The organism is Salmonella sp. 32120201201600049SM, from assembly GCF_017572835.1.
Taxonomy (GTDB): domain Bacteria; phylum Pseudomonadota; class Gammaproteobacteria; order Enterobacterales; family Enterobacteriaceae; genus Salmonella; species Salmonella enterica.
Genome location: NZ_JAGESA010000007.1, coordinates 1 through 57,671, shown reverse-complemented (window position 1 = coordinate 57,671; position 57,671 = coordinate 1). Strand labels below are relative to the sequence as shown.

Genomic DNA, 57,671 nt, shown 5'->3' with positions numbered 1-57,671 from the left:
GATCTTACTGGGGCCAGGCCGACCGAAAAGCCGTTTACCGGGATGAGGCGACAGATGCTACAATCTCCTCTTCTTCATAGGCAACGTTGGTCCTGATATGTACCAGGTCGTTCTGGGAAAAGTGTCAACATTAAGCGCAGGTCAATTGCCCGACGCGTTAATCGCTCAGGCGCCGCAGGGCGTTCGCCGGGCAAGCTGGCTGGCCGGGCGCGTGCTGCTTTCCCGTGCGCTCTCGCCACTACCGGAGATGGTGTATGGCGAACAGGGTAAACCGGCTTTTTCCGCCGGAGCGCCGCTGTGGTTTAACCTCAGTCATAGCGGCGACACTATTGCTCTGTTGCTTAGCGACGAAGGTGAAGTCGGCTGCGATATTGAAGTGATCCGCCCGCGCGATAACTGGCGTTCGCTGGCAAATGCGGTATTCAGCCTCGGCGAACATGCTGAAATGGAAGCGGAACGTCCGGAGCGACAACTGGCGGCCTTCTGGCGTATCTGGACGCGTAAAGAAGCCATCGTAAAACAACGCGGCGGCAGCGCCTGGCAAATCGTCAGCGTGGACAGCACGTTGCCCTCTGCCTTGTCGGTCAGCCAGTGTCAGCTCGATACGCTCAGTCTGGCAGTCTGTACCCCCACACCGTTTACGCTGACGCCGCAGACGATAACAAAAGCGTTATGACACATTAATTTTTCCCTCTGGCGGCGGACGTGTGTTACAAAATGCGGAGCTTCCCATGCGCCGACGCGCCATACCAAAAGGTTTAAGTCAGATGCAACGTGTCACCATCACCCTCGATGACGATTTACTGGAAACGCTGGACAGCCTGAGCCAGCGACGCGGCTATAACAATCGCTCCGAAGCGATCCGTGATATTTTGCGCGGCGCTCTGGCGCAGGAGGCCACCCAGGAACACGGTACACAGGGTTTCGCGGTACTTTCATATGTTTATGAACATGAGAAACGGGATTTAGCCAGCCGCATCGTCTCCACCCAGCATCATCATCATGATTTATCCGTCGCCACGCTGCACGTCCATATCAACCACGATGACTGTCTGGAGATCGCCGTTCTGAAGGGCGATATGGGCGACGTACAGCATTTTGCCGATGATGTTATCGCCCAGCGCGGCGTGCGCCACGGCCACTTGCAGTGTTTGCCGAAAGAAGACTAACGCCCCAGCGCCTTGCCGGGGGCGCTTCGCTTGCCCGGCCTACGCTCGCACGTCGTCGTTTGTAGGCCGGATGAGGCGCAGCCGCCATCCGGCAATAATGTTTACGCCATCGTGCCAATCGTTTTTCTGAAGCGTAACAGCGCTATCAGGAAGAACACGCCGCCTATCGCCAGCAGGGTCAGGAACTGCGGCCAGACGATGCTCAAACCTGCGCCGCGATAAAGAATAGCCTGGGCAAGGCTGACAAAATGCGTCGTCGGCATGGTCAGCATAATATCCTGCACCGCCTGCGGCATACTTTCGCGCGGCGTGGAACCGCCGGAAAGCATTTGTAGCGGTAACAGTACCAGAATCATTAATAACCCCAGTTGCGGCATCGAACGGGCGATGGTACCCATAAAAATCCCAATTGAAGTGGTGGCGAACAGGCTCAGCGCCACGCCCAACATAAACAATGGGATCGATCCTTCAATCGGTACGCCAAGTACGCCTTTCACCATCAGCATCAAAGACAAACCGGAAACCACCAGCACGACCAGCCCCATCGACCACACTTTTGCCATCATGATCTCAAAGGGCGTGACCGGCATCACCAACAGATGCTCTACCGTGCCGTGTTCTCGCTCGCGGATCAGCGCCGATCCGGTCAGCACTATCGCCAGCATGGTAATGTTGTTGATAATCGCCATCACGCCGCCAAACCACGCCGGGTCCAGATTCGGGTTAAAGCGCATCCGAATCTCCAGCGACACCGGCTGAACGTTATCTCCCCGCGCGCGCGCCACAAAGCTGTTGACCTCGCCGCTAATAATATTCTGGATATAACTGTTGCCGGTAAACGCCTGGCTCATGCGCGTCGCATCGACGTTAACCTGAATATCAGGCTGACGTCCGGCCAGCACATCACGCTGGAAATTTGGCGGAATATTGACCGCAAAGGTATAGCGTCCGGCATCCAGTCCGGCATCCATTTCCGTTGCCGTAATCATCTCCGGCGGCAGAAACCACGGGCGGTAAAAACTATTCACAATACGGTTCGACAACTGCGACTGATCCATATCGGCGATGGCGATAGGGGCAAGATGCAACGAACCGGGCAGGACGGTAGCGGAGGAGTAAACCGAAATCGTAAAGGCGAAGACGATCAGCGACAGCATCGCTTTGTCGCCCAGCAGACTGCGCAGTTCTTTAACGCCGAGGTTATAAATATTACGTAATCCGCGCATTACCCCTCCTGTTTTTTCAGCAGCAGAATGCTCAGACCCATCACCACCGGGACGGCAATCAGTAACGGCATAAATAACGGCCAGAGATCGGACAGATCCAACGCTTTGGAAAACGTCCCGCGCGCGATCGTCAGAAAATGGCTGGTCGGGTAGATCTCGCCGATCCATCTTCCCGGTCCTTCCAGCGAAGCCACCGGATCGATCATGCCGGAAAATTGTGTTGCCGGAATGAGGGTAATAATCGACGTCCCAAAAATAGCGGCGATTTGGCTCTTCATAAACGTGGAGATCAGCAGCCCCAGACCGGTGGCGATGATGACGTAAAGCAGCGCCGCGAGGGTAAGCGTGAGAAAGCTGCCTTTCAGCGGCACGCCGAACACAAAGACCGACAGCGCGCACAGTAGCAAGAAGTTCAGCATACCCAGCGCGATATACGGCAGTTGTTTACCCAGCAAAAATTCGCTGCGCGTCGTCGGCGTTACGTACAGATTAATCATCGACCCCAGCTCTTTCTCCCGCACCACGCTCAGGGCGCTAAGCATTGACGGGATCATCATGAGCAGCAGCGGAATGACCGCCGGAACGATAGCGGGCAGACTTTTCACATCCGGGTTATAACGATAGCGCGTTTCAATGTTGAGCAGCCCGGCCTGTTTAACCGGGTTCGGCTGACGACTTGCCGCCTCCTGCAGCCAGCTTTGGTGCATCGCCTGAACGTACCCCTTCACCGTCTCGGCGCGGCTGGGCATGGCGCCATCCACCCAGACGCCAATCTGCGCTGGCGTACCGCGAGCAATATCGCGGCCAAAATTAGGCGGGATCTCAATGGCAACCGCCAACTCTCCCGAACGCATCCGCCGGTCAAGCTCGTCATAGCTGGCGAGCGGCGGCTGTTCGATAAAATAGCGGGATCCTGCCAGATTGAGCGACCATGCCTGGCTACTGACGGTTTGATCGCGGTCGAGGACGGCAAAACGCAGGTTCTCCACGTCCATACTGATGCCATAGCCCATAATCAGCATCAGAATTACCGTTCCCAGCAGCGCCAGCGTCGAGCGTACCGGATCGCGGCGTAGCTCCAGCGCTTCGCGGCGACTGTAGCTGAACAAACGCCGGAAGCTCAATCCCTGCCGCGACGGTTTACCTGACGCGGCGGGCGTCTGGGATGGCGGTATTGGGGTTTCAGGCGCCGCTCCCGCAGCTTCCTGTAGCCAGGAAATAAACGCCGCTTCCAGATTGGCCGCGCCCCGCTGTTGCACCAATTCCTGCGGCGTACCGCTGGCGAGCACTTTACCGGCGTGCATCAATGACATTCGGTCGCAACGTTCCGCTTCGTTCATAAAATGGGTCGAGATAAAAATCGTCACCTTATCCTGACGCGAAAGATCGACCATAAGCTGCCAGAACATATCCCTGGCGACCGGATCAACGCCGGACGTTGGCTCATCAAGAATCAGCATTTCCGGGCGATGGATCACCGCTACCGCCAGCGATAAACGCTGGCGGATACCGAGCGGCAACGAAGCGGGGAGCGTATCTTCCACCTCCGTTAGCATAAAGCGTTCGATCATCTGCGCGACGCGCGCCGGGATCTCCGCTGGCGGAATATGAAACAGGCGGGCATGAAGTTCCAGATTCTGCCGCACGGTGAGTTCGTTATAGAGCGAAAAAGCCTGCGACATATACCCGACCCGGCGACGGGTATCGATGTCGTTCGGGTCTACCGGCTGGCCAAATAGCCAGGCCTGGCCTTCGCTGGCGGGAAGCAGACCGGTCAGCATTTTCATGGTGGTCGATTTGCCGCAACCGTTTGAACCGAGGAAGCCAAAAATCTCGCCGCGCGGAATGCGGAAATTAACATGGTCAACCGCGACGAACTTACCGAAACGCATGGTCAGATCTTTCGCCTCAATGGCAATCTCTTCCTGCTCAGCGTGATACGGCGGGATCACCACTGGCTTATGCGCCTGGCGCTGCGCTTCTGGCAACAGGGCGATAAACGCCTGCTCCAGCGTCGCACTATGGGTTTTTGCCCGCAGTTGCTGCGCGCTGCCGGTTGCCAGTATCTCGCCCGCATTCATCGCCACCAGCCAGTCAAAACGCTCCGCCTCTTCCATATAGGCCGTTGCGACCAACACGCTCATATTGGTCTGCCGTTGGCGGATACTGTCGATTAAGTCCCAGAACTGAGCGCGGGAGAGCGGGTCCACGCCGGTGGTAGGCTCATCAAGAATCAGCAATTCCGGGTCATGAATCAGCGCACAGCACAGCCCCAGCTTTTGTTTCATCCCACCGGACAGCTTCCCGGCAGGACGATCACGAAACGGCGCCAGGCCGGTGCTGTTCAGCAGCTCGGTAATACGCGCTTCGCGTTCAGCTTTGTCATGACCAAAGAGACGAGCGAAAAAATCGACGTTCTCATAAACCGATAGCGTGTGATAAAGGTTTTTCCCCAGCCCCTGCGGCATCCAGGCGATGCGCGGACAGACGTCGCGGCGATGTTTCGCATCGCGCATATCGCCGCCCAGGACGATAACGTTCCCTTGCTCAATCACCCGCGCGCCAGAAATCAGCGACAGCAGGCTCGACTTACCCACCCCGTCCGGACCAATCAGCCCGACCATACTACGGGCGGGAATGTCCAGCGTGATATTGTTCAGCGCGACCGTTTTTCCGTAATGCTGGCTCACCCCCTCAAGCTGCGCCACGGGAGGAACAGGCACCAGCGTCAGCGACGTCATTGCGACAGCCTCACGCTTAGAGCGTCAGGCCAGGGCACGCGCTCATCCAGACGAACCCAGGCCATTCCCGGCAAACCGGTTTTGACATATTCCAGATGCTGTCGCAGCAGCTCTGGCGGAATACGCGCTTTGACGCGGAACATCAGCTTCAGCCGTTCATCGTGGGTTTCCACGGTTTTGGGCGTGAACTGCGCCACGCTGGCGACAAAACTGATCGTCGCCGGAATACGCAGATCCGGCGCGGCGTCCAGCACCAGTCGCGCTTCGCCGCCGATCTTCAACAACCCAGCCTGTTCGGTCGGCAGGAAAAATGTCATATAAACGTCGCTGAGATCGACCATGTTCAACACCCGGCCGCCAGCCGATAACACTTCGCCCGGCTCCGCAACGCGGTACTGCACGCGTCCATCGCGCGGCGCTTTTAATTCGCTGTCGTCGATGTCGGCGACAATACGCCGCTCGGTCGCCTGCGCCGCTTCCACGCGCGTTTGCGCCTGGATAATACTGGTACGCGCCGCCTCAATCGCCGCTTTTGCCGCAGATACCTGCGCTTTGGCGGTCTCCAGGGCGGCGCGCGCGCTTTCCGCCGCCGCGCGATCGTCATCTAACTGTTGTACAGATACCGCGCCACGCTGCGACAGCGAACGGGAACGCACGTGACGTTTAGAGACGGAGTCCAGCTCAGCTTCCCGCTGTTTGACGACCGACTGCGCGGCGCGCATTTCACTCTGGCGTTGCTCCAGCAAGGCGCGGGCGGCGGCAACTGCGCTCTCGGCCTCTTTAATCTGCGCAATCGCCTCCAGCCGCTGCTCCTGCAGCACGCGGGTATCCATTTTCGCCAGCACCTCGCCCTGACGAACGAACTGCCCTTCCGAAACGAGGATGGTATCAATACGCCCGGCAATCTTAGTGGCAATATCCACTTCGGTGGCTTCAATTCTGCCGTTGCTGGCGGCAAACCCCTCCGGTATTCCCGCAGGGCGCAGCATCCACCAGGCTATCGCGGCCACCGCCACAAGAATCCCCGCTCCCCACCACACCAGATGACGCTTCATTTTGTCCATAATCGACCCGCCGTAATCCCTGTTGTCTAACCATGCGTGTCACAAAGTCCGCCGGGCGTGCGCTCAGCGGGGGTTTCCATTCGGGATAAGAATGAAAAAAGAAAAGGGGCCAGACGACGAACAGACGCCGATGAAGCGCTCGCCGTCAAAGGGAGTGAATGATGTAGGTACCCGGAAAAGAGGGAGTAATGTTGTCATCATCAGCGTTCCTGGCCGTAAATGAAACACGCATACTCATAACTGCTATAAATCGATACTAACACCTCTGTCCGGGATGTCTATTCGCTTATTGTTTGTAATGGTACTTAGCGTTTTGCCGCCAAATCCTGCGCACAGGCCCAGGCGCTCGACCACGCCCACTGGAAGTTATAGCCGCCCAACCAGCCGGTGACGTCCATCACTTCGCCGATAAAATAGAGACCCGGCACGCGGCGCGCTTCCATAGTCCGCGATGATAGTTCGTTTGTATCCACGCCGCCCAGCGTCACTTCCGCTGTCCGATAGCCTTCGGTGCCGTTAGGCTGCACTTGCCAGGCAGTCAACGTGTCAACCAACGTCTGCTGGTCACGAACGTTCAACTGCCTGAGCGATACATCCGGGATGTGCCCCAACTGTTGTAAACACTCCACCAGCCGTTTCGGCAGATGCATCGCCAGCGTGTTCTTCAGACTCTGGTTCGGGTGCGCGTTACGCTGTTCATTGAGAACATCTTCCAGCGAGAGGTCCGGCAATAAGTTAATGCTCACTAACTCCCCCGGTTGCCAGTAGCTGGAAATCTGTAAAACGGCGGGGCCGGACAGCCCACGATGGGTAAAAAGTAGGTTTTCCCGAAATACCGTGCCATTGCGGGCGGTAATTACGCAGGGCACAGAGACGCCAGACAGCGTCTGGAGCTGTTCTAACAGCGGCTTATGTAGCGTAAAGGGCACCAGTCCGGCGCGCGTCGGCAACACCTTGAGACCAAACTGTTCGGCGATTTTATAGCCAAACGGCGATGCGCCAAGCCCCGGCATCGACAGGCCGCCGCTGGCAATCACCAGCTTTTGCGTAGTCACCGTCTCGCCGTTCAGCGCCAGTACGAAACCCGACTCATCACGCTCGACGCTCAATACCTCGCTACGCAGGCGCATCGTTACGCCACCTTTGTCGCACTCGGCAACCAGCATATCGACAATGCGTTGGGCGGAATCATCGCAAAAAAGCTGTCCCAGCGTTTTCTCATGCCAGGCTATCCCATACCTGCCGACCAGATCGATAAAGTCCCACTGGGTATAGCGGGCTAACGCTGATTTACAAAAATGGGGGTTCTGGCTCAAATACGCAGCAGGCTCAACATAAAGATTAGTAAAGTTGCAGCGCCCACCGCCGGACATGAGGATTTTACGTCCTGGCTTCTTGCCATTATCGATGAGCAGCACGCGGCTACCCGCCTGTCCTGCCTGCGCGGCGCAAAACATGCCCGCTGCGCCAGCGCCTATAATAACGGCATCAAACCTTTCCACGTCGCCTTCCTCTCTCAAATTCGGGCGGGAATTGTAAAGTTTCCTCAGTGGTCGCACCAGCGCGAAAAGCGCCTGAAAATGGTATTTATCTGAAATATATAAGATAATTCTTTAGTGATATCAAACAAAGCACGAAGTACATCAAAAAAAGTCTATATTTCACTTTGCCCGCGCCGCCAAAGTCACTGATAATGCGCCGCGTTCATGTCCTCAAAATGGCGTAACGTCCTATGCTACATTTGTTTGCTGGCCTGGATTTACATACCGGGCTTTTATTATTGCTTGCTCTGGCTTTTGTGCTGTTCTACGAAGCGATTAACGGCTTCCATGACACAGCCAATGCAGTCGCAACCGTGATTTACACCCGTGCGATGCGTTCGCAGCTGGCGGTTGTCATGGCGGCGGTGTTTAACTTTTTTGGCGTTTTGCTGGGGGGTCTCAGCGTGGCGTATGCCATTGTGCATATGCTACCGACGGATCTCCTGCTCAACATGGGTTCCGCGCACGGCCTCGCTATGGTCTTTTCCATGTTGCTGGCGGCGATTATCTGGAACCTCGGTACCTGGTATTTCGGGTTGCCGGCGTCCAGTTCCCACACGCTGATTGGCGCCATTATCGGCATCGGTTTAACCAATGCGATGATGACCGGCACGTCAGTGGTGGATGCGCTTAACATCCCGAAAGTTATCAATATTTTCGGTTCACTCATTATCTCCCCTATTGTCGGTCTGGTATTCGCCGGCGGTCTGATTTTCTTGCTGCGCCGCTACTGGAGCGGTACTAAGAAACGCGCCCGTATCCACCTGACGCCAGCCGAACGTGAAAAGAAAGACGGCAAGAAAAAGCCGCCGTTCTGGACGCGTATCGCGCTGATCCTCTCAGCTATCGGCGTGGCGTTTTCGCATGGCGCGAACGATGGTCAGAAAGGCATTGGCCTGGTCATGCTGGTGCTGATTGGCGTCGCGCCTGCGGGTTTCGTGGTCAATATGAATGCCTCCAGCTACGAAATCACCCGTACGCGCGATGCTATCAACAATGTCGAAACGTACTTTGAGCAGCGTCCTGACCTGCTGAAAGCCGTCACCGGCGTTGACCAACTGATTCCGTCTCCGGAACCGGGCGCGACTGAACCGACTGAATTCCACTGCCATCCGGCTAACACCATTAACGCGCTTAACCGTGCGAAAGGGATGCTGGCAAACGTGGAAAGCTACGACAAGTTAAGCGTTGAACAGCGTAGTCAGTTGCGTCGCATTATGCTGTGCATTTCCGACACGACCGACAAAGTCGTGAAATTGCCTGGCGTAAGCAGCGATGACCAGCGCCTGCTGAAAAAGCTGAAGACCGATATGTTAAGCACCATTGAGTATGCGCCGGTGTGGATCATTATGGCAGTGGCGTTGGCGCTGGGTATTGGTACGATGATCGGCTGGCGTCGCGTGGCGACCACTATCGGCGAGAAAATTGGTAAAAAAGGCATGACGTATGCGCAGGGAATGTCGGCGCAGATGACGGCGGCAGTCTCTATCGGTCTTGCCAGCTACACCGGTATGCCAGTTTCTACCACTCACGTACTCTCCTCTTCAGTGGCGGGAACCATGGTCGTTGATGGCGGCGGGTTGCAGCGTAAAACCGTGACCAGCATTCTGATGGCCTGGGTATTTACGTTACCGGCGGCGATTATTCTTTCCGGCGTGCTGTACTGGCTTTCCCTGAAGATTATTTAAGCCAAATGGGCCGGATAGCGCTGTCGCTAATCCGGCCTGTCAGGATGAAACGACACAGGCCTGACAGGCCGCTACAAGCGGCGTCATCCGGGAGGCTTATCTAACATGAGCGGGTCAGGAAACTGGCCCGCTTTTTTCATTCAGTGCCAAATCATGAGCGCAATCAAGCTCACCACCACCAAACCGCATAACGCGCTGGTCAGCAGAAACTGGCGGCGCACGCGTTCACAACGGCGAATAAATTCTTCATCATGATGATCGCGATAGCGCTGAGCGTAGATATACCATACCAGGCGCACCTGTTTGTTGGGCTGACCATGCGTGGTAAAGAAGCCGCCGCCATCGACATATTGATAGAGCAAAGGATCGCAACCACGAAGTACCACTAACAGTGCGCGTAGCGATGAGAAATAGCGCGCCATATTAACAATGCAAACGACACATAAAGCCCAGAATAGTGAGACGGTGCTTATCATATCTCCTCCCCGGCGACCCGCCCACGGAGTTCCTCTCCGGGACTACCGCTCCCCGATACCCTGCCAGACAATCAGTGAAAGAGTACTACGAAAGCCGTCCATATTAGCGCTCCGCATTCGAACGGCTCTTATACACATTGTAGGAGATCAGTTAATTTTTTTACCAGAAGGTTAATCACTATCAATGCAATTCCCTGAAAATTTTGTTTAACTAACTGGCAAGCAAGGCGGATTGACGGATTATCCTGGTCGCTATAATGTAAGGATAGTTATGGTAAACGGCTGAGCTAGCCCCGCGCATAGAGTTCGCAGGACGCGGGTGACGCGGCGGCATAAGAAACGCCAGTAGCTCAATGGTCATCGACAACTTATGGAAGGAGTAACACTATGGCTTATAAACACATTCTTATCGCAGTTGATCTCTCCCCGGAAAGTAAAGTTCTGGTTGAAAAAGCGGTCTCTATGGCGCGCCCCTACAACGCGAAAATCTCCCTCATCCACGTTGATGTGAACTATTCTGACCTGTACACCGGTCTGATTGACGTCAATCTGGGCGATATGCAGAAACGTATCTCCGAAGAAACCCACCACGCGCTGACCGAGCTGTCTACCAACGCTGGCTACCCTATCACTGAAACCCTGAGCGGTAGCGGCGATTTGGGCCAGGTGCTGGTTGACGCCATCAAGAAATACGATATGGATCTGGTCGTTTGCGGTCATCACCAGGACTTCTGGAGCAAACTGATGTCTTCTGCGCGCCAGCTGATCAACACCGTTCACGTTGACATGCTGATTGTGCCGCTGCGCGACGAAGAAGAGTAATACTTACCGTACCGGCTGGCGGCTAAGACCGCATCTGGTCTATAGTCAATCAGGTTGGCCTGAACCATCAGGCAAATTCCGGCTATCAACAACAACGCCCGCTTCTGTGGGCGTTTTGTTTATCCCCCCTTCTTCGCAGTACTCAGTACATCATTCCATCACACCAAACATAATTAGTGTGATCCACTAATTAGTTTGCGTATCATTTGTATAATAACCTATTGATCAGGCTAATAACCGCAGTCTATATCAGGGTAAGTCTTTTCGGCGCGTTTTGATATACGCGCTCATACGTTTCGGGATGGCATTAAAAGGCGAAGGAATATGAATACAACTGCACCTACGGGCTTGCTGCAGCAACCTCGTCCATTTTTCATGATCTTTTTTGTAGAATTATGGGAACGATTTGGCTATTACGGCGTCCAGGGCATCCTGGCGGTCTTTTTCGTTAAACAATTGGGTTTTTCTCAGGAACAGGCCTTTATTACCTTTGGCGCTTTTGCGGCGCTGGTTTATGGCCTGATCTCCATCGGCGGCTATGTTGGCGACCATCTGTTAGGGACTAAACGCACCCTGGTCCTGGGCGCGATTGTGCTGGCGATTGGCTATTTTATGACCGGCATGTCGTTATTAAATCCCGATCTGATTTTTATCGCACTGGGTACGATTGCCGTGGGCAACGGGTTATTTAAAGCCAATCCCGCCAGCCTGCTCTCTAAATGCTATCAGCCTAAAGATCCCCGGCTGGATGGCGCTTTCACCCTGTTTTATATGTCGATTAACATCGGTTCTTTGTTATCGCTATCGCTGGCGCCGGTGATTGCCGATAAATTTGGCTATGCGGTGACCTATAATCTGTGCGGCGCTGGTTTAATTGTTGCGCTTCTGGTGTACTTCGCCTGCCGTGGCATGGTGAAAAATATCGGTTCTGAACCGGATCATAAACCGCTACGTTTTCGCAATTTGCTGCTGGTACTGCTCGGCACCGTCGTCATGATTTTCCTCTGCGCCTGGCTGATGCACAACGTTAAGATTGCCAATCTGGTGCTCATCATCCTTTCTATCGTCGTCACTATTTTCTTCTTTCGCGAAGCGTTTCGTCTGGATAAAACCGGCCGCAATAAAATGTTCGTGGCGTTTATTCTGATGATTGAAGCCGTGCTGTTTTACATTCTGTATGCGCAGATGCCTACCTCGCTGAACTTCTTTGCGATTAATAACGTGCATCATGAAATTCTTGGATTCGCCATTAACCCGGTGAGTTTTCAGGCGCTGAACCCATTCTGGGTGGTCGTCGCCAGTCCGGTACTGGCAGCGATTTACACCCGGCTGGGTAGCAAAGGCAAAGATCTGACTATGCCGATGAAGTTTACACTCGGCATGTTCCTCTGCGCGCTGGGTTTTCTGACCGCCGCCGCCGCCGGGATGTGGTTTGCCGATGCGCAAGGACTGACGTCGCCGTGGTTTATCGTGCTGGTGTATCTGTTCCAGAGTCTGGGCGAGTTGCTGATTAGCGCGCTGGGACTGGCAATGGTCGCCGCTCTGGTGCCGCAGCATCTGATGGGCTTTATTCTGGGAATGTGGTTCCTGACCCAGGCTGCCGCCTTCCTGCTCGGCGGTTATGTGGCGACCTTCACTGCCGTACCGGAAAACATCACCGATCCGTTACAGACGCTGCCCATTTATACCGGCGTCTTTAGCAAAATTGGTCTGGTAACGTTGGCGGTCACCGTGGTGATGGCCATTATGGTGCCGTGGTTAAACCGAATGATTAATACGCCAGGTACCGAACAGTAATACTCAGTGCCGGATACGGCTTACGCCTTATCCGGCCTACAAATAATTGAGAATCGTAGGCCCGATAAGCGTAGCGCCATCGGGCAATCCGTTACTCCGTCAGAGGGGTTCCGGCATAAATATCAAACCGATGCCCTTTGGTGACGATGGCGTTGGTCGTCGCGACATCCGCCAGCGGCGGCGCATAATCGGGACGTTTAACCACCACGCGTTTGGTCGCTAGCTGACGCGCCGGTTCCAGCAGTCCGTCGGCGTCGAGATCCGGCCCCACCAACGACTGAAATACCCGCATCTCTTTCTTCACCAGCGCGCTTTTCTGCCGGTGAGGAAACATCGGATCGAGGTAGACCACCTGCGGGCGCGGCGTGATATCGGTCAACGCCGTCAGGCTGGAAGCATGAATCAGCTGCAAACGCTCCTGAAGCCAGCCGCCAATGTCCGCATCGGCGTAGCCGCGCGTCAGGCCGTCGTCGAGCAACGCGGCGACCACCGGATTACGCTCCAGCATCCGCACGCGGCAACCGACGGACGCCAGCACAAACGCATCGCGCCCCAGTCCGGCCGTGGCATCAACCACATCCGGCAGATAATCGCCTTTGATACCAACGGCTTTCGCCACCGCTTCGCCGCGCCCGCCGCCGAACTTACGTCGATGGGCCATCGCGCCGCCGACAAAATCGACGAAAATGCCGCCGAGTTTCGGTTCGTCGCGCTTGCGCAGCTCCAGATGTTGCGGCGTCAATACCAGCGCCATCGGGTTGTCTTCGTCATGCTCCAGTCCCCAGCGGGCAGCCAGAACAGATAAGGCGCCGTCTGTGGCGCCCGTTTCATCCATTAAGCAGATTTGCACGTAAAATCAGCCTTTAATCCCGTAATGCTCCAGCATCGCGTCCAGCTGTGGTTCACGGCCACGGAAGCGTTTAAAGAGTTCCATCGGCTCTTCAGAACCACCGCGAGTCAGGATGTTATCAAGGAACGACTGACCGGTCTCACGGTTGAAAATGCCTTCCTCCTCAAAGCGGGAATAAGCGTCCGCCGCCAGTACGTCGGCCCACAGATAGCTGTAGTAGCCTGCCGCATAGCCGCCAGCAAAGATATGGCTGAACGCATGTGGGAAACGGCCCCATGTCGGTGACGGCACCACGGCGACCTGTTTTTTAATTTCAAAGAGCGTCTCAAGAATTTTCGCTCCTTGCTGCGGGTTAAATTCCGCATGCAGACGGAAATCAAACAGACCGAACTCCAGCTGACGCAGAATAAACAGCGCCGCCTGATAGTTTTTCGCCGCCAGCATTTTATCCAGCAGTTCCTTCGGCAACGGCTCGCCGGTTTCATAGTGGCCGGAAATAAACGCCAGCGCTTCCGGCTCCCAGCACCAGTTTTCCATAAACTGACTTGGCAGTTCGACCGCGTCCCACGGCACGCCGCTGATACCGGAGACCCCGGCGGTCTCAATGCGGGTCAGCATATGATGCAGGCCATGACCAAACTCGTGGAACAGGGTGATCACTTCGTCATGGGTAAACAGAGCGGGTTTACCGTTCACCGGACGGTTGAAATTACAGGTCAGATAAGCGACCGGCTTTTGCAATGTGCCATCCGCTTTACGCATCTGGCCGACACAGTCGTCCATCCACGCCCCGCCGCGTTTGTGTTCGCGCGCGTACAGGTCAAGGTAGAAGCTGCCGCGCAGCTCGTTATTTTCGTCATACAGTTCAAAGAAACGCACTTCCGGGTGCCAGACATCAACGTCAGTACGCTCTTTGGCAGTGATGCCGTAAATACGTTTCACCACTTCAAACAGGCCATTCACGGCTTTGTTTTCCGGGAAGTACGGACGTAGCTGCTCATCGCTGATGCTGTACAGGTGCTGTTTTTGCTTTTCACTGTAGTACGCGATATCCCACGGTTGCAGCTCCTCAACGCCAAATTCGGCTTTGGCGAAGGCGCGCAGCTGGGCCAGCTCTTTTTCCCCCTGCGGACGGGCGCGTTTCGCCAAATCGGTCAGGAAGTCGAGCACCTGCTGCGGATTTTCCGCCATTTTGGTGGCCAGCGATTCATGGGCATAATTTTCGAAGCCCAGCAGTTGCGCCAGTTCATGGCGCAGCGCAAGAATTTCTTCCATCACCGGGCTGTTATCCCACTTACCGGCGTTCGGCCCCTGGTCGGAGGCGCGAGTGGAATAGGCGCGATACATCTCTTCACGCAACGCCTGGTTGTCGCAGTAGGTCATCACTGGCAGATAGCTCGGGATATCCAGAGTCAGCAGGTAACCTTCCTGCTCTTTGGCTTCCGCCTGGGCTTTAGCTGCCGCCAGAGCGCTTTCCGGCATTCCCGCCAGCTCGGCTTCATCGGTGATGAGCTTCGTCCAGCCCATAGTGGCATCGAGCACATTATTGCTGTACTGGTTGCCCAGCTCAGACAGGCGAGTGGCGATTTCGCCGTAACGCTGCTGTTTCTCTTTCGGCAGACCGATGCCGGACAGTTCAAAATCACGTAGCGCGTTATCAACCGCTTTCTTCTGCGCGGTATTCAGAGTGGCGTAATGATCGCCGTCGCGCAGGTCGCGGTATGCATTGTACAGTCCTTCATGTTGCCCAACCCAGGTGCTGTATTCCGACAGCAGCGGCAGCGTCTGTTCGTAGGCTTCACGCAGCTCCGGACTATTTTTCACCGAGTTTAAGTGGCTAATTGGCGAGAAAATACGCCCCAGAACATCGTCGGCTTCCGCCAACGGCTGGCAGAGGTTTTCCCAGCTATACGGCGCGCCATGCGCCACAACGCCTTCTACCGCCGCCCGGCAATCGGCCAACGCTTTGGTGACCGCAGGCACCACATGCTCCGGTTTAATTGCAGAAAAAGGCGGCAGTGAAAAAGACGTTAGTAATGGATTGGTCATATGCGCAGTCCTGTAGAAGAAGGTGAGTGGAGCGCGCTTTTGGCGCTCTCGCGATGAGATCTAGAATGGGGGATAGTAAGGGGAATTTCAATGATGGACAGCGTACAGACGTGGGTATCGCTGCAATAAGCCGCCCCTTTAACATCATCCCGGCTTACGTTTTATAAGCCGGGTGACAACGTCAGCGCGTTTTTCTCGCCATCTCGTAAGCAGCGGACAGATCCAGACGCTGCCAGAACTGTTGATCCTCGGTCTCGCCCGACAACGGATATCCTGCCGGTAACGCCGTCTCTTCCATTAACGCCTGACACTGCGCTGACGACAGGTTCGGCAGCGCTGTCTGTAGCAGAACATCGGCGCCTTTTGGTATTTTCAACGGCTGATGCTCGCCTTTCTGTTGCGGCAGGTTATAAGTCATGGTGAAGCGGTAGAAGGTATGCATGGCCGGATCGCGGTACGGATCGTCTTTTCCGGTCGATGCCGCGCATTCGACAATCGTCGTACCGCACTCTTTCACCAGCGCCTCACGCAGTTGAGCGCGAGCTTCGTTGAATAACGTACGGTAATACGGATCGTTAAGATAATGCGCGACATTACGCTGCGCGACCATCCGCGCGCCCATCACATCCAGCGGATAGTGTACGCCAAGGACCAGGCGAGAATAGCCATAACGCGCGCCACGAATCACCAGCGCATCAAAGCGTTCCGGGATCATTTCCGCCATCAACAGCGCATCCGTATAACCGGTATTCGTGTGTCCGCTGGGGAAAGCACCGCCACCCGCGGTATAAGGATGACCATCTTTTACCACCACATCATCCGGCGTCAGATGGATAGTATTACCCGGCACCTGGAAAGGACGCGGGTAATGAAAATATTTTTTCGCCGCGCCGGTGCTGACTTCCGAGGCTTTAATCAACGCTGCCGCTTTGCCCAACTCACCTTTATCATAAGCGGCGAGAAATGCCCGCCCCAGCCGCGGCCCCATTGCGTCGCTCAGGAAATAGAGATACTCCACGCTTTCCGCATCCGCCAGCGCCTGGTGACGGGTATTAACATCGGCATCGTGATTAATCGCCGTCACCGTCGCCAGATTGTCTTTCAATACTGCTTCCGGCAATGTATTGAAGGCGGAAAGTAGGGTAATTCCCATCTGTTGATTCTCAGTAGTATGAAAATCATAACCGCTAGCCTGTAACCAGGCATTATCCGCCTGGATGGAATTCTGTCGCATCTGAGCCAGGGCGTCGCGAGTCAACGCGGCGGTATCGCCTTGTAATGCCTTACGCAACTGTGTCAGCCATTGAGCCTCAAGGTCATTAAAGGCGACGCTCGCCGAGTCGGGCGTCACGCTTTTCGCTATCGACTCCGCCTGGGACAGGGGAATATCTTTCGCCAGTGCCGGCATCGCCAGCGCCAGAGATGACGCCAGTACAGTAATGTGTAGTTTCATTATGGTTCCTTTCATTAAAAATAACGCCAGGTCAAAACTACTACCTTGCCCACAGGCGATGCTGGCCTGCGCAGTTGACGGTTTGATGATACGAACACGTCTTGCAATACTTTCACAACGCGCGAAACAACATGGCGGTACTGGGGTAATCTCTACGGATCTGCGGTAAACTATCGGCTAACTTGTTTACTTCCCGGAATATCTGCATCCATGCTCAGTTATCGTCACAGCTTTCACGCTGGCAACCACGCCGACGTCCTTAAACATACCGTTCAGAGCCTGATCATCGAGTCGCTAAAAGAGAAAGAAAAACCGTTTCTCTATCTGGACACGCACGCGGGCGCGGGGCGTTATCAGTTGGGCAGCGAACATGCTGAACGTACCGGAGAGTATCTGGAAGGCATCGCCCGTATCTGGCAGCAGGACGACCTGCCCGCCGAACTGGAACCGTATATTAGCGTCGTAAAACATTTCAACCGCAGCGGGCAGTTACGCTACTATCCGGGCTCCCCGTTAATCGCCCGCCAGTTGCTGCGTGAGCAGGACAGTCTGCAACTCACGGAATTGCATCCCAGCGACTTCCCACTGTTGCGCGCGGAGTTTCAAAAAGACAACCGCGCCCGTGTGGAACGCGCTGACGGCTATCAGCAACTGAAAGCCAAATTACCGCCGGTTTCCCGCCGCGGTCTGATCCTCATTGACCCACCTTATGAAATGAAAACCGACTACCAGGCGGTAGTCAGCGGCATCAGCGAGGGTTATAAACGTTTCGCCACCGGGACATACGCGCTATGGTATCCGGTGGTGCTCCGCCAGCAAATTAAGCGCATGATTCATGATCTGGAGGCCACCGGCATCCGTAAAATCCTGCAAATTGAGCTGGCGATCCGCCCGGACAGCGATCAGCGCGGGATGACGGCGTCCGGTATGATCGTGGTTAACCCGCCGTGGAAACTGGAGCAGCAGATGAACAACGTGCTACCGTGGCTGCACAGCAGGTTGGCGCCAAACGGTCACGGACACACTTCGGTAAGCTGGATCGTGCCGGAGTAATCACAGCCATCGGTGGAACCTTTCACCTTCAGGTATACAATCGCGAATATTTTGGCGGGTAGCGCAGAATCTATCCGTCCGACAACGAACATAAAGGAGCGGTCATGACCAAACACTATGATTACATCGCTATCGGCGGCGGCAGCGGCGGTATCGCCTCGATTAACCGCGCCGCTATGTACGGCCAGAAATGCGCGCTCATCGAAGCCAAAGAGCTGGGCGGTACCTGTGTTAACGTGGGCTGCGTGCCGAAGAAAGTGATGTGGCATGCCGCGCAGATTCGTGAAGCGATTCATCTGTATGGCCCGGACTACGGTTTTGACACCACGATTAATCAGTTCGACTGGAGCAAGCTGATTGCCAGCCGTACCGCGTATATTGACCGCATCCATACTTCATACGACAACGTGCTGGGCAAAAATAACGTGGATGTGATTAAAGGCTTTGCCCGCTTTGTCGATGCCAAAACCATTGAAGTGAACGGCGAAACCATCACCGCCGACCATATTTTGATCGCTACCGGCGGCCGTCCGAGCCATCCGAGCATTCCAGGCGTGGAATACGGCATTGATTCCGACGGTTTCTTTGCGCTGTCTGCCTTGCCGGAGCGCGTCGCGGTGGTAGGCGCAGGTTATATCGCTGTTGAACTGGCTGGCGTTATCAACGCGCTAGGGGCGAAAACGCATCTGTTTGTCCGTAAACATGCGCCGCTGCGCAGTTTTGACCCGATGATTAGCGAAACGCTGGTTGAGGTGATGAACGCCGAAGGCCCGCAACTGCATACTCACGCCGTGCCGAAAGCGGTGGTAAAAAACGCCGACGGCAGTCTGACTCTGGAACTGGAAGATGGCCGTAGTGAAACCGTTGATTGCCTGATCTGGGCCATTGGTCGCGAACCGTCGACCGACAATATTAATCTGGCGGCAGCGGGCGTGAAAACCAATGAAAAAGGTTACATCATTGTCGATAAATTCCAGAATACCAACGTTGAAGGCATTTACGCCGTTGGCGATAACACCGGCGCAGTGGAGTTAACGCCAGTCGCCGTCGCCGCCGGTCGCCGTCTCTCCGAACGCCTGTTTAACAACAAGCCGGACGAGCATCTGGACTACAGCAACATCCCGACCGTGGTCTTTAGCCATCCGCCTATCGGCACCGTCGGGTTAAGCGAGCCGCAGGCGCGCGAGCAGTACGGCGACGAGCAGGTAAAAGTCTATAAATCATCGTTTACCGCTATGTATACCGCGGTGACGACGCACCGCCAGCCGTGCCGTATGAAGCTGGTCTGCGTCGGGCCGGAAGAAAAAATTGTGGGTATCCACGGTATCGGCTTCGGCATGGATGAAATGTTGCAGGGCTTCGCAGTGGCGCTGAAGATGGGCGCTACCAAGAAAGACTTCGATAATACCGTCGCTATTCACCCGACCGCATCGGAAGAGTTTGTGACCATGCGTTAATATCTTGTGCGCCCATCTTCAAGGGTGGGCGCACAAGCCTGCATGATTAATACGTACTGAAATAACTCTGGATCAGTTCCGGATTACGCGTCTGAGTTAATGCCGTCATCAGCAAGACTCGCGCCTTCGCCGGGTTGAGCGAGTCAGACACCAGCCCTGGCTGCCCTTTATCCAACGGTACGACGCCGTTTCCGGTGCGGGAAGCGCGCACCACGATAATCCCGGCTTTCTCCGCTTTTTTAATCCCCGCGTCGCTGCGTACCGAGACCGAACCTGCGCCGGTTCCGGCATAAATAATACCGTCCGCGTGATGGGCGATCGCCGCATCATACATATATTCCGGGTCGTCCTGATAGCCGTAAATAATCACCACATTGGGTAATTTTTTGATATTACGTACGTCAAAAACAGATCGCAGGGTATGAATTTTTTCCACCCGCGTTTCGAACTGTGGCTTACCATTAACGATGACCCCCAGATAGCCCTCTTCCGGCGCTTTAAAGGTATCCAGAGTCGTGGCATTGGTTTTCGTTACAAAGCGCGCCGAACCAATACGATCGTTTAAAACGACCATTACACCGCGTCCCTTCGCATTCGGGTCAGCAGCCACCGTGACCGCTTCCAGCAGGTTCATTGCGCCATCGGCGCTGATTGCCGACGCGGGCCGCATTGCAGCGGTAAACACCACCGGTTTGTCGCTTTTCACGGTCAAATTAAGAAAGTAGGCGGTTTCATCGAGCGTGTCAGTGCCATGAGTAATGACCACACCGTCAACATCGTCCCGCGCCAATAACGCATTCACCTTCTGTGAAAGTTTCAGGATGATATCGCTGGTCATATTTTCGCTACCAATATTCGCCACCTGCTCGCCGTCAACGCGAGCGATATTATTCATTTCCGGCACGGCATTTATTAATGTTTGCACGCCAAGTTCACCAGATTTATATCCGGCGGTTTGCGTATTATTGGCTGCCGTCCCGGCGATAGTACCGCCTGTCGCGAGAATAACAATATGCGGTAGTGACGTTGTGCTAAATACACAGTGGCTGATGAGCAGCAACACGGTGGCCATGAAAACTCTGATTTTCATTTTCTTCCTCTGAATTAAAAATAATAAGTGACGTGTGCTATAAAAAATTTAATAACAATCAGGCCAGAATCATTTTTCCTATTAACAGCCCGACAATGACCGAGACAATCACGTTAACTAATCCCGGACGCATAAAACTATGGTTAAGCACATATTTGCCGATACGCGTCGTACCGGTGTCGTCAAACGCCAGCGCCGCCAGACACTGCCCCGCCACCGGAATAAAGAAATAGCCGTTAACGGCAGGCCAGGAGCCGATTAACGCATAAGCGGGCAACCCTAACGCCAGCCCCAGCGGCAACAGAATTAACGTCGTTGCCGCCTGGCTGCTGACCATAGCGGACACGAAAAACATCATAATGGCGATAAGCCAGGTATGCTGTTGCAATAGAGTTTGCACTTCTGCCTTAATCAACGCGATATGACCATTCACGAACGTCTCACTCATCCAGGCCAGGCCGAAGGCGCAGACAATCGCCAGCGCGCCCGCCCGAAATACCGTACCGCTGATAATCTGATCGACCTGCGGCCGGCATAACAACACAATCAGGCAGGCAAAAGAGAGCATCGTAATCTGGATAGCGGCGGACATCGAAAGCGGTTGTAGCCCTTTCGCTGTCTCCACCATGGGCCGCAGCGCCGGAATCAGTCCTAACAGAACGATAACGATCGCGCTGGTCAGAAATAACGCCACCGACAATTTGGCGCGCAAAGTGACCACCGTATTTTTACTTTCTTTCTGCGCAGGCTTAATTAACCCTTCAGCAAGCCGACGTTGATATTCCGGATCGTCTTTTAACTCTTTTCCTTTATTAAACGTCGCTATTGCCCCCATCGCTACGCCGATCAACGTGGCGGGCACGCAAATCATCATTATGGTTGAAATAGAGACGCCCAACGGCGCCATTAAACCAATCATCGCCGCCATGGCGGCAGATATAGGGCTGGCGGTGATCGCCTGTTGCGATGCGATAACGGAAATAGATAAAGGACGTTCCGGTCGAATACCTGAATCCCGTGCGACCTCAGAAATAACCGGTAACAAGCTATAAACGACATGCCCCGTTCCTGACATAAAAGTGAAGATATAACAGATAAACGGCGCTAATAACGTAATGTAACGAGGGTGGCGACGCAGAATTTTTTCCGCCAGTTTGACCAGTAAATCCAGCCCGCCGGAGGCCTGTAAAGAAGCGGCCGCCAGGACAACAGAAAGAATAATCAGAATAACATCAATCGGTGGCGTAGAAGGCGTCAAGCCAAAAATAAAAACCATCACGCCGACGCCTAACCCGCCGACCATCCCTAAAAATACGCCGCCGATCCTGGCGCCTATCATCAGGGCCACAAGGATAAAACATAATTCCGTCCAAAACATACTTCCTCCTGGGTTATCTGGAGTGAGTGTCGCTTTACATTGAGGGACGTAACCTATTGTGCAAACGGTTTACCAAAACCAAATGCGCCGTAATGAGATAACACCTGCGCCGCCGATTTCCCGCCCTGCCGCATGGCGCGTAGCACGCTTTCTTTATCGGGTTCCGCCATACCCGATTGCAAAATGGAAAGCAAAAAACCGGTTAAGAAGGCGTCGCCTGCGCCCAGCGTATCGACAGGTTCGATATAAGCAGGTTGCCACTCCAGATAATCCGCGCCGGAAAAATAATAAACTTTTTCATGCCCGCAGGTGGCAATAATATGCCGACAGCCATAACGATAAAGTTTATTGAGTTTTATTTTGATTTCATCTGGCGATAACCCGCTACAGGAGATAAATCCATAATCTACCCACGGGCATACCTTTTTAAAATAGTCGTCTGTACCGCGCCCGGAAAAATCAAAAGAGAGTAAGACGGTTTGTTGTTTAATTTTCTCCAGTTCCGATTCCAGGTGGCCGTTAATACTGGAATGGACTAAGGTAAATTGTGATATATAGCGAAGATCATCGTCAGACAGGCTAAAAGGATGTTCCCGCAATACGCCGTTTTTGTTGCTGGCGACAAATTGCCGATCGCCATGCGTGAGACGGATACAGGCATACCCATTTTCGCCGGTATAATGGCGGCTGTGAGAGATGTCTATCTGTAGCTGGTGTAATACATCCTGTACGTGCTGCGCGGCGTCGTCATTGCCAAACGCCCCCATAAACGCGCTGGGGATGCCTGCTAATTTCGCATAGACAGCAAAATTTAATGCATTACCGCCGGGGTACATGATGCCGGAATGCAGGTATTTATCGACAACGTTGTCGCCAATACCCAATACGCTGATGCTCATCATTATTCCTTGTTTGTCTTTACAATAAAAAGCGTCCCTGCTTTTTTATCCATCCTGATGTAATTAATATTCCACTTTCCACATATAGCGGCGCGTCGTTAACGGATGCTGACGCGCCTCAGCTAACGCCCGATTGTAAACGGGATAAACGTTATTAAAGAGAGAGTGGTTAAAGTAATCAATAACCGTGGTTTTAATGGTCGATAGCCCCAGTTCTTTCGCATCGACAACTTCAATCCGGCGACCATATTTTTTCAGGAAGTTTAACGCGCGTTCATCCACCGCCCGCGTATTGCCCTCGGAAAACTGGAAGAAGAAAGGCGTATTCGCATCGGTAATTTCAAAGGGCCCGTGGAAAAACTCACCGCTATGAATACAGGCGGAATGTATCCATTGCATTTCCATAAAGATACAGATGCTCTGCAGGTAGGCTGCGCCATAGCCCGCGCCGCTGGCGACGGTGTAAATGACTTTATCGTCTTTATATTCCTGCGCGAACGCCTGCGCACGCTCCGCAACCTGCTCGCAAGCGCGCCAGACGATACGGTTGATTTTGCTGACTCCATCCTGAAAATCGTCGTAGTGCGCATACCCTTCCGTCTGCTGGAGCAGTTCGACCGCACTCAGCAAGCCTTTCATCGTTTTCTCTCCGGCAATATCTTTACCGTCGCCAAACGTGTACGTTTCCACATAGTCGCAATGCGCCACCAACGGTGAATCCATTATCCAGGTTAAACCAATGACCGGCGCGCCGTGCTGACGGGCGATTTCAGCCGCTTTAATTGTCTCTGGCGTATTACCTTTGTGGGAGGCGACAACCACAACGGCATTTTCTCCCAGCGCTACCGGCGGGTTGTTAATAAATTCTCCGCTGTTATACAGACCGACAGTCAACGCTTTCGCTTCTTTTTCTAAAAATGCTTTCGCCGGATAGAACGCCGCATAAGAACCGCCGCACGCCACGTAATAGACGTGTTTAACGCCTCCTTTCTCTGCCTGGCTGGTCACAATATTGCTAACTGTCTCTTTCATACCCATCATGCTTTCCTCTGGTTCCATCAATGATACAGGCGAGGATTCGCCATAAATGACTCATAATGTATTATTATTTTTATATGACATTTAAAGACATTTGATCAAGATGGAAACCAAAAAAAATCGGGATCCGCGATCTGGATCCCGATTCAGCCTGCTCTTCGTTAGCGTAATGCTGACATCATACGGTAAACCGTATTTTATCGCCGACAATCAACTGTTGCGAAACGCAGGAGAGTTCTCCTTTGTTATCAATCATTTCACTTTTTATCAGGATCAGCGGATAACCCTCGTTGACGCCAAGATAATGGGCGACTTCAAAGCTGGCATAAACCAGTTCGATCATCTTACGGGAGTGGGTAAACCATAAGTGGTGTTTCTCGCGTAAGCATTCATACAAAGAGTGATTATTAAGATCTTCGTCCAGCAAAAACGCAAAACGTGGGGGAAGATGTACGGTTTCCAGCGATACCGCCACATCGTCGGCATAGCGGATACGTTCAATGACGACCGCTTTTTCGCCATCGTTCATATTCAGTAACGCTTTTGTCTCATTGTCTACCGATTCAAAAACGGATTTGATAGTGCGTGACCCCGGGCGACGTCCCTGGGACTGGCATAACTCGCTGAAACTCATGATGCCGATCATGCTACGCTGAAATTTCTCACTAGAGACAAAGGTGCCTTTGCCGGAGACACGGGTCAGCAAATTTTCACGCGTCAGCGCATCCAGCGCCTTACGGACCGTGACCCTGCTCACCTGCCAGCGCACGCTCAGTTCATTTTCCGTCGGGATCTGCTGGCCTGGTTTATACTCTCCACGCGCAATGGCCTCTTTTAAGGCATCTTCAAGCTGCTTATAAAGCGGTTTGGCGCTTTTACTGTCGGGTTGCTCGATCATTTGTATCCATTTGTATTATCATGGTGCCATAGCTTGTATTATAACTATTTACGTTACCTTTGCTTGTGAATCCACGCCATGCGGTGACGTAGTGATACCGCTATGAAACGAATGTTCTGATTTTAGGTCTGGGGCGGGCGTCATGAAAATAGGATTTTCGCAATACTATTCAGTAAGTTATGAAGTATTTTTCTTGAGAGACAAATTGCAAAATGTGATCTATCGCACACTTTGCCACTCAGGTATCGAAGCGAATGTCTACGCTTAATAGACAGCCGGGCAACACCCGTATCTTTTACGACGCAAGCCGGAGGTCCTTGTCATTATGCTCAACCAGAAATTAAACCCCACGCCTTCTGAAGATCTGACTATTGATGTCGATCTGCTTTATGAAACAGACCCGTGCGAGTTAAAGCTGGATGAAATGATCGAGGCGGAACCGGAGCCGGAGATGATCGAGGGGCTTCCCGCCTCTGACGCCCTGACCCCTGCCGATCGGTATCTCGAACTGTTCGAGCATGTACAGTCAACAAAACTGTTTCCAGACAGTAAAACGTTCCCGGACTGCGCGCCGAAGATGGACCCGCTTGATATCCTGATCCGCTATCGTAAGGTCAGACGCCACCGTGATTTTGACTTACGCCGCTTCGTCGAGAACCATTTCTGGCTACCGGAAACCTTATCCAGCGAGTATGTCTCTAACCCCGAAAACTCGCTCAAAGAACATATTGACCAGCTTTGGCCGATACTGACGCGCGAACCGCAGGATCATATTCCGTGGTCTTCGCTGCTGGCGCTGCCGCAATCCTATATCGTGCCGGGAGGCCGTTTTAGCGAAACCTATTATTGGGACTCTTATTTTACCATGCTGGGTCTGGCGGAAAGCGGGCGCGAAGACTTACTTAAATGTATGGCGGATAATTTCGCCTGGATGATTGAAAACTATGGCCATATTCCCAACGGCAACCGGACCTATTATCTGAGCCGCTCGCAGCCGCCGGTTTTCGCCCTGATGGTTGAACTGTTCGAAGAAGATGGCGTACGCGGCGCGCGGCGTTATCTCGACCATCTCAAAATGGAATACGCCTTCTGGATGGACGGCGCCGAATCGCTGGCGCTCAACCAGGCTTATCGCCACGTTGTGCGGATGCCGGACGGTTCCCTGCTGAACCGCTACTGGGACGATCGCGACACGCCGCGCGACGAGTCCTGGCTGGAAGATGTCGAAACCGCAAAACACTCCGGTCGTCCGCCCAATGAAGTCTACCGGGATTTGCGCGCCGGGGCGGCGTCCGGCTGGGACTATTCTTCACGCTGGCTACGCGATGCGGGCCGGCTTGCCAGCATACGTACGACCCAGTTTATCCCTATCGATTTGAACGCTTTTCTGTATAAACTGGAGAGCGCTATCGCCAATATTTCAGCACTGAAAGGCGAACGTGACACCGAGGCACTATTTCGCCAGAAAGCCAGCGATCGACGCGCCGCCGTGAACCATTATCTGTGGGATGATGAAAACGGCTGTTATCGGGACTATGACTGGCGACGCGAAGAAATGGCGCTCTTTTCCGCCGCCAGTATCGTGCCGCTGTATGTCGGTATGGCGAACCACGAGCAGGCCGACCGTCTGGCAAATGTGGTACGCAGCCGTCTGTTAACGCCCGGCGGGATTATGGCGACCGAATACGAAACCGGCGAACAGTGGGATAAACCGAACGGCTGGGCACCGCTGCAATGGATGGCGATTCAGGGCTTCAAACGGTATGGCGACGATATGCTGGGCGATGAAATCGCCCATAACTGGTTAAAAACAGTGAACCATTTTTATCAGGAGCACCATAAACTGATCGAGAAATACCATATTTCCGGCGGTACGCCCCGCGAAGGCGGCGGGGGCGAGTATCCGCTACAGGATGGGTTCGGCTGGACCAATGGCGTGGTGCGCCGCCTGATTGGCCTTTACGGAGAGCCTTAACCTGCTCCGGGCTCAGTGAATCGCATCATAAATGGCTGACTGAATTTTCAGCCATTTTTTATTGTCTGCGCTGGGCCGGGCCTGAGCGCGCAGCCGGGCCTGCTCCGTATCGTACTGCTGGCGCGTCACAACAGCCGGAACGGTGCAAAACGTTTGCAAATAGGTTTTATGCATCGCGGTCAGCGGCGCGCCGCTCGACATGTCATGACTTAACGTTGTGATAAATCGTCGGCAGGGTTTGACCTCATCCATCAGCGCGGGATAACGCAACAACAGTTGCAGCACCTCGGTATGTCCTGCCGCAAACGCTTGCTCCGTCCACGCGAGCTGCCAGTTCATTCCACCCTGGAGGAACAGCGCCGTCACCCGCGTATCATTGCGCTCTATCGCCGCCCGCATGGTAAACGCATCCCAGGTAATCCCCATATGATTGAGCGTTTCCCGCGCGGAAGGCGCCTCGCGCGGCGGTTCATCCTGCGCCATTGCGGGAGCTTGCCCGTTATCGGAGCCTGGCGACGACGAACTAAATAGCCAGAACGCGCCCGCCAGTATCGCCAGCGTCATGACGCCAACCCCGCCCCACAAAGCGCCGGAAATAAGTTGCTCACGCTCTTCAGGCGTACGCGGAGGCCGCTTACGCGGTGGTTCTATGCTCTCGCTAATCTCATGCTTATCTCCCCCGGCCTGCCGATCTTTAAGCCGCGCGGTTTCCCAGAACTGGCGCAATTCACGTTCATCCGCCAGCAGAAACGAAGCGGGATTCACGCGGGTACGTTTTTCGGCATAGGCGCGCTGGATGGGCCGAACGATTTGCTGATACTGAACGTTTAGCAGCATAAGCTGCGCTGAGGTGAGCGGCTGCCTGGCGATAACCTTGTTTCGCGCGAGGCGGCAATCATCCAGAAACATACGCAGAGTGGTGCGCGACTCGGCGAACAGCGTTAACGCTGAGGCGTCATTAAAAATTCTGACGTAATGTCGGGCAAACAATTTTTTATCGACCACCATAAGCGCCAGTTCGCTAAACAACATGCCCTCCAGCGCATGTTGATCTTCTCCCTGTTTTAACCACTGGCGCAAACGGTCCGGGCCAAAATGTTGCTTGAGGTAGTGATTCAGAGACGCCCGATCCGGCCATGCGCGCGCAATAAGCGCTTTTAACGTCAGTTCTATCGCCCGAAGCTGACGCTGCGCCTCAAGATGCGCCTCCTGGTCGGGTTCTTCCAGCTCAGTTTGATAGGTCAGTAGCGGCTGCTGCTGACGTAGATGCTCCAGCGAGGTGACAAAACGCAACGCGGCAAGGAGTTGATTTTCGCTCACCTCTTGCCCGCTGTCATACTGGGGAACATGCTGCTGAAGGTGACGCAGTTGCAGCATAAACTGGCTCAACTGCGCGTCATTTATCCGCAATTTTTTCGCCACCGCGCCCCAACCGCCCAGGTTAAGACGCGCCTGCTCAAGTTGTTCCATGAACCACCGGGGCTCTTTTCCCTCGGTGGTATGAATACCCAGCAGCAGCAGGATTTCTATTGATGCCTGGCGGATAATCCCCAGGCTATGTTCAAAAGGCGCGCGTGTCGCCTGCGAAGCGCTATTCGTCATTATCTTCCCTAAAAAGACGATCCCGCGACGAGATCTTCGTTTTCTTTTAATTATGTTTTTTCATAGATATAACAGATTCAGCCACATTTCAGTGACTTAATCTTAATGATTGCAAATTTATAAGAAGATCGGTTACTAACCAAAAACATCAGTTTTTCATTCTGCCAACGCGGCGTGACGCTGAACGGCATAGACCTTTTCCCTGCCTGCGTTTGGCCGTCTGACCACTAGCCACGCGTGCAGCACACTTTATAATCGCGCTTTTTATGAGAAAGATGCCATGCCGCACATTTCATCTCGCTTTAGCTCCGCCTGCATCGCGTTTATTAAACAGTGGCAGGGTCTGTCGCTGGAAAAGTATCGCGATCGGCAGGGTAACTGGGTGATTGGTTACGGGCATATGTTGACGCCGGATGAGACGCTGACGTTCATTACGCCCGACCAGGCGGAGGCATTCTTGCTGGATGACCTCAATAGCTGCGATATACTGCTACAGAATTGTTTGCCGGAACTTAACGATCGGTTTCAACGCGAAACGCTTATTGCGCTGATGTTCAGCATCGGACATCAGCGTTTTTTATCATTAATCAATACGGGTGATATTTCACAGCCAGAAATAAGCGGGCTGCGAATTTAACGTCGCTAATTCGATTCATTTAACATCATGGCGGCCTGGGTACGATTTTTTACATCCAGCCGCCGGTAAAGCGACTCCAGATGCGCTTTAACCGTCCCGGTACTAATATTTAACGCCCGCCCAATTTGTTTATTTGATTCTCCTGCGGCAAGCATCTGTAAAATTTCCCGCTGGCGGGCGCTTAACGCTTTTATATCACGGGACTCCAGCTCCGTTGAATTTAACCAATCCCCCGGTAAAAACATCATCCCGCGAGCGACAGCATTGAGCGCAAGGACAAAGGTTTCGGCATCAGAATCGCGTGGCACCACGGCCTGAACGTTAAATTGCATGACTTCATGCAGCCACTTTTGACTGCCATCCATCGCCGTGATAATAATCTTCACCTCCGGAAATTGCTGCGCGATTCTTTGTAACACCTCGCGGCAAAATTCAGCATCCAGGCCGCTATCCAGCATGACCAGCGCATCCGGCGCGCTTTCTATTTTTTGCCAGAGTTCTTCTGCCTGACCGACACTCTGGATACTTATTCCTGGAATGTGCTGCTGCAAACTGATTTTCATTCCATGAATAAATATTGACTGCCTGTCAAACATGATTACCTGCATTACTTTTCTCCACCTGGGTAAGATAATAGTCTCAAGATGAGGAAGGGTATTACCCGTAGGGTAAAATAAGAAGTCGCCATTTGGTATAGGCCATTTTACCGATAGTCATTGGTTGAGGAAGGGAAAGGTTATGAATATTTACAGCTTCAACATCGGGATTACAGAATTCGCTAAAATTAGCCTTTTAAAGTAAGGAATATCTTATTAGCGCGAAAAGCCAAGGCTAATTTGAATATTAATTTAATGAAGAGTACGCCTGGCGCGTCACAAAGGAAATATCTGCTTTTCGCCTGATGTGTTACAAAAAATAAAGTAGCACATTTTGTTAAAAAATAGCCAATCCGCCTGAAAACCGCGACGATGGGTCAATGACAATACCGTGTATGTACATGCATTTCTCTGCCCCACTACACCCGCTGTTATCGGCGTGTTTTACCGCCCTCGTCCCGTTTATCGGCTTTTTGGCGCTAAAAGCCTGGCCGGAAGGCGATAAATCCGCCGCGCAACGCAATCAGACGTATTCGTCACGCGAGCAATGATTGCGAAAGGGCTTATTAGATGCTAGAAAATCAATAAAACCAGCCGCTTCAGCGTCACTGTTTCAATAAGAACAATAATAGAGCCTGATGATGGATAAAATATATGCAATGAAATTGTTTGTACGCGTGGCGGAACGGGAAAGTTTTTCCCGTGCAGCAGAGGATATCGGCCTTCCCAAAGGCAGCGTCTCACGGCAAATACAAGCGTTAGAACATCAACTGGGCATCCGCCTGCTCCACCGCACCACCCGGCGGGTACAGCTTACTCAGGACGGAATGGTTTACTACGAACGGGCAAAAGATCTGTTGAGTAACCTGGATGAACTGGAGGGTCTTTTCCAGCCTGATCCCGCCAGTATCAGCGGCAAAATACGGGTAGATATACCGCCATGTCTCGCAAACAGCCTTATCATGCCGCGCCTGCCCACTTTTTTGCATCAGTATCCCGGCATTGCGCTGGAACTTTGTAGTAGCGATCGACAGGTCGATTTACTACGGGAAGATTTCGACTGTGTGGTGCGTACAGAGCCGCTACATGCGCCGGGGATACTGACGCGCCCGCTTGGCAAACTGAGAAGGGTGAACTGCGCCAGCCCACAATACCTGGCGCGCTTTGGGTATCCAGAAAACCTTGACGACCTCGCCTCACATGCGATGGTGCATTATTCATTGACCCCGGGAGTCTCTTCACCGGGTTTTGCCTTCGAAACGCCCCACGGTATGCAGTGGGTAAAAACCGGCGGAATGCTAACGGTAAACAGTACGGAGACCTGGCATACGGCCTGTCTGGCAGGATTAGGGATCATTCAGACGCCGCGCATTGCTGTACGGGAGGCGTTACGCGCCGGAACGCTCATTGAAATTTTACCGCAATATCGCGCCGCTCCACTGCCGGTGACGCTGCATTATCCCCATCGCCGTAATCTTTCCCGCCGGGTACACCTGTTTATGGTATGGCTGACTGAAACCATTAAAGAGGCCGCAGAGTAGCCGCATTTTCAGCATCCACCGGGGAGAAGCTATACTGACATATTCTATTAATGATGAAGGACTACCGACCTGATGACGCAGGAAAATGACGTAAAACGCCCTATTCAGGAACTGGAGCACGACCCGATACAAAAAATAGAAACGCAGCCGCATGACGCCCCGGAAAAAAACGAAAAGGCAAATCAGGCGTTGCATTCCGTCACCACCCTGATGCAAAAAATTCAGCGTCAACCGATGGTGGCCCACCTCATTCGCGCGACCGAACGTTTTAACGATCGACTGGGTAATCAGTTTGGCGCGGCTATCACCTACTTTTCGTTTCTGTCGATGATCCCGATAATGATGGTGTCCTTTGCCGCGGCAGGTTTTATCCTCGCCTCGCACCCTAATCTACTGGAAGATATTTTCAGCAAGATATTGATGAATGTGAGCGATCCTACGCTGGCGTCCACGCTTAAAAATACGATTAATACGGCGGTTCAACAGCGTACCACGGTAGGGCTGGTCGGACTGGGTATCGCGCTCTATTCCGGCGTTAACTGGATGGGCAACCTGCGGGAAGCGATTCGCGCCCAGTCACGGGACGTCTGGGAGCGCAAGCCGCAGGATCAGGAGAAAATCTGGCTCAAATATCTGCGCGATTTTATCTCGCTGATTGGATTATTAATCGCTTTAATCATTACGCTGTCCATTACTTCCATCGCCGGTTCCGCCCAGCAGATGATCATCTCCGCCTTGTATCTCGACAGCATCGAATGGTTAAAACCGGCCTGGCATTTGATCGGTCTGGCCATCTCTATTTTTGCCAACTATCTACTTTTTTTCTGGATTTTCTGGCGACTGCCTCGCCATCGTCCCCGTAAAAAAGCGTTGATTCGCGGGACATTTATCGCCGCTATCGGTTTTGAGGTGATTAAAATCATTATGACTTATACGCTGCCGTCACTGGTGAAATCGCCTTCCGGCGCGGCGTTTGGCTCCGTACTCGGTCTGATGGCCTTCTTCTACTTTTTTGCCCGCCTGACGTTATTCTGCGCGGCCTGGATAGCCACCGCCGAATATAAGGACGACCCGCGAATGCCGGGTAAAACGCAACGCTAGTCTGCGGCTTGCTGCCGAATGGCACGCACGGCGTCGTCATTCGGCCTACTGCTGTGTGGACCCAGGCCGGGTATGTAAAGCGTACCCGGCGGTACAATCAGGCACGTCCTTCCGCCTCATCTCATTGTTTCAGCATATAAATCCAGTAATTAACTTTTATTTAACCAGAAACCAGTTTTATCCACTAATTCTAAAATTATGTGAAGCATTTCATAGACGCAAAATGGCTGGCTTAAACATTATCCCCTTTTTGCGCTTTTTTTGACCATTTTTGGCTTTTGTTACACATTGAAATATAACTTTTGCTGTGCGTAATATGGCTATTCGTTCGCTAAAAATAAGAAAATAGTATGCAAGCAACCGCCACAACACTCGACCATGAACAGGAACATGTTCCGGTAAACTCACGCAATAAAGTCGTTATTGCCTCGCTTATCGGCACCGCGATTGAGTTCTTCGACTTCTATATTTACGCCACCGCAGCGGTGATCGTGTTCCCCCTTATCTTCTTCCCCCAGGGCGATCCCACTGCGGCAACGCTACAATCGCTCGCCACCTTCGCTATCGCGTTTGTGGCGCGTCCGATTGGCTCTGCGCTATTCGGCCACTTCGGCGACCGGGTAGGCCGCAAAGTCACGCTGGTGGCTTCGCTGCTGACGATGGGGATCTCCACGGTCATTATCGGTCTGTTACCGGGCTACGCGACGATAGGTATTTTCGCGCCGCTGCTGCTGGCGCTGGCGCGTTTCGGTCAGGGACTGGGGCTGGGCGGCGAATGGGGCGGCGCGGCGTTATTAGCGACGGAGAATGCGCCGCCGCGCAAACGCGCGCTGTATGGCTCCTTCCCGCAGTTGGGCGCGCCGATCGGCTTCTTTTTTGCCAATGGCACCTTCCTGTTGCTCTCCTGGCTGCTGACCGACGAGCAGTTTATGAGCTGGGGCTGGCGCGTGCCGTTTATCTTCTCGGCGGTGCTGGTGATTATCGGCCTGTATGTGCGCGTGTCGCTGCATGAAACGCCGGTGTTTGCGAAAGTCGCCGCAGCGAAAAAACAGGTAAAAATACCGCTGGGCACGTTGCTGACGAAGCATGTCCGCGTAACCATTCTCGGCACGTTTATTATGCTGGCGACCTACACGCTGTTCTATATCATGACCGTCTATTCCATGACTTACAGCACTGCCGCCGCGCCGGTGGGGCTTGGCTTGCCGCGCAATGAAATACTGTGGATGCTGATGATGGCGGTGATTGGTTTCGGCGTGATGGTGCCCGTCGCCGGCCTGCTGGCGGACGCATTTGGCCGTCGGAAAAGCATGGTCATCATTACCACGCTCATCATTCTCTTCGCGTTGTTCGCCTTTACCCCGCTGCTGGGTTCAGGCAATCCAGCGCTGGTCTTCGTGTTCCTGTTGTTAGGCCTGAGCCTGATGGGGCTGACCTTCGGCCCAATGGGAGCGCTGCTGCCGGAGCTATTTCCGACGGAAGTGCGCTATACCGGCGCATCGTTTTCCTACAATGTGTCATCGATTCTGGGCGCTTCCGTCGCGCCGTATATTGCCGCATGGCTGCAAAGCCACTACGGGCTGGCGGCGGTAGGGGTTTACCTGGCGTCAATGGCGGCGCTGACGCTGATTGCACTGCTGTTAACCCATGAGACGCGTCATCAGGCGTTGTAATAGGGCGCCGGATGGCATCATCCGGCGCTACGTTTCACGTTACTGCTTCATCTGCGTTAAAATCGTCCGGCACTGATTGGCTTCGCCTTCAGAGGGCGAAATGAGCGCCAATAGCGCGGCGGCGGGCGTTACCAACGTCGCCAGCGCTGCCGCAACCGCGCCGCGCGCAATCAGCGGGCCGGGCTTGACGCCCGCCTGCGGATTTTTAAATGTCCCGCGCACGTACAGCGGCGATCGCAGCGTAATAATACGAATCCCCTTACTTTCCGGATCAATGGTTAAATCGAGCTGTTCAGAGGCGAAGCTCGCCGTACCGGTCACGTTAATCAACGCATTTTCTGTATCAAAAGCAAAAATTTGCGGTCGCGCCACGCCGTTCGCAATATTGAGATTCGCCGCCGCGCAGTTAACCCGCACTTCGTCATCGCCAAAAATCTGCCCGACAATATAGTTGCCGACGTTCAGCCCCACGATTTCCATCAGGTTGCGGCTAATCAATCCATCATTCATCAATAATTTGAGATTGCCGTTACTGTTGCCAAGCAGCGCGGCGACCGAGTTGCCCGTCCCGCGAATATCCGCATCGCCGTTCAGCTCGCCCAGCGTTTTCTGCATCAGCTCCACATCCGGCATCAGTTCTTTAAGCTTCAGCCGACGCGCCTGTATATCCGCCCGCCCCTGCATTGGCTTTTTATCCCCTTCCAGATGGATGTTGGAGACAATACTGCCGCCTGCCAGACCAAACTTCAGCGGCTGTAGACGTAAGTCGGCGTTTTTCAGGATGATATGGGTCGAAAGATCGCTAATCGGTAGACTGCCGCCATGTTCAATACGTCGGCCTTTAAACCGGACATCGGCGTCCATAACGTCCCATTTGTCGGTTTCAAAGCGATCGTAAGGCAACACTTTATCCGCCGGCTGAACATTCTTCTCGCCTTTGCGCTGTTCAGACCGTTTCGACTGCTCAGCGTCTTTCCCGGAATCCACGCCAATCAGCGGCCCAAGATCGGCCAGGCGTAACTGGCGCGATTCGACATCGCCTTCCAGTTTAGGGCGCGGTTTACCGGTGGTATAAGTGAGGGAGCCGTGGATATCACTGTCGCCAATGCGCCCGTTAAAACCGCGATAATCAAATACTGATGACTTTTCGGCGTCAATTTTCGCCACCAATCGCCCATCGGTCTCAAACGGCGGCGTATCCGGCAGCAGCACGCCGGTTAAATCATATAAATCGCCCAGTGAATCGCCAGAGAATTTAAGCCGCAGATCGACGCCGCCCATTTTCATCGGTTCGTTCACCACGCCGCTAAAAGCCACCCGCGTATTACCAGAGCGGAAATCGGCCTGCACAGGAAAAGGCGTACTTTCGCTGCGTAGCGCCAGCATACCGCCTATTTTCCCCGTACCGGTCAACGGTTCCCCGTTATAACGCCCCTGCGCCTTCAGGCCGAAGACATAGTCGCCCACGGTGGATTTGTCTGCTTTGCCTTTCGTTCCCGTCACTTCGCTGAACGGCAACGGTTTGCCTAACGGATCGACCAGAATAGTGATATCCGCTTTACTGACCTTATCATCGATCGCGATTCGCCCCTGGTCGAAGAGAATATTATCCAGCCGGAAGGACCAGGCGGAAGGTTTAGCATTGGGGTCCGTATTCTTGTCTTGCGTGAGGTTAAAGGTCCAGTTATTGGTTTTCTCGGACAGACGAATAAGACGCGCGTCGGGTTTCACCAGTTTGATCCACGGCAGCCAGACGGTTTTGGTCAGGAGCGCCAGCGGGGCAAGCGTCGCCTCAACGCGTGGCAGATGCACCATCGTAACTTCCGGAATATCCGGCGGATTGCCGAGAATGACGTCTTCCGCGTGAACATGCGGCCACGGTACCCAGCTTCGCCAGCCGGTCTCCTGTTTTTGGCGTTCCCACACCACGCCTAAATCGCCGCGAATAGCGAAAGGCCGGTTCAATTCGGTAGAGACTTTCTGGTTGATGGTCGGTTTGAGGCGGTTCCAGTCAAATGTTGCGATCAACAAAATCACTATGGCGATCAACAACAAGAAAGTCCCTGTGATGGCGGCGGTTATTTTGCCTGCTTTAGTCATGTGTTATTTCCTCACTTCTTCCCTTGCCTGTCCTAAAGATAGTTCAGCCAGACGAAAAAGGAGGATGACCGCGCCTCGTAATACCACGTATTACGGGAACAGTCTGGCGTTACAGGGTCAGAATCACCTCTTCGAGCGATATCAGCGGCACGGGTCGAGAAAGAAAATAGCCCTGGGCGGCAAAGGCGGGCGAACGCTGCACATCACGCCACTCTTCCAGCGTCTCCACGCCCTCGACAATAACGCCGCGGCAGTAGCGGTTCATCAGTTGCAGCAGCAGAGTGAACAGGTTGCGTCCCTCCGGGGACTGACGCAGCATGACGAACAGCTCGCGCGCCACTTTAATGTAGTCATAACGCACTTCGCTCAGCGCTGAAAAATTGGCCATACCAGTACCAAAATCATCCAGCCACAGCGGGCCGAACTCACACATCGAGGCGAAAGAGGAGTCTTTCGGCAAACGAATATGTTCCACCAGTTCGAAACGCAGCCAGGGTAAGCGCTCCATCGCTGCCAGAATGTCCGGCTGTCGTCGCATGGCAATCAGCGTAGGGCCGTCGACATTGACTGATGCCAATAAGTGATGGCGAGTGAAAAAATCCGCTTTTTGTTCAAGCTGATGAAGTTGTTCTTTCACTACGTCAATGCGGTGTCGAACCGCTAACTCCGCGAAATAACGATCCGGGGCAATACGTCTGGAAGGGTTATCAGGATGAGTGACGACAGTGAGAAGTTCAACCGCCATCAGACGGCCATCCGTCTGGTATATCGGCTGGTAAGTATAGGCACGCTCGCATTGCAGCCAATAGCGCCGTTCCTGCAAATTCTCTATACCTGCATCAGGAACGCGTAGCTGCTGGATAACCTGCTTTATCATCTCAGTTGTCCTGTTAATGGGAGTGTGACTGTCCGGACTCGTCAAAGGTTATCGGCGTTCAGGCAGAGAACTTTACCCTCGGTCCCTGGCAAAATAAAAAACAGACCACGAAACTTGTCAAAAATACGCACTTGCTCAAAAAAATAATGGACCGATGTTTTAATATTATTGACCACTAAACATCCACAGCGCACACTAACGCTAATTTTTACAGATCAGGTTCACGACTATGTCTAAAAAGATTGCCGTGATTGGCGAATGCATGATTGAGCTGTCGCAGAAAGGCGCTGATGTTCAGCGCGGCTTCGGCGGCGACACGCTGAATACCTCCGTTTATATTGCCCGTCAGGTCGATTCTGCCGCTCTGGCCGTTCACTATGTGACGGCGCTGGGTACCGACAGTTTCAGCCAACAGATGCTGGAGGCGTGGCAGAATGAAAATGTGGATACCTCGCTAACGCAGCGGATGGAAAATCGCCTGCCAGGCCTCTATTACATCGAAACCGATGATACTGGCGAGCGTACCTTCTACTACTGGCGTAACGAAGCGGCAGCGAAATTCTGGCTGGAGAGCGAACAGTCAGCGGCTATCTGCAAGGCGCTGGCGACCTTCGATTATCTCTACCTGAGCGGCATTAGCCTCGCGATTTTAAGCCCGACCAGCCGTGATAAGCTGCTGTCTTTATTGCGTGAATGTCGGGCCAACGGCGGGAAAGTCATTTTTGATAATAACTATCGCCCGCGTTTATGGACAAGTCGCGAAGAAACGCAGCAGGTCTATCAAAAGATGCTGGACTGTACTGATATCGCCTTCCTGACACTGGACGATGAAGACGCGCTATGGGGTAAGCAACCGGTGGAAGAGGTCATTGCCCGCACCCATGCGGCAGGCGTGCAGGAAGTGGTGGTAAAACGCGGGGCGGACTCTTGCCTGGTCTCGATTCAGGGCGAGGCGCTCATTGACGTTCCGGCAGTCAAACTGCCGAAAGAGAAAGTGATAGACACCACTGCCGCAGGCGACTCCTTCAGCGCCGGTTATCTGGCCGTTCGTTTAACGGGCGGCAGCGCGACGGATGCCGCGAGGCGCGGACACCTGACGGCCAGCACGGTGATTCAGTACCGTGGGGCCATTATTCCGCACGACGCGATGCCGCAGTAAGTCATTTGCTCTTGCCCGGTGGCGCTGCGCTTACCGGGCCGGCAGGCGGCAGCTTACTGTGCCGCCGGTGTCTCCGTCACTTCCGGATGCGCCTCATCTGCTTCAACAGCGGCGGCAGTTGTCGGGACCATGATTTCATCCCACGTCGCCTTTAACGCCTTCATATTAAATTCCGGCTCGCCTTGCGGTTGCAGCAAAATTAATGCCATCTCCTGCGATAGCTGCTGACGTAAATTCTGATTGAGCATATCAACGGTCAGGCTGTTGAGGAAATTCTGACGCAGCTTCTGATACTGCTCCGGCGCGATATCCACCACCTGATTCTGCAGCGAGCGCATACGCTGTCCAGTCAAAATGTCAGTATCGGTACGCGCGTAGGTCGCGAACAGCTTTTGCAATTCGAGATTTTTCTGCGCCACCAGCGCAGTAAACTCCTCTTCCGACAAACCTTTATCGCGTACTTTCGCCAGTTCATTCGCCACCAGGCTCAAATTGGTATTGAGCTTATCATTAGGTGATTCAATGTTGATGGCGCACTGCGCGCGCAGAAACAGAACCCGGCAGTCAAACCCCAGACCAATATCTTTCGCGTTATTTTTAGTAAGCTCTTGCTGGATATGCCAGAACAGCGCTTCGCGCGCCAGATCCGCCTGCCAGTAGCGCAACAGCGCCGCCGACTCGCGAATCGGTTGCCACGGCGTATCCCACATAATGGAGAGACGATCCTGGCGCACCGCATCGGTCATAATGCTCACTGATTCCGCCCGCAGCGGCGAAAGCGTCGGCACCGGGGCGGGCGTTTCGCGTTTACCTTTCAGCGTACCGAACGTTTTATTGATCTGCTCGGCGACGGAGCGCGCATCAATGTTGCCGACAACAATCAGCGTCATGGCATCCGGGGTGTACCATTTTTCATAGAAAGCCTGAATTTTGGCTGCGTCTACCGGCTGCTTTAACGGTTCCGCGGGATCGTGCCCCAATAACGCCGACCCTTTCAGCCGATAACGCCACCAGCCCTCTTTAGTATCTGCTGGCCACGTCGCAACCATATCTTCGCTGCTTAACGCATGATTCACCGTCTCTGGCGTAATGGTTAATTTACCGGAGACGTTAGCCAGATAGGTCAGCGCTTCTTTCAGCAGATCGTTACGGTTATTGGGTAAACTGAGGTTATAGAGCGTGGAATCATAAGAAACAATAACGGGCGGCATGGGACGTTTCGGATCAAACCCTTGCTGCCATAAAGAACGTGCCTGTGCGGCATCCAGACCACCGCTTTGCGTCAGCGCGATACGGGGAATCGCATGGCTGAACCCGCTCTGTTGCGTACTTTCGGTGAGCGAACCGGTATTAACCTGGAGACGAACTTCAATACGATCGCTGGGGCGCTGAGGCGTAGCCAACACTTGCCACTGTAACCCATTAGCCAGCGTCCCCTGTTGCCATGCCGGATCGGGCTGGAGCGCATCTGCCTGCACATAGCCGGCAGAGGCCAACATCAACAGACTGCCCGCTAAGAGTCGAATTTTTGTGCCCTGCATGTGAACCCCTGATCAACAATCCTGGTAATAAAAAGACAGCCCCGGCAGGGATGCCTGAATATGACGTAAAAACACTTCGTGTTAGACCGCGAGAACCTAAAAATGTCACGGAAGAAGTGAAATAATCCCTAAGCATCATGCTGTATGCTTTGGGCGCAGGGGTCAATTATGCGCAAACACCCGCAGTCCTGGAAGGGACTACGGGCATAAGTGGCGAGATTAGGAGGAAATTTCGTGCGTTTTGCCATCCGGCGCACGATTATTAAGCACATCGTCCAGCTTTTGGTGATCTAACTCTTTCACCCATTTGGCAACCACCACCGTCGCCACGCCGTTACCCACCAGGTTAGTCAGCGCGCGCGCTTCGGACATAAAGCGGTCGATACCGAGGATTAACGCCAGTCCCGCAACCGGTAAATGGCCCACGGCGGAGATAGTGGCCGCCAGCACGATAAAGCCGCTTCCGGTCACGCCCGCGGCGCCTTTTGACGAAAGCAGCAGCACGACCAGCAGCGTTATCTGGTGGAAGATATCCATATGGCTGTTGGTCGCCTGGGCGATAAACACCGCCGCCATCGTCAGGTAGATAGAGGTGCCATCAAGGTTGAACGAATACCCCGTCGGGATCACCAGCCCTACCACCGACTTACGGCACCCCAGTTTTTCCATCTTATCGAGCATACGCGGCAACGCTGACTCGGAAGAGGAGGTGCCAAGCACAATGAGTAATTCTTCCCGGATATAGCGAATAAATTTAAAAATGCTAAAGCCCGTTACCCGTGCAATCGTCCCCAGCACCACCACCACGAAGAGAATACAGGTGATATAGAAGCAGATAATGAGCTGCCCCAGTTGCACCAGAGAACCGACGCCGTATTTACCGATGGTGAAGGCCATCGCGCCGAATGCGCCAATCGGCGCCAGGCGCATGATCATATTGATGATGCCGAAAATGACCTGCGAAAAACTCTCAATCACATTGAAAATGAGCTGGCCTTTGCTGCCCAAACGGTGCAGCGCAAAACCAAACAACACCGCAAACAGTAAGACCTGCAGAATGTTGCCGCTGGCAAACGCGCCGATCACGCTGCCCGGTATGACATCCATCAGGAAGGCAATAATGCCCTGCTCCTTGGCTTGTGCGGCATAAACGGCCACCGCCTGCGCATCCAGCGTTGCCGGATCGACGTTCATCCCGGCGCCAGGTTGCACAACGTTGACGATGATAAGACCGATAATCAGCGCAATCGTACTGACAATTTCAAAGTAAAGCAGCGCGACCGCGCCGGTACGGCCCACCGCTTTCATGCTTTCCATGCCTGCGATGCCCGTCACGACAGTACAGAAAATGACAGGAGCGATGATCATCTTAATGAGCTTAACGAACGCGTCGCCAAGCGGTTTCATTTGTGCGCCCAGTTCAGGATAGTAATGGCCAAGGAGAATACCAATGGCGATTGCTGTCAGGACCTGAAAATAAAGACTTTTGAACAGAGAGGTTTTCATAGGGTGTCCTTGAAGTAAAAACCACAGGTCTTGTAAGGTTATGAGTAACCTGCGGCCTTAAAATAACACCCACACAACATGACAGAAATGCGCCAGGATCATAATTGAAACAAAAATGTTAAAAAGTTTGAGCTGGCTCGCACAAGCGCGACCTTTTTTAACTTTTGTAATCAGGATTTTCGTGCGACAGATACCGTTCTTCAAAGATATCCGCGGGAACGGGCCGAGCAAACAGGAAGCCTTGCGCGACGTTGACTCCAGCCTGTTCCAGCCACGCGCGTTGCGCCTCGTTCTCCACGCCCTCGGCAATCAATTGTAAATTAAGACTGCGGGCCATCAGGATAATCGCCGTCACCATACTGTGATCCTCTGGTAACCCATCGACAAACATTTTATCAATTTTAAGGATATCGACCGGTAGCGACTTCATATGCTGTAACTGGCGCAGCCCCGCGTAACCCATGCCAAAATCATCCAGTGCGATACGCACGCCAGCATTACGTAACGGACGTAAGATAGCGACGGCAGCGTGCGGATCGTCGATACGGCGGCTTTCAGTGACCTCAAGAATCAGCGTACCCGGTTGAATACGATAGCGGTTTAACAATTCCAGCAGCTCCGACACCATGCCAGGGTGCATGAGCTGTAACGCGGAAAGATTGACGGAGAGCGGCAATGTCACGCCGCGCTCCTGCCAGGCGGCAAGCTGGCGGCAGGACTCTTCCAGCACCCAATGGCCCACCGTGACCATCAGGCCGCAGGATTCAATGCGCTCAATCAGCCCATCTGGTAATTCCCAGCTACCGTCCGGCTGTTGCATACGTAACAAGGCTTCGGCGCTTAATACGTTGCCGCTGCGCATCTCGACCTGCGGCTGCAGCCAAATGGCAAACTGATGGTTATCCAGCGCGGTAAGGATATCGCTCTCTTCGGTAAGGCGCTGTTGAGCGGCCTCCATCTGTGCCGGGTCAAAGAACTGGATCTGATTTTTACCTTTTCGGCGCGCGGTAAACGCGGCGGAGACGGCGCGACCATAGAGCTCTTCGGCGGTCAGATCGCCATAATACATCGCAATGCCAATACTGCAGCTTGGGCGCAGTTGAATACCCTGGATGGGCAGTCGTTCATTAATGATAGTGAGTATTTGCTGACCTAATGTGATGGCGTGCCACGGCTCTTTAACGCCGTGGGCGATAATGGCAAAGTCATACCCGCTGACCTGCGTAAGCACCATGCGCGGCGCCAGCACCGACTTCAGCTTCTCAACCAGCGTCAGTAATAGAATCTCCCGCTGCGTTTCTTGCAGCACGCCTGCCGTGTCACGCAACGTTTCGCACGTCACGATGATAAGCGCGGTGGTCTGTTGGCGGGTGATAACCTGTTCCAGCAGCGCCATTAAAAAGGCTTTATTGGGCAGCTCGGAAACCGGAAAACGCATCGCGTTGTCCGTTTGCTCCTCGCGTTGACGCTGCATAAGCTGCTGGTTGAGGTTATAGCTGCGCACCAGCATCCCAATTTCATCATCCTGATGCAGACGCGGCAACGCCAGCTGATGTCCGATCAGCTCCTGCTGCGGAATGTCGTTCAGCTCGCGGGCGATTTTGCGCAGCGGATGCACAATCAGGCGGTTTACGCACCAGGCGATGGCCACCGTCAGGATCAGCGATAGAAGTAAGTAAATGGTCACTAACGTAGAGAGCGCGCTCATGACGAACTTGTACATACGGTACGAATCCGCCTGCAATACAAGGTAGGCCAGCGGTTGCGGATTGGCGGGACGCTCCAGCGAATAAACCGGTAAAGAAATTTGTACCGGCAGTTCGAAGAGACGCGTCACCATAACCGGGACGGGGCGTTCAGGAATGAAGCGCTTACGCAACGCCTGGAACTGATTCGGCAATACCACATCGGCGCGACTCACCACGCCCGCAGGTTTAATACTTTCCAGAATGGTTTCCGCGCCGGGGAGATCCGCTTTTAAAATCGCGGAAGAAAGAGGTTCCCGAACAGATCGCGCGATACTTTCCAGTTGCGTAGCCGTATTGTAGCGGTTCTGCTGTACCAGATGGAACAACAAAACGGTGCAAAAGACAAAAACAAACACCATGACAACGGCCGCAACCATTGCCATCTGTTTAATTGTTAACGAGCGGCTGACGCGCAAATTGACTCTCCCTGGATATCCCGGACTGCCGCCTGAGTATACCCGATTGCAGCGGCATTAAGAGAGGCTGTATCTGAAAAGGACTTTTCTGAATAACGGTTAATGATAGCGTCTGATGGCGCTGCGCTTCTCAGGCCTACGACGCCTGTCCATTCGTAGGCCTGACGCAATGATTACCAGTCAGCGTAAGGCACCAGAGGCTGCGGCGGTAAATCCATATCCCCCTGCCAGCCCGCTGCGGAATAACGGACATACAGCAGCAGATGACTGGGGGTATAATCTTTCGCCTGCTGAATATCGACAGCCGTACCCACAAACCAGTTGGCAGTAACACGGCGTTCAATGAGCGCCCGCGCGGTATAGCCAAATCCCTGGCTGCTGCCGCCGCCGTTGGTCTGGTCACGCGCATCCTCCTGATAATCCGCCGGGATCAAATTCATCAGCGGATAACGCGGCATGGTACGGGTGCGGGAGTGCGACCAGGATACCGAGCCGCCTAGCTCCCACGACCAGTTTTCCGTACGCTGCCGCCACATCACCGGTACCGCAAACGACAGGTATTCCTGCGGGCTATAATAACCGCCCTGACCCAGTGAATAACCGCTCAGATCTTTGTCGTAATGCCAGATCATGTTATTCAGCCCGACGGTAACGCGGCGGTTATTCTCGTTAATCACCTTATAATAATAACCGGTCATCCAGCGCACGCGCCAGTTATCTTCCACATTTTTACCGCTCAACTGGTCGCCGCTGAGCGACGCCCAGACACCGTTTGCTTCGCCTTTATCATAGCTGAGACTGACGCCGCCGCCGTTGGCCCGCACGCCGCCCCATTTGGTGCCGGTATTGCTGCTGGCGTCCTTTTGCCCGCCAAACGCCAGCAGCGAACTGGAGATCGGGCGACGATGCGCGTTCAGGGTATAACCCAACGGCCCGATATCGTCGCTGTAGCTGACGCCGCCGACCACATCAACGACATTAAAGCCCATTGGCGTCGTGCCGATATCCCAGCGCCAGGTCTCATTCTGCCAGCCGACCGCCACGCTCGCGCCCGTATCGGCCTGGCTACGATGTCCGCTGCATTTCTCCAGCGTACAGGTACCCCAGTTATTATCGTATTTTCCGTCCGCATCCGTAGAGAAACGGCCAACATCCATATTCACCATATCAGTACGAAAGAACGCCCATCCGTCCGACCAGGGCGCATCCACCTGAAGCATCGTGGTATGCGCCTTCAGATCGGAGTAGCCGCCAGTCCCGCTCGACCCCCAATAATCGTGCGCCAACGTGACATTGAGATCCTGCTGACGGTACAACTCCGCCGCATCGCTACGCACGCCGCGTTTTAGCCAGTCATCTTTTTCATCATTGCGCGTCAGGCGGGTAAAGGTATCGTTATCCTGGGGGCGAACCGGCGTAATCGCCGCGGCGACCATTGCCTCTTTGTAGGTCTCCAGCGCCCGCTGCGGCTCGCCCGTTTGCGCCTGAAAAGCGGCGGCGTCACGCAATACCATTGCGCTTTCCATTGATGGCGGCTGTGCTTTTGCCTGCGGCGTAATGCGGTTAAAGATCCGCGCCGCCGCCGTGATATCGCCAAGCTGGAGCTGCGCCAGCGCGACGCGGCGCTGCATGTTAATAGAGGTGATTTGCGACGCAGGCAGCGCCGCCAGTTGAGCGCGCGCCGCGGCGTTATCGCCCTGTGCGATGTCGATTTCTACCCGCCCCAGCATGGCATCGACATTACCCGGTTCCCGCGCCAGAACGGCGTCATAAGCGGCGCGGGCCGCCGCATTATCGCCACGCTGCTGCGCCCAGTCCGCCAACGTTAACGCAATGCGCGTAGAGGGCGGCTGCTGACGTAACAACGCTTCCGCTTCGCGTTCTTTGCCGCTATCGCGCAAGCGGTTAGCGCTTTCCAGCACCTGGTTACTTTGCAATCGGCCCGCCAGTTCCTGAATATTGCTGTTCCACTGGCTGGTCGGCAGGGTATTGAGATGCGCCAGCGCCGCCCGGTCCCGATCGCTGCCGGAAAGATAAAGCCCATAAGCATAGACCTGTTCCGGATCGTTTGGCTTCTGCTGCGCCAGAGAGCGCATTTGCGCATCGGCCTGGGCGTGCTGCCCGGCCTGCCACAGATCGCGTGACAGTCGGTACGTTACCCACACGCTCCCCGGATCTAATGCCAGCCGACGACGGTGCAGGTCTGCGGCCTGCGCCCATTTGCCCTCGCTTTCCAGCGTTTCCGCCTGCTGCGCCAGACGGTCATTTTCCAGACTGCGTTCGATATCGTCGATACTGCGCCGCTGGCTGGCGGAAAGAGAAGCGATAAACGCGGCGGCTTTTTGCGGCGACTGCTGGCGATAAAGATTCGCCAGCCCGCGTACAGCATTGGTATTACCGCTATCCATACGCAGCGTCTGCTGATAATAACGTTCGGCGGCGGCATTATCTTTGCGCGCCATCGCCACATCCCCCAGCCCCAGTACCGCGTAGCTGTCGGTGTTATCCACTGCTCGTGCCTGCTGATAGAAACGCTCCGCCTGGGCCAGATTATTCGCTTTTAAGGCCGCGTCGCCCTGCTGAATTAACAGCCAGTAGCGATTGACCTTCAGCAGACTCTCCCACTTATCGCGGCTGCTGCTGTGCGGCGCCATCGCCAGCGCCTTTTCAAACTGCGCGACGGCGCGGGCGCGATCGCCACGCTGTGAGTATGCCTGCCCCAGCGCGCCGACCGCCTCGCTGTCGTCCTGCCGGGCGCTTACCGCCTGCTGCAATTGCGCAATGGCCTTACCGCCTTCTCCGGCATTAACCGCCGCGATGCCCTGCGAGCGCGCGCGGAACGCCGGATCGGCTAACTGTTTTTGCTGCTCGCTAAGCTGGGCGCGGGCGGCAGACACGCTATCGCCTTCGCTAAACTGCGTCAGATAGTCTTGCAACGCTTTTACGCTGGCGTCGCTAACCGGGAGATCTTTTATCTGCTGGTACCAGATGGCGGAGGCCGCGCTGCGTCCCGTACTGGATTTCGCCATCTGTTTTAGCACCGCGAATCCCTCATCGCGCCGCCCGCTGGCGAACAACAGTTGCGCCAGCGCATTTTGCAGAGCGTTATTACCCGGACTGACGGCATTAATTTTCTGTAGCTGGTTAATCGCTTCGTGACGGCGGGCGGGCAATTTCGCCACGGTCGTCCAGTATTCGACCGCCAGTTCGCCCTCCGGCGGATAACCTTTAAACAGCTTGTCGTAGCTGGCGATCGCTTGTTCAGTATGGCCGGTCGTCGCCAGTAAACGCGCCTCCTGCAAAGACTGGCGTCCTTGCGGCGTGGAGAGCAGCATCGCGGTGCGGGAAGATTGATACGCCGTCGACTCCGGCGCCAGTTGCGCCAGCCGATCAAGTAGCTTCTGCGCCCCGTCGCTGTCCCCCTGGCGCAACAGATAGCGGAAACGGGCAGCGATAACCTGTGGATCATTGGGGTCGATCAGCTCCAGGCGATAGAGCGACTGACGGACTAAGTCCTCACGGTGCGTGGCCTCGCCCAGCCGAACCTGCTCCAGCAACTGTTGCTGCGCGGAGGTCGCTGCGCCGGCAAGCGGTGTTAGCGCCATACCAAGCGATAAACCCAACAATGCCCGAGAAACGCCCCTTTTGCCAGGTAAGGCGTTTCGACCGCCAGCCGGCAAAAAAGCGTGCATGAGACTTAACGTGAACTTACGCATTCCTGGCCCCAGTCAGGTAATAATTCACCTTTGACGGTGAAGCGAAAACGGTGCTGATCCCAGCCTTGTCCAAAGAGAGTCAGCACATAGTTGTAATAGGCATCGCTGCCAGGAAAATGGTCTGCGACCCGCTGTCGCTGCACGGCCTGGGCGTCGCGATTTTGCAGGAAAGGCAGTAAAGCGGCGGAAAACCCGACCGGCCCCGTCCCTTGCGCGTTCCCGCTGACGACATCCACTTTCTCCGGTGGAACGCCGTTTTTCATCGTTAACGTCGCCATCGGTTTAAATCGCGCCAGTAAACGCGCTTTTTGCGGATCGCCATCATGCATCATTCCCGCCCATAAATAGACGCGAATCGCATCGTAGCTACTGATCAGCGTCTTTTCCGCTTTCAACTGCCAGCCTTGCTTGCTTTCATAACGCACCCAGTCCGGCGAGAAACCTTTCGGCGCGGTTTCCAGCAAAAGCCGCAAATTGGTTTCCCGTAACGTCGACCACGGCGCGCCAAAACGGCTAAAGTATTGCGCCAACTGCGGCGGCAGATAGCTTGGGTTAAAACGCCAGCTATTCGCCTCGGCAAAGCCGATTTTGCCAGGTAGCAGCATTGAGCCCAGCCCCGGCACATTCACGACCTCTTCGCGAGCGATGCGTTTTAGCAACGCCGTGCCCACCTCGGTATAACGCGTCTCTTTCCACAGACGACCGGCCTCCAGCAGCGACCATGCCATCCAGATATCGCCGTCGGACGCGGAGTTGCTGTCCAGCACCGACCAGGTGTCGGGATCTTTTTGCCCCCACAGCCAGGCGGGCAGATGTTCACGCAGCGATCCCTGCGCCAGATTGTTTTGCGTCCAGTTAAACAGTTGCGCGAACGCCGGTCGATCGTTCGCCGCCAGGGCAAAGAACATGGCGTAGCTTTGCCCTTCGGAGGTGGTAATTTTTCGCGCATCGCCCGGATCGATAACGCGTCCCTGCTGGCTAATGTAATCTTTCTTGAACTGTTCCCACGCAGGCCAGCTACAGGCCGCCTGCGCATTTATTGCCGTCAGCATGACGATCATCGTTATCCATCCGCGCAGCATAGTCATCATGCGTTACTCATGGTCAGGGTCGAGACGACGGCGACTGAGAATACGTAGCAGACGCCACAATACCCACGCCAGTAATACCACACTGAGGGCCGCCAGTACCGCCAGCAGCACCGGGTGATTCGCCAGCGCATACCACAGCCGCTCAAACCACGGCAGATGTCCGACGTAATAGATATCGCCAACGCGCAGACTGTGAACGCCGGACTCGCGGATCACCGCCACGGAACCAAACATCGCGGCGCGTTTACCGCTGTCGTTCACGGCGTCGTTCAGTAGCTGGTAGCCGCGCGGGCTGTCAGCCAGCAGAGCAATCACGCTGCGCTGATCATTAAACGGCGACTGGAAGCCCACCACCGCCGCCATCGGGCCGCTGGCGGTGACGGTGGACTGCGCATCCGCCGCGCGATCGGCCTCATCCGGCATAATCGACGGGAAAGCGGTCTGCCGCATCGGGGTTTTTACCCAGCTTTGTGTCGCCTGCACCAACAGATCGAGACGCTTATCGTCTTTTAGCTTGCCCGGAATAGCGCCAATAATCAGCAGATCGGCGTCTTTGTCGGCTATCTGAGCGCTATCATCGGTGATTGTCAGATTAATTGCCGGGAAACCGGTCTGTCCGCCAATAGCGCCGACCGTATTCAGCAGCGTTTCCATTTGCGCTTCGGTTGGGGTCTTCGGCATCACCGCCAGCGTGTCAGACAGGTCGGCCATTCGGCTGAACGGGAAACCCGCATTGGCGAACGCGCGTAAATCCGGCATCGCGATAAAGTGGTAATATTTCGAAAAATCGATAGTGGAGTCATCCCCTATCACCACATGATTCGGTACCGGCTGGAAGGTAATACAGTTGTCCACCGACCCGCCCGGCATCGGATTCATGTAGCGGAAGTCAAAACGTAGTTGGTTCATCGCCCCCAGTTTGAGCGCCGGAATAGACACATCCGTTTTACCATCCAGCAGTCCCTGAAGTACCGGCAGGCGCAACAGGAGTCGATTAGCTTCCTGCGTGCTGTTAAGGCTAAAGGCTTGCAGGAACTGGTTATTCAGACTGATATCCAGCCGTGAACTGTCTTTGGTCGGCGGCGAGGTATAACGGTAGTTGAGATCCATATCAATACCGTTGCTACGCAGCAAATAGAGGTCCGGCGGCAGATTCAAAGAAACGTTGATAGGCGCCGGCTCCAGCCCACTCGACTGGAGCTGCTCTTCATAGGTTTTCAGCTCGCCAAAAGTGACCGGGCGATCGGTACGCACCCAGTTCGGCGCATCATACGGTTTGCGCGCCAGCAGCGGTTTTACATCGTTGACCACCACGCTGGAACCACGGAAGAGAATATTCCCTTGCGCGATACCTTTTGCCGCCTGCAACAGGTCTTTATCATCACGGCCAAACACGACCAGCAACTTCACATACGGATTATCCGGATGGCTCATCATCTCGATAACCGGCGCGTTAACCGCAGGATGATCGCGCAGGAAATCGGGGCGTCGATCGTTGGTGGCGAACACGATCGCATTGCGATCCGGCAGGTGATTATACAACACCGGGAAGCGCTGACCGCGCCAGCCCGCCCGCGAGCCAAACCAGGACGCGACAATAGAAGCCGCCTGCTGCTGCGCCAGGTCCGGCATATCAGCAAACACTATCGGCAACGTCACCGGACGGTTATCCCGCGGATCGAAAAACGGCACCGGGAAGTGGGACAGATCGTTATTCACCGCCAGCATGTTATAGGTCAGATCCAGGGCGCTATTTCGCCCGATGTCTAACCACAGAGTACTGCTGGCCGGGTTTTCACACACGTCGCGATAGTGGCCGACAAACTCCAGCCGCACCCGGTTAAAGTCGGTGATAAATAGCGGATTGATAGGTACCTGCGCCAGCGTCTTTTTCCCCAACTGCTCTTTTGTCACCGGCAGTACGCCCATCAGTTCATCATTGAGATAAACCTTGAGCTGCGACTGAACCGGCAGGAGCGACGGCGAGGGCGTATATTCCAGATTCAGCACCGCTTTCGACGCCACTTCATCGCTGCGCATACCAAATTCAATGCCGCCGTTAGGGTTAACGCCACGCAGCGCCATACTACCCGGCGGCGGCGCGATTTGCGCAAAGGTCAGCTTGACCTCGCGCGAAGGCGCGGTCTGCGCCACGACTGGCGCCTCAGTTGCGGGCGACTGCGCAGGCTCGGTGGGTTCAGCATTGATCAATGGCGGCATCGCAGGCGCCGCCGCCGTCATGAAAGCAGGAAACGCGCTTAATCCTATTACCGCCGCACACATCCAGGACAATTTTCTTTTCATCGCATTATCATCATTGTTGAGCCTGAGCCATAACCCGATCCGACGGCTGTATCGCCGCTTGCCGCTCCGGGCGACGCGGAATAAACGATACAATCCAGGCAATTAACGCCGTCAACGATCGGAAAATTACTTTTACTGAAGGCGGCGCGAACTCCGCGAGGTGGCGATATCCGCGGAAGCCCAGCTTCAGAATATCCAGCAAGCTTTCCAACGGTTTATCTTCCGGGAAGCTATCTTGCCAAAGCGCCCACGTATCGGCGCGCGCGAAGGTACACTGCACAAAATCAATATGTTGTTTGGTGGTGAGCGGCATCAGTTGTAGCCCGACCTCATTGCCCGTTACGCGCACCACCTGCGTTGGAAAGACATATTCCTGCTGCCCGCGTTTAAGCAACAGATTCACTTTCTGCCCTTCCAGCACCTGCGCCTGACCGTTGATCTTGATGCCTAACCCGCCGTCGGAGAAGTCATGTACGGTACAGGAGAACAAATGTCCATCTTCGCGGGCGATGGCCCCCGGCATGGCAATCTCGACCCGATGCGCGCGCCTGACCTGTTTACTCTCTACCGAAACCGCAACTGCGCCGCCGAGAATGACCAGGTTGTAGAAGACCCACACCAGGCTAACGATGACGGTCAGCGTTTCATTTTCCGGCCCGTAATAGTATCGCCATACGCCCGCCGCCACGCCGAGCAGGTTAAGCAAGACAAGGAAGATATACGGACGCGAGATTACCCAGTCGACGTACTTCTCTTCCACCAGTCCGCCTTTCGCCGTGACGTTAAATTTCCCTTTGTGCGGATTGATCAACGCGACCAGAGTCGGCGGTGCGATATACCATGCCAGTACCGTTTCATAGATTTCACTCCAGAAAGAGTGACGATACTTGCCCTGAATCTTCGAGTTAGTCAGGCTGGCGTGGACCATGTGCGGTATCACAAATAGCGCAATCATCAACGCAGGCGCATAAATGATATAGGCGTGCAGCAGCAGAAAAGCCAGTGGCGCGGTCAGAAAGATCAGGCGCGGAATGCCGGACAAGAAATGGAACATCGCGTTGAGGTAGCACAGCCGCTGCGCCAGTTTTAAGCCTTTACCAAACAGAGGGTTATCGAGGCGGAAAATTTGCACCATGCCCCGCGCCCAACGAATACGCTGCCCGATATGCGCCGACAGGCTTTCCGTCGCCAGCCCCGCCGCCTGCGGAATGCGCATATACGCTGAGGTATAACCTCGCCGGTGCAGCCGGAGCGAAGTATGCGCATCTTCCGTCACCGTCTCAACGGCGATACCGCCAATCTCATCCAGCGGCTTACGGCGAATCACCGCGCACGATCCGCAAAAGAAAGTGGCATCCCACATATCGTTACCGTCCTGCACCAGTCCGTAAAACAGCGTGCCTTCGTTAGGCGTTTTACGAAAACGTCCCAGGTTGCGCTCAAACGGGTCCGGGGAGAAGAAATGATGCGGCGTCTGCATCATCGCCAGCTGTTTCTCTTTCAGGAACCAGCCCATTGTCATTTGCAGAAACGAGCGTGTCGGCACATGGTCGCAATCGAAGATTGCCACAAACTCGCCTTTCGCGTGTTTTAGCGCATTGTTGATGTTGCCGGCTTTGGCGTGTTCATGCGTAGCGCGGGCAATGTAATGCACGCCAACATGCCGGGCAAAATGACGAAATGATTCGCGCCCGCCGTCATCAAGGATCCAGATATTTAGCTTGTCCTTCGGCCAGTCAATGCCAAGCGAAGCGTAAATGGTATTTTTGACCACGTTAAGGTCTTCGTTATAGGTCGGTACAAAAATATCCACCGTCGGCCACTGCGACATCTCTTTCGGCAACGGCACCGGTTGACGATTTAACGGCCACACCACCTGGAAGTACCCCAGCACCAGCACAATCCAGGCGTAGGTTTCCGCAAACAGCAGAATCAGCCCGCACACCAGACTGACCGGGTCGTCCCAATTTAGCGTCGAGGTATAGCGCCACCAGATATAACGACAGGAGACCGTTAACGACAACACGATGAGCATCAGCGCGGAAAAGCGTCCCGGCATACGTCGTACCAACAGCGCAACGCCCCACAGCAACAGCAGAAAGATAAATTGCGATAGCGGGTTAAATGGCTGCGTAATACAGATCAGCGCCAGTATCAGTGAAAAGGTCACGATAACGCCCAGAATAAAACGCCGGGCGCCGTTGCTAAGATGTCCCAGCTCTTTTTCCTTTTCCAGATGCGTTGTCTTTTGGCGCACCCGTTCCGGTAAGGTATCCATCCATTGATGGTAACGTCCACGAACGTCCTTCAGGCGCGCAAATGACCGCCAGCGCGGTTCATGACGTTCTTTAGCCGACGAGATCATCACCAGCCAGAGGGTCTGAATGAGGTAACGGGCCGGGTCCAGCGGGCGCGGGCGGGCGGCGTTAATATGCGGATAAAGCGCTTTATGCCCGTCGCGAATACGCTGCCAGCGCGGATGCTCAAGCGGAAACACTATCCACGCCAGAATCGTCCACAGGCAGCCGAGCGCTGCGCTAAACGGCGACGCGCCGTGGCGGCGGTAACCCTGATAGCGCTCGCTCAAACGCGCGCTAACCGGCGGGATAAGCAGCCACCGGGAAAGGGCGCTCATCGCAGGCTCCCGGCGGACGTTTTGTCGCCCGCATCATGCAGCAGGCACCAGTTCGCCAGCGTTAACACCTCTTCGGCAGCTAACGAATCGCTGCGATATTCGCCTAACGGCTGTTTCGACGCCATGCACTCCGCCATCGCCTCATCGCGATGGATCACAATGGGCAGCAACCGGCGCTGGCTTTGCAGCCAGACCTGGTACAGATCGTCCTGTAACTGACTGCCAATGCGTAAGTCATTGATCAGAATATGCGCTCCGGCAGGCAACGCCTGCTGATGAAGGCGAATATGGCAGTTAGCGTCAACCTGGGCTATCGCCAGCGTATGGTCGCAGAGGCTCACCAGCTGCCGTGTCAGCGGTGACGCGCCGTAGGGCAAGTCCAGTAAAATCCAGCTATAACGCCCGCTCGCTTTCAGCGCCTGGATAGCCGATCCGATCTCTCCCAGCGTCTCCTGCCAGGCCTGCGGATTTTCCCGCTCTTGCGCGGTGAGCTGTCCAAACGGCAGTAGATCAAGCTGCGAGGTATAACGTAATCCGGCATCGCGCCAGTCCTGGCCGTCCAGCAACGATCGCGCCCAACCGCCCTGATGGACGAAGTCGACGTTAAACGACATGCGCAGCAGGTTATCGGGGCTGGCGTCAATCACCAGGACATTTTCCCCTAAGATTTGTAACGCCCAGGCGAGTGCTGCGGTGAGAGATGTGGTTCCCACCCCGCCGCGCACGCCCTGCAGTCCCAGAATCGCCATTCATGGCTTCCTTAATGAATGTGGTTGCGCAAATTCAGCCAGAAGTGGCCATCTTTTAATCGCCGCCGCCAACTGTTCGCGTTGGGAAATATCGGTATAATCTATTTCGGGTAGTGAAAACGCCTGGCTTAATGCCAGAAAATCATTTTGAAAAGTGTAGCCCAACGTTGGATCGGACTGAGCGCCAGGTTCATTGTTATACATTCTGGTTGCTCCTTTTTAAATATTTCTCACTGGCAGCATTACGCCCCGTCGTCAATACGGGAGAACGCGCATTTTTCATCTTTCCGTGACATCATTTATAATGTGTAAAAATGCAAAGCGCAGAGTTACAGGGCATCCTGCCGGGCAAATTGATTCACATGCTAAATCTGATGCGTTTTAATTTCAATGTTAGGTTTATTTCTGTGCTTTCGCTAGTAAACTGATAAACAGTTAAAATAGTGACATGAGGGACACTGTGGACCCCGTATTTTCTCTCGGCATCTCATCATTATGGGATGAACTGCGCCATATTCCAACCGGCGGCGTCTGGTGGGTTAACGCCGATCGCCAGCAAGATGCCATCAGTCTGGTGAATCAAACGATTGCGTCACAAACGGAGAATGCAAATGTCGCCGTCATCGGCATGGAAGGCGATCCTGGCAAAGTAATCAAATTAGATGAATCTCACGGTCCGGAGAAAATCCGCTTATTTACCATGCCGGATTCAGAAAAAGGGCTATACTCTTTGCCCCACGATTTGCTTTGTTCTGTTAACCCGACGCATTACTTTTTCATTCTTATTTGTGCAAATAACACGTGGCGGAATATAACGTCAGAAAGCCTGCATAAATGGCTGGAAAAAATGAATAAATGGACTCGTTTTCATCACTGTTCATTGTTGGTTATTAACCCTTGTAATAATAGCGATAAACAGTCCTCGTTGTTGATGGGTGAGTATCGCTCACTTTTTGGCCTCGCCAGTTTACGTTTTCAGGGCGACCAACATTTGTTCGATATTGCCTTCTGGTGTAACGAAAAAGGCGTCAGCGCCCGACAGCAGTTATTGCTGTGTCAGCAGGACGAACGCTGGACGCTATCCCATCAGGAGGAGACGGCAATTCAGCCGCGTAGCGACGAAAAACGCATTCTTAGCCACGTCGCCGTCCTTGAAGGCGCGCCGCCGCTCTCGGAACACTGGACGCTTTTCGACAATAACGAAGCGCTATTCAACGACGCGCGCACGGCGCAGGCCGCGACAATTATTTTTTCGCTTACACAGAACAACCAAATCGAGCCGCTTGCTCGTCGCATTCATACTTTGCGACGCCAGCGGGGAAGCGCGCTGAAAATTGTCGTGCGCGAAAATATCGCCAGTTTGCGCGCCACCGATGAGCGCCTGCTGCTGGGCTGCGGCGCGAATATGATCATTCCCTGGAACGCCCCGCTTTCACGCTGCCTGACGCTTATTGAAAGCGTGCAGGGGCAGCAGTTCAGCCGTTACGTACCGGAAGACATCACCACGCTACTGTCGATGACGCAGCCGTTGAAACTGCGCGGTTTTCAGCCGTGGGATACCTTCTGCGATGCCATCCATACGATGATGAGCAACACCCTGCTCCCCGCCGACGGGAAAGGCGTTCTGGTCGCGCTGCGCCCGGTACCGGGCATTCGGGTTGAGCAGGCGTTAACATTATGTCGGCCAAGCCGAACCGGCGATATTATGACCATCGGCGGCAACCGTCTGGTGCTGTTTTTATCATTCTGCCGGGTCAACGATCTGGATACCGCGTTAAACCATATTTTCCCTTTGCCGACGGGCGATATTTTCTCTAATCGTATGGTCTGGTTCGAAGATAAACAAATCAGCGCCGAGCTGGTGCAGATGCGCTTATTGTCGCCGGAACTGTGGGGAACGCCGCTACCGCTGGCAAAACGCGCCGACCCGGTAATAAATGCCGAACACGATGGCCGCATCTGGCGTCGTATTCCTGAACCCCTGCGATTGCTCGACGACACCGCGGAGCGTGCATCATGATGACCATCAGCGATATCGTGCAAATTATTCTTTTTTGCGCGCTGATTTTCTTTCCGCTGGGGTATCTGGCGCGTCATTCGCTACGCCGTATCAGTGATACAACCCGGCTGCTATTTGCCAAACCTCGTTATGTAAAACCAGCCGGAACTCTGCGCCGCGCTACGAAAGTCAAGGCAGACAAAAAATGACTCAGCATACTCAAACTCCTTCAATGCCTTCTCCGCTCTGGCAGTACTGGCGCGGTCTTTCCGGCTGGAACTTCTATTTTCTGGTCAAGTTTGGCCTGCTGTGGGCAGGCTATCTGAATTTTCATCCTTTACTGAATTTGGTATTCATGGCGTTTCTGCTCATGCCAATACCAAAGTATCGCCTTCACCGGTTGCGCCACTGGATTGCCATTCCCGTCGGCTTCGCGCTGTTCTGGCATGATACCTGGCTGCCCGGCCCGCAAAGCATTATGAGCCAGGGGACGCAGGTGGCGGAATTCAGCTCCGGTTATCTGCTCGATCTGATCGCCCGTTTTATTAACTGGCAAATGATCGGCGCCATCTTCGTACTGCTGGTTGCCTGGCTTTTTTTATCACAGTGGATTCGGGTCACGGTGTTTGTGGTCGCCATCATGGTATGGCTGAATGTCCTGACATTAACCGGCCCGGTTTTTACGCTGTGGCCGGCAGGCCAGCCAACCGATACGGTGACGACGACTGGCGGTAATGCGGCCGCTACCGTCGCGACAGCGGGCGATAAGCCGGTCATCGGCGATATGCCTGCGCAAACCGCGCCGCCGACGACCGCGAATCTGAACGCCTGGTTGAACACCTTCTATGCCGCGGAAGAAAAGCGGAAAACGACGTTCCCGGCGCAGCTTCCGCCTGATGCGCAGCCGTTCGACCTATTGGTCATTAATATTTGTTCGCTCTCCTGGTCGGATGTCGAAGCGGCAGGCTTGATGTCACATCCGCTATGGTCGCACTTTGACATTTTGTTTAAACACTTTAATTCCGGTACGTCTTACAGCGGCCCGGCGGCCATTCGTCTGCTGCGCGCCAGCTGTGGTCAACCATCGCATACCCGACTTTATCAACCAGCCGATAACGAATGTTATCTGTTTGATAATCTGGCGAAGCTGGGCTTTACTCAGCATCTGATGATGGATCATAACGGTGAATTTGGCGGCTTCCTGAAAGAAGTTCGCGAAAACGGCGGTATGCAGAGCGAACTGATGAACCAGTCCGGCCTGCCAACCGCCCTGCTGTCATTCGACGGCTCGCCGGTATATGACGATCTGGCGGTCCTGAACCGCTGGTTGACAGGGGAAGAACGTGAAGCCAATTCCCGCTCCGCGACTTTCTTCAACCTGCTACCGCTGCACGATGGCAACCATTTCCCTGGCGTCAGCAAAACGGCGGATTATAAAATCCGCGCGCAGAAACTGTTCGATGAACTGGACGCCTTCTTTACCGAACTGGAGAAATCCGGGCGTAAGGTGATGGTGGTGGTCGTACCGGAGCACGGCGGCGCGCTGAAGGGCGACAGAATGCAGATCTCAGGCCTGCGCGATATTCCCAGCCCCTCCATCACCAACGTCCCGGCGGGCGTGAAATTTTTTGGCATGAAAGCCCCGCATGAGGGCGCGCCGATTGATATTAACCAGCCGAGCAGCTACCTGGCTATTTCCGAACTGGTCGTACGCGCCGTGGACGGTAAGCTCTTTACCGAAGACAGTGTGAACTGGAACAAGCTGACCAGCAATCTGCCGCAAACCGCGCCGGTTTCAGAAAACGCTAATGCGGTGGTGATTCAGTACCAGGGTAAGCCCTACGTTCGTCTGAATGGCGGCGACTGGGTGCCTTACCCGCAGTAAACCGAATAAATATCCTCCGGCATAGCCGGAGGTTTTTCAGATGCGCCTGTAAGGCTCTCTTACCAGCCGCGCCCTAACAGGCGCATACGATCTGACATTTGCATCAAACTTCGTTACTTACGGCCCGTAAA

The 57,671-nt window shown here is 54.3% G+C and carries 44 protein-coding genes (1 of these 44 running past the window's edge); 18 read left to right on the top strand and 26 right to left on the bottom strand.

All coding sequences use genetic code 11. The annotated features are described in order from the left end of the window. From J4650_RS15115 to nikR, 3 genes are all read left to right on the top strand, one after another. On the top strand, positions 1–46 hold the final stretch of the coding sequence (locus tag J4650_RS15115; protein WP_000179588.1) for an AI-2E family transporter. 1,004 nt of this gene lie to the left of the window's left edge; 46 of the gene's 1,050 nt are visible here — the last part of the coding sequence; its start codon lies off the left edge, out of view; its stop codon occupies positions 44–46. Positions 47–97: 51 nt separating this feature from the next. Beyond that, a complete protein-coding gene (acpT, locus tag J4650_RS15110; RefSeq protein WP_000285377.1) occupies positions 98–676 on the top strand; it encodes a 4'-phosphopantetheinyl transferase AcpT in 579 nt (192 codons plus the stop codon). A gap of 91 nt (positions 677–767) precedes the next feature. Continuing rightward, a complete protein-coding gene (gene nikR / locus J4650_RS15105; protein WP_001190057.1) occupies positions 768–1,169 on the top strand; it encodes a nickel-responsive transcriptional regulator NikR in 402 nt (133 codons plus the stop codon). Positions 1,170–1,270: 101 nt separating this feature from the next. On the opposite strand, the gene J4650_RS15100 is transcribed toward nikR, so the two are convergent. The 4 genes from J4650_RS15100 to J4650_RS15085 all read right to left on the bottom strand — a co-directional run bounded on the left by J4650_RS15100 (position 1,271) and on the right by J4650_RS15085 (position 7,702). Next, positions 1,271–2,395 carry an ABC transporter permease gene (locus tag J4650_RS15100; protein ID WP_001214764.1) on the bottom strand — a complete coding sequence of 375 codons (1,125 nt, stop codon included), beginning with the start codon at positions 2,393–2,395 and terminating at the stop codon, positions 1,271–1,273. Continuing rightward, a complete protein-coding gene (gene rbbA, locus J4650_RS15095; protein WP_000202922.1) occupies positions 2,395–5,136 on the bottom strand; it encodes a ribosome-associated ATPase/putative transporter RbbA in 2,742 nt (913 codons plus the stop codon). The genes J4650_RS15100 and rbbA overlap by 1 nt, the downstream gene beginning before the upstream one ends. Then, positions 5,133–6,200, bottom strand: a complete 1,068-nt coding sequence (locus tag J4650_RS15090) for an HlyD family efflux transporter periplasmic adaptor subunit (RefSeq protein WP_000359836.1) — start codon at positions 6,198–6,200, stop codon at positions 5,133–5,135. The genes rbbA and J4650_RS15090 overlap by 4 nt, the downstream gene beginning before the upstream one ends. A gap of 305 nt (positions 6,201–6,505) precedes the next feature. Further along, on the bottom strand, positions 6,506–7,702 hold the full coding sequence (locus tag J4650_RS15085; protein WP_001748877.1) for an NAD(P)/FAD-dependent oxidoreductase: 1,197 nt from the start codon (positions 7,700–7,702) through the stop codon (positions 6,506–6,508). 230 nt (positions 7,703–7,932) lie between these two features. On the opposite strand from J4650_RS15085, the gene pitA reads away from it, so the two are divergent. After that, a complete protein-coding gene (pitA, locus tag J4650_RS15080) occupies positions 7,933–9,429 on the top strand; it encodes an inorganic phosphate transporter PitA (protein WP_000902764.1) in 1,497 nt (498 codons plus the stop codon). Between the two features lie 140 nt (positions 9,430–9,569). Here the strand turns inward: pitA and uspB are convergent, their stop codons facing one another. Further along, positions 9,570–9,905, bottom strand: coding sequence for a universal stress protein UspB (uspB, locus tag J4650_RS15075; protein WP_000626193.1), 336 nt, complete (start codon positions 9,903–9,905; stop codon positions 9,570–9,572). A 387-nt stretch (positions 9,906–10,292) separates the two neighbouring features. Here uspB and uspA point away from each other — a divergent pair, with 387 nt between their 5' ends. Beyond that, a complete protein-coding gene (uspA, locus tag J4650_RS15070; protein WP_000323565.1) occupies positions 10,293–10,727 on the top strand; it encodes a universal stress protein UspA in 435 nt (144 codons plus the stop codon). A gap of 324 nt (positions 10,728–11,051) precedes the next feature. Next, entirely contained in the window at positions 11,052–12,524 is a 1,473-nt protein-coding gene (dtpB, locus tag J4650_RS15065) for a dipeptide/tripeptide permease DtpB (RefSeq protein ID WP_001098270.1), read from the top strand. Positions 12,525–12,615: 91 nt separating this feature from the next. Here dtpB and rsmJ read toward each other — a convergent pair whose 3' ends face one another. The 3 genes from rsmJ to J4650_RS15050 all read right to left on the bottom strand — a co-directional run bounded on the left by rsmJ (position 12,616) and on the right by J4650_RS15050 (position 16,876). After that, complete coding sequence (gene rsmJ / locus J4650_RS15060) at positions 12,616–13,374, bottom strand: 16S rRNA (guanine(1516)-N(2))-methyltransferase RsmJ (RefSeq protein WP_124234980.1); 759 nt, start codon at positions 13,372–13,374, stop codon at positions 12,616–12,618. Between the two features lie 6 nt (positions 13,375–13,380). Then, positions 13,381–15,423 carry an oligopeptidase A gene (gene prlC / locus J4650_RS15055; RefSeq protein ID WP_000184178.1) on the bottom strand — a complete coding sequence of 681 codons (2,043 nt, stop codon included), beginning with the start codon at positions 15,421–15,423 and terminating at the stop codon, positions 13,381–13,383. Between the two features lie 181 nt (positions 15,424–15,604). Beyond that, positions 15,605–16,876 carry a phosphatase PAP2 family protein gene (locus J4650_RS15050; protein WP_023993727.1) on the bottom strand — a complete coding sequence of 424 codons (1,272 nt, stop codon included), beginning with the start codon at positions 16,874–16,876 and terminating at the stop codon, positions 15,605–15,607. A 210-nt stretch (positions 16,877–17,086) separates the two neighbouring features. On the opposite strand from J4650_RS15050, the gene J4650_RS15045 reads away from it, so the two are divergent. Together J4650_RS15045 and gorA are read left to right on the top strand one after the other, a co-directional pair. After that, positions 17,087–17,929, top strand: a complete 843-nt coding sequence (locus J4650_RS15045) for a 23S rRNA (adenine(2030)-N(6))-methyltransferase RlmJ (RefSeq protein ID WP_000954233.1) — start codon at positions 17,087–17,089, stop codon at positions 17,927–17,929. Positions 17,930–18,033: 104 nt separating this feature from the next. Beyond that, positions 18,034–19,386, top strand: coding sequence for a glutathione-disulfide reductase (gorA, locus tag J4650_RS15040; protein WP_000160778.1), 1,353 nt, complete (start codon positions 18,034–18,036; stop codon positions 19,384–19,386). Positions 19,387–19,432: 46 nt separating this feature from the next. Here the strand turns inward: gorA and fraE are convergent, their stop codons facing one another. The 5 genes from fraE to J4650_RS15015 all read right to left on the bottom strand — a co-directional run bounded on the left by fraE (position 19,433) and on the right by J4650_RS15015 (position 24,689). Next, on the bottom strand, positions 19,433–20,476 hold the full coding sequence (fraE, locus tag J4650_RS15035; RefSeq protein WP_000702752.1) for a fructose-asparagine asparaginase: 1,044 nt from the start codon (positions 20,474–20,476) through the stop codon (positions 19,433–19,435). A 58-nt stretch (positions 20,477–20,534) separates the two neighbouring features. Beyond that, positions 20,535–21,854 (bottom strand): anaerobic C4-dicarboxylate transporter family protein, encoded by a 1,320-nt coding sequence (locus J4650_RS15030; protein ID WP_000498932.1) that lies wholly within the window; start codon positions 21,852–21,854, stop codon positions 20,535–20,537. A 53-nt stretch (positions 21,855–21,907) separates the two neighbouring features. After that, a complete protein-coding gene (gene fraD / locus J4650_RS15025; RefSeq protein WP_000028439.1) occupies positions 21,908–22,753 on the bottom strand; it encodes a fructose-aspartate kinase in 846 nt (281 codons plus the stop codon). Between the two features lie 63 nt (positions 22,754–22,816). Then, the gene (gene fraB, locus J4650_RS15020) at positions 22,817–23,794 is read right to left on the bottom strand and encodes a 6-phosphofructose-aspartate deglycase (protein WP_010989080.1); all 978 of its coding nucleotides are present in this window, start codon (positions 23,792–23,794) and stop codon (positions 22,817–22,819) included. 175 nt (positions 23,795–23,969) lie between these two features. Then, positions 23,970–24,689, bottom strand: a complete 720-nt coding sequence (locus tag J4650_RS15015) for a GntR family transcriptional regulator (RefSeq protein ID WP_000572571.1) — start codon at positions 24,687–24,689, stop codon at positions 23,970–23,972. A 325-nt stretch (positions 24,690–25,014) separates the two neighbouring features. Here J4650_RS15015 and J4650_RS15010 point away from each other — a divergent pair, with 325 nt between their 5' ends. Next, on the top strand, positions 25,015–26,664 hold the full coding sequence (locus J4650_RS15010; protein WP_000934257.1) for an alpha,alpha-trehalase: 1,650 nt from the start codon (positions 25,015–25,017) through the stop codon (positions 26,662–26,664). A gap of 12 nt (positions 26,665–26,676) precedes the next feature. Here J4650_RS15010 and J4650_RS15005 read toward each other — a convergent pair whose 3' ends face one another. Beyond that, complete coding sequence (locus tag J4650_RS15005) at positions 26,677–28,266, bottom strand: STY4199 family HEPN domain-containing protein (RefSeq protein ID WP_023993726.1); 1,590 nt, start codon at positions 28,264–28,266, stop codon at positions 26,677–26,679. Positions 28,267–28,546: 280 nt separating this feature from the next. Here J4650_RS15005 and J4650_RS15000 point away from each other — a divergent pair, with 280 nt between their 5' ends. Beyond that, positions 28,547–28,903: a lysozyme gene (locus J4650_RS15000; protein WP_001120249.1), complete on the top strand. Its 357-nt coding sequence runs from the start codon at positions 28,547–28,549 to the stop codon at positions 28,901–28,903. Between the two features lie 5 nt (positions 28,904–28,908). Here the strand turns inward: J4650_RS15000 and J4650_RS14995 are convergent, their stop codons facing one another. Next, on the bottom strand, positions 28,909–29,511 hold the full coding sequence (locus tag J4650_RS14995; protein ID WP_001196081.1) for a response regulator transcription factor: 603 nt from the start codon (positions 29,509–29,511) through the stop codon (positions 28,909–28,911). Between the two features lie 368 nt (positions 29,512–29,879). Between J4650_RS14995 and J4650_RS14990 the strand changes: the two genes are divergently transcribed. From J4650_RS14990 to J4650_RS14975, 4 genes are all read left to right on the top strand, one after another. Then, positions 29,880–30,050 (top strand): hypothetical protein, encoded by a 171-nt coding sequence (locus J4650_RS14990; protein ID WP_153246886.1) that lies wholly within the window; start codon positions 29,880–29,882, stop codon positions 30,048–30,050. Between the two features lie 90 nt (positions 30,051–30,140). Beyond that, entirely contained in the window at positions 30,141–31,040 is a 900-nt protein-coding gene (locus tag J4650_RS14985) for a LysR family transcriptional regulator (RefSeq protein WP_000358042.1), read from the top strand. Positions 31,041–31,112: 72 nt separating this feature from the next. Then, complete coding sequence (gene yhjD, locus J4650_RS14980) at positions 31,113–32,141, top strand: inner membrane protein YhjD (RefSeq protein WP_000191231.1); 1,029 nt, start codon at positions 31,113–31,115, stop codon at positions 32,139–32,141. 350 nt (positions 32,142–32,491) lie between these two features. Further along, positions 32,492–33,814, top strand: coding sequence for an MFS transporter (locus J4650_RS14975; protein ID WP_001148981.1), 1,323 nt, complete (start codon positions 32,492–32,494; stop codon positions 33,812–33,814). A gap of 39 nt (positions 33,815–33,853) precedes the next feature. Here the strand turns inward: J4650_RS14975 and J4650_RS14970 are convergent, their stop codons facing one another. Both J4650_RS14970 and pdeH read right to left on the bottom strand, forming a co-directional pair. Then, a complete protein-coding gene (locus J4650_RS14970) occupies positions 33,854–35,914 on the bottom strand; it encodes an AsmA family protein (RefSeq protein WP_000158685.1) in 2,061 nt (686 codons plus the stop codon). Positions 35,915–36,023: 109 nt separating this feature from the next. Continuing rightward, complete coding sequence (pdeH, locus tag J4650_RS14965) at positions 36,024–36,791, bottom strand: cyclic-guanylate-specific phosphodiesterase (protein WP_000595626.1); 768 nt, start codon at positions 36,789–36,791, stop codon at positions 36,024–36,026. A gap of 229 nt (positions 36,792–37,020) precedes the next feature. Between pdeH and J4650_RS14960 the strand changes: the two genes are divergently transcribed. Next, on the top strand, positions 37,021–37,950 hold the full coding sequence (locus J4650_RS14960) for a sugar kinase (protein ID WP_023993725.1): 930 nt from the start codon (positions 37,021–37,023) through the stop codon (positions 37,948–37,950). Between the two features lie 53 nt (positions 37,951–38,003). Here the strand turns inward: J4650_RS14960 and J4650_RS14955 are convergent, their stop codons facing one another. The 9 genes from J4650_RS14955 to bcsR form a co-directional block, all read right to left on the bottom strand. Then, positions 38,004–39,491, bottom strand: coding sequence for a pitrilysin family protein (locus tag J4650_RS14955; RefSeq protein ID WP_001163182.1), 1,488 nt, complete (start codon positions 39,489–39,491; stop codon positions 38,004–38,006). A 219-nt stretch (positions 39,492–39,710) separates the two neighbouring features. After that, entirely contained in the window at positions 39,711–40,997 is a 1,287-nt protein-coding gene (dctA, locus tag J4650_RS14950) for a C4-dicarboxylate transporter DctC (RefSeq protein ID WP_000858228.1), read from the bottom strand. Between the two features lie 157 nt (positions 40,998–41,154). Beyond that, positions 41,155–43,161 carry a biofilm formation regulator HmsP gene (hmsP, locus tag J4650_RS14945; RefSeq protein WP_023993724.1) on the bottom strand — a complete coding sequence of 669 codons (2,007 nt, stop codon included), beginning with the start codon at positions 43,159–43,161 and terminating at the stop codon, positions 41,155–41,157. 173 nt (positions 43,162–43,334) lie between these two features. Continuing rightward, a complete protein-coding gene (bcsC, locus tag J4650_RS14940; protein WP_023993723.1) occupies positions 43,335–46,877 on the bottom strand; it encodes a cellulose synthase complex outer membrane protein BcsC in 3,543 nt (1,180 codons plus the stop codon). Then, complete coding sequence (bcsZ, locus tag J4650_RS14935) at positions 46,859–47,968, bottom strand: cellulose synthase complex periplasmic endoglucanase BcsZ (RefSeq protein ID WP_000988802.1); 1,110 nt, start codon at positions 47,966–47,968, stop codon at positions 46,859–46,861. The genes bcsC and bcsZ overlap by 19 nt, the downstream gene beginning before the upstream one ends. A gap of 3 nt (positions 47,969–47,971) precedes the next feature. Beyond that, entirely contained in the window at positions 47,972–50,272 is a 2,301-nt protein-coding gene (bcsB, locus tag J4650_RS14930; protein ID WP_023993722.1) for a cellulose biosynthesis cyclic di-GMP-binding regulatory protein BcsB, read from the bottom strand. Positions 50,273–50,282: 10 nt separating this feature from the next. Continuing rightward, a complete protein-coding gene (gene bcsA / locus J4650_RS14925; protein ID WP_023193899.1) occupies positions 50,283–52,907 on the bottom strand; it encodes a UDP-forming cellulose synthase catalytic subunit in 2,625 nt (874 codons plus the stop codon). Continuing rightward, on the bottom strand, positions 52,904–53,656 hold the full coding sequence (gene bcsQ / locus J4650_RS14920; RefSeq protein ID WP_000996118.1) for a cellulose biosynthesis protein BcsQ: 753 nt from the start codon (positions 53,654–53,656) through the stop codon (positions 52,904–52,906). The genes bcsA and bcsQ overlap by 4 nt, the downstream gene beginning before the upstream one ends. Next, positions 53,657–53,860: a cellulose biosynthesis protein BcsR gene (gene bcsR / locus J4650_RS14915; protein WP_000282616.1), complete on the bottom strand. Its 204-nt coding sequence runs from the start codon at positions 53,858–53,860 to the stop codon at positions 53,657–53,659. 244 nt (positions 53,861–54,104) lie between these two features. On the opposite strand from bcsR, the gene bcsE reads away from it, so the two are divergent. Genes bcsE through bcsG form a run of 3 tightly spaced genes read left to right on the top strand, consistent with a single transcriptional unit; the run spans position 54,105 to position 57,540 of the window. Next, the gene (bcsE, locus tag J4650_RS14910) at positions 54,105–55,676 is read left to right on the top strand and encodes a cellulose biosynthesis c-di-GMP-binding protein BcsE (protein ID WP_023993721.1); all 1,572 of its coding nucleotides are present in this window, start codon (positions 54,105–54,107) and stop codon (positions 55,674–55,676) included. Then, the gene (gene bcsF / locus J4650_RS14905; protein WP_000988321.1) at positions 55,673–55,864 is read left to right on the top strand and encodes a cellulose biosynthesis protein BcsF; all 192 of its coding nucleotides are present in this window, start codon (positions 55,673–55,675) and stop codon (positions 55,862–55,864) included. The genes bcsE and bcsF overlap by 4 nt, the downstream gene beginning before the upstream one ends. After that, a complete protein-coding gene (bcsG, locus tag J4650_RS14900; RefSeq protein WP_000192022.1) occupies positions 55,861–57,540 on the top strand; it encodes a cellulose biosynthesis protein BcsG in 1,680 nt (559 codons plus the stop codon). The genes bcsF and bcsG overlap by 4 nt, the downstream gene beginning before the upstream one ends. Positions 57,541–57,671: the final 131 nt, after the last annotated feature.

What these genes read in the sequence shown, in the direction of transcription:
- acpT (WP_000285377.1), top strand. Translation starts at nt 98, where the DNA reads ATGTACCAGGTCGTTCTGGGAAAAGTGTCAACATTAAGCGCAGGTCAA.
- nikR (WP_001190057.1), top strand. Translation starts at nt 768, where the DNA reads ATGCAACGTGTCACCATCACCCTCGATGACGATTTACTGGAAACGCTG.
- J4650_RS15100 (WP_001214764.1), bottom strand. Translation starts at nt 2,395, where the DNA reads ATGCGCGGATTACGTAATATTTATAACCTCGGCGTTAAAGAACTGCGC.
- rbbA (WP_000202922.1), bottom strand. Translation starts at nt 5,136, where the DNA reads ATGACGTCGCTGACGCTGGTGCCTGTTCCTCCCGTGGCGCAGCTTGAG.
- J4650_RS15090 (WP_000359836.1), bottom strand. Translation starts at nt 6,200, where the DNA reads ATGGACAAAATGAAGCGTCATCTGGTGTGGTGGGGAGCGGGGATTCTT.
- pitA (WP_000902764.1), top strand. Translation starts at nt 7,933, where the DNA reads ATGCTACATTTGTTTGCTGGCCTGGATTTACATACCGGGCTTTTATTA.
- uspB (WP_000626193.1), bottom strand. Translation starts at nt 9,905, where the DNA reads ATGATAAGCACCGTCTCACTATTCTGGGCTTTATGTGTCGTTTGCATT.
- uspA (WP_000323565.1), top strand. Translation starts at nt 10,293, where the DNA reads ATGGCTTATAAACACATTCTTATCGCAGTTGATCTCTCCCCGGAAAGT.
- dtpB (WP_001098270.1), top strand. Translation starts at nt 11,052, where the DNA reads ATGAATACAACTGCACCTACGGGCTTGCTGCAGCAACCTCGTCCATTT.
- prlC (WP_000184178.1), bottom strand. Translation starts at nt 15,423, where the DNA reads ATGACCAATCCATTACTAACGTCTTTTTCACTGCCGCCTTTTTCTGCA.
- J4650_RS15050 (WP_023993727.1), bottom strand. Translation starts at nt 16,876, where the DNA reads ATGAAACTACACATTACTGTACTGGCGTCATCTCTGGCGCTGGCGATG.
- J4650_RS15045 (WP_000954233.1), top strand. Translation starts at nt 17,087, where the DNA reads ATGCTCAGTTATCGTCACAGCTTTCACGCTGGCAACCACGCCGACGTC.
- gorA (WP_000160778.1), top strand. Translation starts at nt 18,034, where the DNA reads ATGACCAAACACTATGATTACATCGCTATCGGCGGCGGCAGCGGCGGT.
- fraE (WP_000702752.1), bottom strand. Translation starts at nt 20,476, where the DNA reads ATGAAAATCAGAGTTTTCATGGCCACCGTGTTGCTGCTCATCAGCCAC.
- J4650_RS15030 (WP_000498932.1), bottom strand. Translation starts at nt 21,854, where the DNA reads ATGTTTTGGACGGAATTATGTTTTATCCTTGTGGCCCTGATGATAGGC.
- fraD (WP_000028439.1), bottom strand. Translation starts at nt 22,753, where the DNA reads ATGAGCATCAGCGTATTGGGTATTGGCGACAACGTTGTCGATAAATAC.
- fraB (WP_010989080.1), bottom strand. Translation starts at nt 23,794, where the DNA reads ATGATGGGTATGAAAGAGACAGTTAGCAATATTGTGACCAGCCAGGCA.
- J4650_RS15015 (WP_000572571.1), bottom strand. Translation starts at nt 24,689, where the DNA reads ATGATCGAGCAACCCGACAGTAAAAGCGCCAAACCGCTTTATAAGCAG.
- J4650_RS15010 (WP_000934257.1), top strand. Translation starts at nt 25,015, where the DNA reads ATGCTCAACCAGAAATTAAACCCCACGCCTTCTGAAGATCTGACTATT.
- J4650_RS15005 (WP_023993726.1), bottom strand. Translation starts at nt 28,266, where the DNA reads ATGACGAATAGCGCTTCGCAGGCGACACGCGCGCCTTTTGAACATAGC.
- J4650_RS15000 (WP_001120249.1), top strand. Translation starts at nt 28,547, where the DNA reads ATGCCGCACATTTCATCTCGCTTTAGCTCCGCCTGCATCGCGTTTATT.
- J4650_RS14995 (WP_001196081.1), bottom strand. Translation starts at nt 29,511, where the DNA reads ATGCAGGTAATCATGTTTGACAGGCAGTCAATATTTATTCATGGAATG.
- J4650_RS14990 (WP_153246886.1), top strand. Translation starts at nt 29,880, where the DNA reads ATGACAATACCGTGTATGTACATGCATTTCTCTGCCCCACTACACCCG.
- J4650_RS14985 (WP_000358042.1), top strand. Translation starts at nt 30,141, where the DNA reads ATGGATAAAATATATGCAATGAAATTGTTTGTACGCGTGGCGGAACGG.
- yhjD (WP_000191231.1), top strand. Translation starts at nt 31,113, where the DNA reads ATGACGCAGGAAAATGACGTAAAACGCCCTATTCAGGAACTGGAGCAC.
- J4650_RS14975 (WP_001148981.1), top strand. Translation starts at nt 32,492, where the DNA reads ATGCAAGCAACCGCCACAACACTCGACCATGAACAGGAACATGTTCCG.
- J4650_RS14970 (WP_000158685.1), bottom strand. Translation starts at nt 35,914, where the DNA reads ATGACTAAAGCAGGCAAAATAACCGCCGCCATCACAGGGACTTTCTTG.
- pdeH (WP_000595626.1), bottom strand. Translation starts at nt 36,791, where the DNA reads ATGATAAAGCAGGTTATCCAGCAGCTACGCGTTCCTGATGCAGGTATA.
- J4650_RS14960 (WP_023993725.1), top strand. Translation starts at nt 37,021, where the DNA reads ATGTCTAAAAAGATTGCCGTGATTGGCGAATGCATGATTGAGCTGTCG.
- J4650_RS14955 (WP_001163182.1), bottom strand. Translation starts at nt 39,491, where the DNA reads ATGCAGGGCACAAAAATTCGACTCTTAGCGGGCAGTCTGTTGATGTTG.
- dctA (WP_000858228.1), bottom strand. Translation starts at nt 40,997, where the DNA reads ATGAAAACCTCTCTGTTCAAAAGTCTTTATTTTCAGGTCCTGACAGCA.
- bcsC (WP_023993723.1), bottom strand. Translation starts at nt 46,877, where the DNA reads ATGCGTAAGTTCACGTTAAGTCTCATGCACGCTTTTTTGCCGGCTGGC.
- bcsZ (WP_000988802.1), bottom strand. Translation starts at nt 47,968, where the DNA reads ATGATGACTATGCTGCGCGGATGGATAACGATGATCGTCATGCTGACG.
- bcsB (WP_023993722.1), bottom strand. Translation starts at nt 50,272, where the DNA reads ATGAAAAGAAAATTGTCCTGGATGTGTGCGGCGGTAATAGGATTAAGC.
- bcsA (WP_023193899.1), bottom strand. Translation starts at nt 52,907, where the DNA reads ATGAGCGCCCTTTCCCGGTGGCTGCTTATCCCGCCGGTTAGCGCGCGT.
- bcsQ (WP_000996118.1), bottom strand. Translation starts at nt 53,656, where the DNA reads ATGGCGATTCTGGGACTGCAGGGCGTGCGCGGCGGGGTGGGAACCACA.
- bcsR (WP_000282616.1), bottom strand. Translation starts at nt 53,860, where the DNA reads ATGTATAACAATGAACCTGGCGCTCAGTCCGATCCAACGTTGGGCTAC.
- bcsE (WP_023993721.1), top strand. Translation starts at nt 54,105, where the DNA reads ATGAGGGACACTGTGGACCCCGTATTTTCTCTCGGCATCTCATCATTA.
- bcsF (WP_000988321.1), top strand. Translation starts at nt 55,673, where the DNA reads ATGATGACCATCAGCGATATCGTGCAAATTATTCTTTTTTGCGCGCTG.
- bcsG (WP_000192022.1), top strand. Translation starts at nt 55,861, where the DNA reads ATGACTCAGCATACTCAAACTCCTTCAATGCCTTCTCCGCTCTGGCAG.